Genomic DNA, 56063 nt, shown 5'->3' with positions numbered 1-56063 from the left:
AGCCAGTGCCCGAAGCTTCCGCAATTGCTCCTGCGCTTCGCCTGGAGACATTGCAATGCAGGCCTCCCCCTGCAATTTGAAGCCGAAATTGCAGAACCACCGACCTCCGAACGCCGCTGTGGCGTTCGCGGGAACCTTGGTCTTTTCGCACCGGTTCCCGGCTTGGTGAAAGCCGAAATTGCACTCCCAGACACCGCCAGATCTTGCCGCGGCGTTCGCCGGAACCTCGGTCTTCTCGCACCGGTTCCCGACTTGGCGAAAGCCGAAATTGCACTCCCAGACACCGCCATATTTTGCCGCGGCGTTCGCCGGAACCTCGGTCCTCTCGCACCGGTTCCCGACTTGGCGAAAGCCGAAATTGCACTCCCAGACGCCGCCATATTTTGCCGCGGCGTTCGCCGGAACCTCGGTCCTCTCGCACCGGTTCCCGACTTGGCGAAAGCCGAAATTGCACTCCCAGACACCGCCATATTTTGCCGCGGCGTTCGCCGGAACCTCGATCCTCTCGCACCGGTTCCCGACTTGGCGAAAGCCGAGATTGCACTCCCAGCGCCCCCCGAAAATGGGTCTGGCGTCTGGTGGGATTGCTTGCGCATTGACCGAGCCGGCCAGTAAGGTGACAGCAGAGAACGCGATGATGAAGAGTGCTCTCAAGGTGCCCATCCCTCGCGCTTATTCTAGCGATCTGGTCGTCTCTCGTGGCCTGCCCCGATCGAGCGGCCCGATTTCAATTTAAGCATGGTCGGTTTTGGTCCTGACCCGCTTTGCTGCATACCCAGTCGGAAGGTGCGAACGACGGAAAATTCGTCAGTCGCCCCCCCGCGGGGAGAATGCGCGCAAGAGATGAATGCGCCAATCTACCTTGGGGAAGGCCATAGCTCCTAGGGGATCGCCGAAGCGAGGTGGGGGCGATGCTTGGCGGCGTGGCAGGGCCGCCGCTAGAGGCTATACTCAGTAGCCGTTCAAGTCGGGCGGCGCGATCATTCGCCATCCGACAGCCGACCCGGCGACTGCCTGGAACCGATCATCCGGCTTAATGACGGACAATGCCATGAACCTCTCGCGCTATCTGCTGCCGGTTGCCGCGCTCGCGATGATGACGGGATACGGTGTTGCGCAAACCCCCGTACAGATGGGCCCGGATACCACACCGGCCATGACCTCCCCTGCACCCGCAGCGCCTGCCAGGAAGGCTAAGGCGACCTCCCCCGGAATGACCGCCAAGTCGAAGGCGTGCTCTGTCCAAGCAGATCAGATGGGACTTCACGGGAAGGCCCGGAAGAAATTCCGCGACGAATGCAAGAAGGCTTAGGTTCGGCGAGTTGGGCGCCATCCTGAAAGCTGTGTGGCGTCCCGGCGTCATCTCCTCGCTGCATCGAATTGATCGGCGAGGCCGGGCTTGGTGCCAGGCGCCAAGCGGCCTGAGAGCTATCGGGGCTCCGCGGGTGGGCGGGATGCGGGTGTGCACGCCCGCCAGGGCCGCTATTGTTCTCCATGCGCCTCCTTCGGCGCCGCTCGTTGAACTCTGAAAATGCTAGACCGGAGTTCGACCTCACCATGAGTGTAAGCGGAACCTAATGGTCTTGGAGCCGAATGCAGCAGCCACATCGACCGGCACGCGCATGTCGAAATAGAACCGGCCGTTACGGACGATCAGGTACGAAGCTTTGAGCACAATTTCGCTGCTCATGACTGCCAAAATGTATGACAGCCCGATCTGAGTAAACCGTTGATTTCTCGGGAGTTTAAGCCCTTCGAGGGCTTAGCTGGCCGATGGCGCTCCCTAGGGGACTCGAACCCCTGTTTTCGCCGTGAGAGGGCGACGTCCTAGACCGCTAGACGAAGGGAGCAGCGCGGCACGGGCGGTGTTTAGTCGGGCTTCCGCGTTGCTGCAACTGTTTTCGTGCATAAGCCTTGGGATAAATCGCATGAGGGCGAACGATGCGCTCGGCCGCCCTCATGGCTCCATGTGTCGAAGCGGCCGATCACGCGGCCTTTTCGGCCAGCGAGGGGTAGTCCGTGTAGCCCGCAGCATCGCCGCCGTAGAAGGTCGCGACATCCGGCGCATTCAGCGGTGCATCCTGCTGCAGCCGCTCGACCAGATCGGGATTGGCGATGAACAACCGGCCAAACGCGATGAGATCCGCCCGGTCCTCGGCCAGCGTCTCGATCGCGAGTTCGCGGGTAAAGCCGTTATTGGCGATATAGGCGCCCTTGAAGGCCTTGCGCAGCGCCAGGTAGTCGAAGGGCAGATAGTCACGGGCCTCGCGCGTCGCGCCTTCGACGACATGGATGAAGGCGATGCCGGTTTCGTTGAGCCGCTCGACGAGATAGCCGAACAGCGCCTGCGGATCGCTGTCTCGCGCATCATTGGCCGGGCTCACCGGCGAGATGCGGATGCCGATGCGGCCCCTCGGAAACACCGCTGCGACGGCCTCGATCACCTCGAGGACGAGCCGCACACGATTCTCCAGCGAACCACCATAGGCGTCGCTGCGCCTGTTGGAGCCGTCGCGCAGGAACTGGTCGAGCAGATAGCCATGCGCACCATGAAGCTCGATGCCGTCGAAGCCGGCCGCCTTGGCGTTTTCCGCCGCCCGGACATAATCGGCGATGATGCCTGGGATCTCGTCGGCCGCGAGCTCGCGCGGCTCGGAAACCGCTGTGAAGCCGCTTTCGATATAGGTCTTGGTATTGGCGGGGATGGCGGAGGGCGCGACCGGCGCCTGCTGGCCGGGCTGCAGCGAGACATGGCTGACGCGCCCGACATGCCAGAGCTGCGTGATGATCTTGCCGCCGGCCGCGTGGACCGCGTCGGTCACCTGCCTCCAGCCGTCGATCTGCTGGTCGCTGTAGATGCCGGGCGTCCAGACATAGCCTTGACCCTGCTGCGAGATCTGCGTGCCTTCGGTGACGATCAGCCCGGCGCTGGCGCGCTGGCGGTAATATTCGACATTCAGGGCATTCGGGGCATCGCTGCCTCGCGTCGCGCGGTTGCGCGTCAACGGCGCCATGACGATGCGGTTCCTGAGTTCGATCTCGCCGAGACGGAACGGAGAGAACAGGGAGGCAGCGTGATCACCGGACTGGCTCATCGGATGGTTCCTCTTGGCTTGCGGCCCTTGCCATGAAGCGATTGAAAACCGCATGGCGTGACAAGTCACCTCGCCTTGCCATGCGCTGGACGCAAGAGGAGATAAGACTTGCGTGCGGAATTGGCAGGGCCGCAAATGCTGGCGCGGGATGAAAGCAATGCAGCCACTCATTCCGGGCCGGGATCGACACGGACATGGTCGCGCAGGGAACCGACGATAGAATATCCTTCTCCCTGGCCGGTGTCGGCTCTCGCTGGCTGAACGCTGTCGGGACCGCCTCCCGGCTTGGCATGCGCAGTGCGATCAGCCTGGTCTATCCGCCGTCCTGTGTTGCCTGCCGGGGAGCGACCGCCGAGGCACAGGGCCTTTGCCCGGCATGCTGGAGCGGGGTTGGCTTCATCGAGCGCCCCTATTGCGAGCGCCTCGGCACACCCTTCGCCGTCGATCTCGGCGATGGTGTCGTCTCGCCTGCGGCGATCGCCGAGCCGCCGGCCTTTGCCCGCGCCCGTGCCGTCTGCCGTTTCGACGGTACGGCGCGCGAGCTGGTTCACCGCCTGAAATATGGCGACCGCCTCGAGCTCGCGATCACGCTCGGCCGGATGATGACGCAGGCTGGCCGCGAAATCCTCGTCGAGGCCGATTGTATCGTTCCAGTGCCGTTGCACCGCACACGCCTCTGGCGCCGCCGTTTCAACCAGGCCGCGGCACTCGCAACGGTCGTCGCGCGCCAGAGCGGCGTCGCGCTCGCTCCAGAGGCACTGACACGCGTCAAGCGGACGAAGCAGCAGATCGGTCTGACGCGTCCCCAACGTGTTGAGAACCTGCAGGGCGCCTTCAAGGTCCTGCCGAAGATGAGGGCCACGATCGCGGGCCGCCGCATCCTGCTGGTCGACGATGTCCTGACCACCGGCTCGACCGTCAATGCCGCTGCACGGGCCCTGCTGCGTGCCGGCGCCAGCCATGTCGATGTCCTCACCTTCGCGCGGGTGGTGACGGATGGCTGATGGCACACTACATGATGTGTCAGGACAGTATCGCCGGAACCGTCATGCCGCAGATCACGCTCTACACCACCAGCTGGTGCCCCTATTGCACTGCCGCCAAGTCGCTCCTGAAGAAGAAGGGTGCGGCCTTTGAAGAGATCGATGTCGACGGCAAGCCGGAGGTGCGCCGCGCCATGAGCGAGAAGGCCGGCGGCCGCACCTCCGTGCCGCAGATTTTCATCGGCAACCGTCATGTCGGCGGCTCCGACGACCTGCATGCGCTCGATGCCCGCGGCGAACTCGACACGCTGCTCGCGGCATGAGGCCGCATCATGAGGAATGACAGAGTTGCCGGGTGTCCGCGCCAGGTGGCGCGGCGACGGTCCGGGTGTATCGCGGCGGCCAGCCGCCTCATGAGTCAACGATGATCCGCTATTCCCTTCTTTGCGACAGCGCCCATGAGTTCGAAAGCTGGTTCGCGAGCTCCACCAGCTTCGAGGAGCAGTCGCGCCGCGGCCTCGTCTCCTGCCCGGTCTGCAACAGCAGCAAGGTCGAGCGCGCCATCATGTCGCCGAGCGTGACACGGACAGACCGCGGACCGCGCGCTGAGGCGCCTGGTTCGGAGGCTGTCCCTGCCCCGGCAGCGCCTGCACCAGCCCCCGTCGCCCTGATGGGCGAGAAGGAAATCGCCTTCCGCGAAATGCTGACGGCGCTGCATAAGCACGTCACCGAGACCGCCGAACATGTCGGTCCCCGCTTTGCCGAGGAAGCTCTCAAGATCCATCACGGCGAAGCCGATGACCGCGCCATCTATGGCGAAGCGACGCCCGACGATGCCCGTCTGCTGCACGAGGAAGGCGTCGAGTTCATGCCGCTGCCGCGACTGCCGGGCGGTCGAAACTAGTTTACCCCTGCGATAACCGGTCGCCTGGCCAACTCCGCCATTTCCCAGCGGAATGCGTGATCGTAGCGGGTTTGTGCGCCTTGTGAGCAAGCGCTGGCGAGCATCCGCAACAGGCCTGAAGGGACGGGCTCCTTCCAGGAGCTCTTGCAAATATCTTATTGCGGGCATATACCCGCGATTATGCCCAGTCCCTGCATCTGCACGACCCTCCGTTCGGCCTCTCGCCGCATGGCCGCCTTCTACGACGAGGCTATTGCGCCGGTCGGGGTCAATATCGCGCAGTTCAGCCTGATGCGGACGATCGCGCGCTCCGCCCCAGTGACTTTGACCGAACTCGGCCGGTTGACCGAACTCGACCGCTCGACGGTGGGCCGCAATGTCCGCGTGCTCGAGAAGATGAAACTCGTGGCGCTCGGCCGCGGCAAGGACCAGCGCGAGGCCACGGTCTCGCTCTCCGATGCGGGCCGAACGGTCCTCGAAGATGGCGCTCCGCTCTGGGATGCGGCGCAGAAGGCGCTGGATGACCGGCTTGGCGCCGAGGCCATGCGGAACCTTCGCGCGGCACTCGATTCACTTTGATTTCTCGCACTAATACGGGCACATACCCGTAACTAGGAGGCTCGCATGCCCACTGACGCTCTTGCTCCCGCGGCCCCGACCGGGCTTGCAGCGCTCTTCGCCCGACGCGGCGTGCATTATGGCTGGGTCGTTGCCGCCGTGACCTTCCTCACCATGCTGGTAACGGCTGGCGCGGTCGGTGCGCCGGGTGTGCTGATCGGACCTCTTCAGAAGGAATTCGGCTGGGCAACCTCGGAGATTTCCTCCGCTCTGGCGATCCGGCTCGCCCTGTTCGGCCTGATGGGCCCATTCGCCGCCGCCTTCATGAATCGCTTCGGCCTGCGGCCCGTCGTCGGCGTCGCCCTGACCTTCATCGCCGCCAGCGTGCTCGGCTCCTTCGTGATGACCCAGCTTTGGCACCTGATGCTGCTCTGGGGCATCGTCCTTGGTCTCGGCACCGGCATGACAGCGATGGTGCTCGGCGCCACCGTCGCGACGCGCTGGTTTGCGCAGCGGCGCGGCCTGGTGGTCGGACTTTTGACGGCAAGCACCGCTACGGGGCAACTCGTCTTCCTGCCCCTGCTCGCGGAACTGACCGAGCGCGTCGGCTGGCGCTCCGCCATGGTCTTCGTGCTGGCCATGATCGTGATCGCGGCCGTAGCCGTGCTCCTGTTGATGCGCGACCGGCCGGCCGATGTTGGTCTCGCCCCCTATGGCGAGACCAGGATAGAGCCTGCCCCTGTGGCTCCGACCAGCCTGCTGGCGATGCTTGCCTCTCCCCTCGTTGCGCTTCGCGAAGCGGTGCGCACCCAGACGTTCTGGGTGCTGTTCGGCACCTTCTTCATCTGTGGCGCGAGCACCAACGGCCTGGTGCAAACGCATTTCATCGCACTCTGCGGGGATTATGGCATGGCGGCGGTGGCGGCGGCCGGCGTGCTCGCGGTGATCGGCATCTTCGATTTCGCCGGCACGGTGGGCTCGGGCTGGCTCTCGGATCGCTATGACAGCCGCTGGCTGCTGTTCTGGTATTACGGGCTGCGTGGCCTTTCGCTGCTCTACCTGCCCTTCACCGATTTCTCTTTCTACGGCCTGTCGCTGTTTGCCGTGTTCTACGGCCTGGATTGGGTCGCAACCGTACCGCCGACCGTGAAGATCGCGGCGGACCGCTTCGGCGACAAGACCAACCTGGTCTTCGGCTGGATCTTTGCCGGGCACCAGCTTGGCGCGGCCTTCGCCGCCTATGGCGCCGGCTTCAGCCGGACCGTCTACGAGAGCTATCTTCCGGCCTTCTTCATCGCCGGAGCTTTGTGCCTGTTCGCGGCTGCCTTTGCCATCACGCTGCGCGGGAGCGCGCCCCCGCAGGCGAGTGCGACGGCAGCCGCCTAAGGCTTCGTCGCCAGGAGCGCCATCCGACCTTCATCCATGCCGGCCGGGAAAGGCCGGCATGGATATGAGCCTGCGCAGCCCCCCAACGGCGTCGCGGCGCAACCCTTAGAGCGGCTCGATCGCAGGGACCTTGAAGACCCCGACCGTCGACTTGCCGCTCGCCAGGACCTTCTCCCATTCCACCTCGGCGCGGACGCGCGCAAGGCAGGGCGCGAGCTTCGCCTCGGCCAGCGCATGCGGCACGAAAACAAGACCGTCGTCGTCGCCGATGACGAGATCGTTCGGTTGCACCGCGACACCGCCGAACACGATCGGGCCGTTGACGATTCCCCGTTCCATCGAGGAGGGGCCGCGTGGCATCACCCAGCGCGAGAACATGATGAAGTCGGACCATTGCGAAACCGGCCCGACGTCCCGCACTGCCCCATCGACGACGACGCCGGCAATGCCCTTGAGGCGTGCGGCTCCGCCGAGCAGATCGCCGATCATCGCCGCATCGCGCCGTCCACCGGCCGCGACCACGATCACATCGCCGGGGCCGGCAATCGCGATCGCATGATGCACCGGCCCGTAATCGGCGGGCTCGCACCAGGCCGTCACGGCCGAGCCGGTCAGCCGCGTGCCGGGCGCAAAGGGACGGATCGGCCGGATGCGCGGATCGGCATGGCCGACACCGCCGAGCTGGTCGGCAATGACCGAGCTCGGGACTGCACGCCAGGCGTCGATGAGGCCATCGGGAAGGCGGGAATTGCGCGGATTGTCGAGGCGGGTCGGCATGGTGAGGGCCTTTCTGGCGGCGGTTCTGGAGCGCGATCGACGTCCCGCCCTCCCGGGCGAGCGGAGGAAGGCCAGGATTGGTGCCGAACCATGGCAGGAGGGGTTGAGGCAGGGAACCCGGATCGTCGCTTTGCTCCGTCCGGGGCTGACATTGCAGACTGACATTGAATCAGCGCGAGCTCAGGCCGCCCGTCCCGAACGCCTGGCAAGATAGCGCTGAACAGCCCGCTCCAGCCGGCGCACGCCCTCCGCAAGCACCTCTGGAGAGGAGCGCGTGAAGTTGACGCGCATCGCGCTGTTGAGCGCTCCATCGGGATCGAACACACTGCTCGGCACGAAGGCGACCTTGTCCTCGAGCGCGCAACTGTAGAGTTCGTTGGTGTCGATCGCGCTGGACTTCGCCCGCATCCAGACGAACATGCCGCCGGGCGGGATATCCCACTCGAACCATTCGCCGAGATGGCGCGACGCGGCAGCACAAAGCGCATCCCGCCGCTCGCCATAGGCTGCGACGATGCGCGGAATATGGGTGGCCTCAAAGCCGCTTTCGAGCAGTTCGAGCGCAACCGCCTGGGTGAACATGCTGCTGCTGATATCGGTCGACTGCTTGGCGAGCGCCAATGTCGCGATCATCCCGGCTTCGGCCACGATCCAGCCGACGCGCAGGCCGGGCACGAGGCTTTTGGACAGCGTTCCCAGATAGATCACCGGGCCGTCATAGGCCCCATCCGGATAGCGCGCGGCATGGGCGGCGAGAATGCTGGGCCCGGCCTCGCCATCGAGCTGCAGCGGCAGATAGGGATCGTCCTCGACCAGCCAGGTGCCGGCCTCGAGAACCTTGTCAAGCAAGGCCGCACGCTCGGCCTGGCCGACAAGCACGCCGGTCGGATTGGAATAGTTCGGCACGGTATAGACGAACTTGGCCTGGCGCAGCGCCAGGTCGAAGCCGGGCCGTTGCAGGCTCCAGTCCAGCCGCTCATAGCGCGGGTGGCGCGGTCGCCAGGCATCGAGCGCGCCGAGATAGGTCGGGAACTGATTGACGATCAGGTCGCCCGGATCGATCAGCGCCTTGCCGATCAGGTCGAGGCCCTGCATCGCCCCTGTGGTCAGCAGAACATTCTCCGGTCCGAACCGCCTGCCCGTGCTGGCCGTGACGCGCTCGGCGATGGCCTGGCGCAGCGCCGGCAACCCCTCGACCGAGCCGTATTCGAGCGCAACGGCGCCCCAGCGTTTCAGCGCACGTTCGCTTGCGGCGGCGATCGCATCCACCGGGTAAAGCTCGGCCGCTGGCAGTCCGCCGGCAAGGCTGATGATATCCGCCCGCCCGCCGATTGCCATGAACTGCTGGGTGATACTGTTGCCAGATTTGAACCACTGCGAGAGAGCAGGGCGTACTGCCGGCAGCTGGGCATTCGATATCGCCATGACGCTTGAACCACCTTCGCTTCAGCCAGGCACGATGTCCTTTGAGCGACTATAGCAGTCGCGATGCGAGCGAATCCGTGCAATATTTCGAAATACGTCATAACTCTCGCGGATAATCACCACTAAATCTCTATTCTGGAGTGAAAATCACCCATGATCGAACTGGACCGGATCGACCGCCGGATCCTGGCCGCGCTTCAGGATAACGGGCGTATCTCGACGCTCGAACTCGCCGAGAAAGTCGGCCTTTCGCCGACGCCGTGCAGCCGCCGGATCAAACGGCTCGAAGATGCCGGCGTCATCGAGGGGTACTCGGCGCAGATCAGTCCGACTGCTCTCGGGTTCGGCATCTGCGTGATGGTGAGCGTGAAACTGGCCAAGCAAAGTCCGGATGCGGCAAGCCAGTTCATGACCGCGATCCAGGGCCAGCCCGAGATCACGGAATGCCTGCTGGTCACCGGCAATGTCGACTATCTCTTGCGCGTCTGGGTCAGGGATATCGAGGCGCTCCGCACCTTCATCAGTGCTGCATTGCAGGCGATTCCCTGCGTCGCGGAGACCTCGACCATGGTGATCCTCGATACCCAGAAATCCAACCAGCTCCTGGAGATCGGCGGCCAGGCCCCCGGCAGGAAACCACGGTTCAGCCAGGCCAGGCACCTGTCCGGCAGCGCGTAGCGCCGGCTCATCCGAAGGTCGGAGGCGACTTGCGCGGCCCTCTGGCGTTATCTTCGCCGCAGTGCAACATTGAGATTGCATTGGGTCCTGGGTGGAACGGCAAGGGAGCGGCAATGAACGCGATCGGCCCGATCGGCGACAAGCCGGCGCAGCGTGAGAAGCCCTGGATCTTCCGCACCTATGCGGGCCATTCGGACGCGGCCGAATCGAACAAGCTCTATCGCACCAATCTCGCCAAGGGGCAGACCGGCCTGTCCGTCGCCTTCGATCTGCCGACCCAGACCGGCTACGATCCCGACCATGTGCTATCGCGCGGCGAGGTCGGCAAGGTCGGCGTGCCGGTCAGCCATCTCGGCGACATGCGGGCTCTGTTCGACCAGATCCCGCTGGCGCAGATGAACACCTCGATGACGATCAACGCGACCGCCGCCTGGCTGCTCTCGCTTTACGTCGCGGTTGCCGATGAGCAGGGCGCCCCCCGCGCGACGCTGCAGGGCACGACCCAGAACGATCTCGTCAAGGAATACCTGTCGCGCGGTACCTATGTGTTCCCCCCGCGCCCATCGATGCAGCTGACCACCGATATCGTTGTATTCACGGCGCGCGAGCTGCCGAAATGGAACCCGACCAACGTCTGCTCCTATCATTTGCAGGAAGCGGGCGCCTCGCCGGTGCAAGAACTCTCCTATGCGCTCGCCACCGCGATCGCGCTGCTCGACTCGATTCAGGCTCAGCCGGAGGTCAGCGAAGCGGAATTTCCGGGAATCGTCGGGCGCATCTCGTTCTTCGTCAATGCCGGCATGCGCTTCATCACGGAACTCTGCAAGATGCGGGCTTTCGTCGATCTCTGGGACGATATCACGCTGAAGCGCTATGGCGTGCAGGAGGAGGCGATGCGCCGCTTCCGCTACGGCGTGCAGGTCAATTCTCTCGGCCTGACCGAGCCGCAGGCCGAGAACAATGTCTACCGCATCCTGATCGAGATGCTGGCAGTGACCCTCTCGAAGAAGGCGCGTGCACGGGCCGTCCAGCTTCCGGCCTGGAACGAGGCCCTGGGACTGCCCCGCCCCTTCGACCAGCAATGGTCCCTGCGCATGCAACAGGTCCTGGCCTACGAGACCGACCTGCTCGAATTCGGCGACATCTTCGACGGCTCGGCCGCGATCGACGCCAAGGTCGAGGAATTGAAGGCCGCCGCCCTCGACGAACTCGCGAAGATCGATGCCATGGGCGGCGCGCTGGCCGCAGTCGAGTCCGGCTACATGAAACAGGCGCTGGTCGAGAACGGCGCACGCCGCATCGAGGCGATCGAGCGCGGTGAACAGATCGTCGTCGGGGTCAACAAATTCACCACCAGCGAACCCTCACCGCTCTCGACCGGAGAGGGCAATGTCGTCACCGTGCCGGATTCCGTGGAGCTGGAAGCCATCGGCCGGCTCAAGGCCTGGCGGTCGGCCCGCGACGCCAAGGCAGCACAGGCTGCGCTCGCGGAGCTCTCGGCAGCCGCCAGGGAAGTCCGAAACGTCATGCCGGCCTCGATCGCCTGCGCCAAGGCCGGCGTCACCACCGGCGAATGGGCCCAGGCCCTGCGCGAGATCTTTGGCGAGTATCGCGCCCCGACCGGCGTCGATACCGGCAAGCGGGGCGACGATCCCGGCCTTGCGACCGTCAAGGCCGCGGTCGCGCGCGCAACCGAAAAACTCGGCCGCCCGCCGCGCTTCCTCGTCGGCAAGCCTGGCCTCGACGGTCATTCCAACGGCGCCGAGCAGATCGCCGTCCGCGCCCGCGATGCCGGCATGGCGGTGAACTATGGTGGCATTCGCCAGACCCCTGAGGAGATCGTCACGCAGGCGCAGGAAACCAAGGCCGACATCATCGGCCTCTCGATCCTCTCCGGTTCGCATCTGCCATTGGTGCGCGATGTCACGGCCCGGCTGCGTGTCGCCGGCATGACGATCCCGGTCGTGGTCGGCGGCATCATCCCGCCCGACGACGAGAACGCGCTGCGCAACATGGGCGTGGCGGCGGTCTATACGCCAAAGGATTTCGCCCTGGACGGGATCATCGCGGATGTCGCCGGGCTTGCGGCGAAAACGCAGGTATAGGACACCAGACGCGCCATCGGCAGCGCAGCAGGTTGCGTCACACAATCATCCCAGAGGGCCCGATAGGTCCCTCAGACCAGACCGGTGGTCTTCAGCTGCTGATACGCCTTGAGGATCTCCTGCAGCGTGCCTTCGCACGAGCGGTCGCCGCCATTGGCATCGGGATGGAAGCGCTTCACCAGTTCCTTGTAGCGCGCCTTGATCGCGACGGAATCGGCCGTGTCGTCCAGCCCGAGCGCGTCGAGCGCCTTGCGCGCCACGGCGCCGACGCGAGGCTCTGGTTTTGCGGCCTGCTGCTCCCGGCGCGTGCCAAAGATGTTGAAACCGTCCTGCACCTCGGGCCCGGCATCGCCGGCAGCCGCTGCGCGTCCGCGCTGCGACATGCGTGCCGCCTTGGAATTGACGCCGAGTTTCCAGGTTGGCCGGTGGCCGATCTCTTCCTGCTTCTGATAGGCGGCGAGCGCCTCGTCATTCATGCCGGAGAAGTAGTTATAGGTCGCGTTATAGGCCTTCACATGTTCGAGGCAGAACTGGAAGAACTGGCCTTCCCGCCCCCTGCCCTTCGGCGCGCGGAACTCACCGGCGCGCTGGCAACCGGAATGGTCGCAGCGCACAGCCACAGTCTCGACCACCTCTTCCGCCTCGGAAGGGCCGATCCTGATCCGGTCGAAAAGGCGAGAATTGAAATTCATGGTCTCTCGGTTATGCGGGCGGAAAGCCAAACGGACAAGCTCTGCACGACAGGCGCTGTTAGGCGCCTGCGGCGGACACATTCGAAACGCTGCAGAGATCGGCCCCGATTGCGTCAGAATCCCAGCAATCCGGGTGGCCGTCAATGCGTCCTAGATAATGACGCGCTGCGCCAGTCTCAACGGCTGCATGCGGGATCCCCGCCCGAAGCCAATATCGGCCTGGCCCCACGCGGCACGCGGTAGATCGGAGCCTCGCCCGAATCCGCCGCGACCTCGACCAGGCCGACGCCGACATGAGAGCCCGGAGAATCCGGCTCGAATGAGGCGGCGATGACATTCGCCCCCGATTGCGTCATCGGCACGAAGACAGCGGTCGCCGGAACGTCCAGCCGGCGCGACCTGAGCTCGACCTTCACCGCCTGGTCCGGATTGATGTTCTCGCGGTCGGCCTTCTTCACCGTCCCCTTCTGCTCGACGACGAAGGCCTCGATATCGAGCGAAGCCGGCCCGCCCAATGCGCAGACGGCGATGCCCTTCAGCTTCAGGGCTTCAACCGCAGGCTGGCCCGAGGCAAGCACGATATAGCCTTCGGGCCGCACCCGGCGCCCGGTGACCGTGACCTGGCGCGAGTCGCGGAAATCGACTTCTGTCGGCATGTCGGCGGCCGTGTCGGGATTGACCAGCGGGATCGCCATCTTGACGGTGGCAATACGGTGGCCGACGACCAGTTCGCCTTCGTTCTTCGCCAGTTCGCCGCGCGCAGCCGCGACCGCCTGCAGCACGGCCTTGTCATTGGCGGCGATCGTATCGAGAACCGACCGGGAAATGACGTAATGCGTCGCGATGCGCCGCTCCAGGTTCTCGAGTTTGAGGCCGACGCCGCGCGTCTCGATCAGGAAGGAGACCGCGCCTGAAAGTCCGAACAGGTTGCGCGCGATGCCGGGCGCATTGCCGCCCATCGAGACGACCTTGTCGTCCTTGTTGTAGCCCGTCGTGAAATACCAGAAGGAGGAGAGCCCCTTCTCGGCCATCGCCTTGTCCATCGCAGGCTTGACCAGCTCGGAGGCGAGCTTCGTCGTCTGCTGTGGCACGGCCGGATTGGTCGCGTAGAGGATCATCGCATCGGCGGCATTGAGCCCGCCGAACTTCTCGAGCCAGCGATTGGCGACTGAGAACTCATGCACGTCGACGATGACATCGGGCGGCAGCTCGGCGAGCTTGGCATGCAGCGCCTTCGTCTCCGGCAAGGTCAGCAGCAGATGATCCCGGTTGAGATCGAAGCCGTTGGCGCCGGTGCGTTTGTCGGCCGCCGCCCCGTCAGGGTTGGTGCGCGGCACGATCACCACCACCAGCTTGTCGAGCACGGCCTTGAGGTCGGTCGTGGCCAGATCATTGGCGAGTGCGAGCATCGCTTCACCACCGGCCGGCTCGTTGCCGTGCTGCTGGCCGACGAACCAGACGATCGGCCGCCCCAGCGCCCTGAGCGCCGCCGTATCCCTGGCGCCTTCCTTGGAGAAGATCAGATAGGGCAGATCACGCCCCTGCTGCGACGTGCCAAGCGAGCCGAGCACGACCTGGGCCGGCGCCTTGGCGGCGAGATCGGCAACGAAGGCGTCGAGCTCGGCCTGCGTGGTCAGCCCGGGCGTGCCGCGTGTCAGAGACGGCGTCGCCAGCGGGATCGGCACGGATTTGTAGCGGGCAAGCACGGCCTCGCTCTGCTTGTAGTCGGCGACCTTGCCTTCCTCCTGCGCCAGAGCGGGAGCGGTTCCGAGCAGCGCCAACAGCCCAAGCGCGAACGCCGTTCTCGTCTTCATCCCAACCTCCAGCGAAATGCCGCATTCACCTGACACCAGGCGGCGACTATGAAACGGCGACGGAGACCGGACAAGCAATCCGCGATTGCTGACGGCACAGCGGAACGAGGCGACAGATGACCAGCATGGCGGAACGCATCACCAGCAAGCTCGAGTCGGCACTGGCGCCAGAGCATCTGCGTGTCATCGATGAATCGCATCAGCACCAGGGCCATGGTGGCTGGCGCGAGGGCGGCGAGACGCATTTTCGCGTCGAACTCGTGTCCTCGGCCTTTGCCGGCAAGAGCCGGCTGGAGCGTCATCGTCTGGTCAACGCGGCCTTGGCCCAGGAACTGGCCGACCGGGTACATGCGCTGGCCATTGTCGCCAAGGCGCCAGGCGAGGCCTGAGCCGATCAGCTCTTGCCCGGCCGCTCGGGCATGAAGGCGTAGATCGCGCTCGGGACGAGAAGCAGCGCCGCAAAGCCCCAATGGAGATGGGCAAAGGTGGTCGCGGCGTCGAGCCCGGCCTGGCGCTGCTCGGCAATGAACCAGCCCGAGCCGGACTGGATCGCCGCCGCGCCCGCAATGAACAGGAAATTGACGCAGGTCATGCCACGCCCGATCAGGTGTTCGGGAAAGAACAGCCGTGCATGCGCCATCAACACCGCATAGGTGAACCCCGTCGCGCCGATGAGCGCGAACAGGCCGATGGCCAGCGCCGAATGCGCATTTCCCCAAAGCGCCAGGGCGATGAAGCCAAGCGCGGTCAGCACCGTGCCCCATAAGACCAGTGGCTTGCTGCGGCCGAGCCGCTGTTCGAGCCCGCCATAGAGGAAGGCGCCCGCGATCATCGTCAGCGCCATCACGGTTGCGACATGGCCGCTGGTGATCGCATCGAAACCGTGCACGTCGCTCATGAAGGGCGCGATCCAGAGACCGCGGACCGTCGCGATGATCGCGTAGCCGCTAAGGGTGATCGGCGCGAGCAGCCAGAGCGGGCGGAGCGCAAGAATGCTCCGCAGCCCCTTGAGCAGGCCTTCGTGACCACCTGAGGCCGCCTTGGCTCGAGGCGGATCGCGAACCAGCGCTGCGGCGAACACTGCCGCGGCCAGAAAACAGCCAGCCATGACCAGCATCGACGGCCGCCAGCCGAAGCGGGCAGCCGCGATTGCCAGAGGCGCCGCGCCGACGAGGTTGCCGACCGAACCGAGGCCGATGAAGACCGAGGTCAGGAAACCGAAGCGCTTGGGATCTTGCGTACGCGCGAACAGGAACAGCGCCGACATGAAGATCGGCGAGCAGCCGAGCCCGATCATCGCCATGCCGAGCGTGCCGGTGACGGCATGCGTCGCTGTCGCGAAGAGGAAGGCACCGGCTGAGCCGATTGCCATCGTCACGGCGACGGTCCGGCGCGGCCCCAGCCGGTCGAGCGCCCAGCCGACCGGGAACTGCGCCAGGGCGAAGCTTATGAACCAGGCCGCGCCCAGGAATCCCAGCTCGCGCGGCCCGATCCCCAGATCCGTCATCACCGGGTTGGCGATGACGCTCAGGAAGGATCGGTAGAAGATCGAGAGGACATAGGCCGGCAGCAGCGCCAGGAAGATCGTCACGTCAGACGGTCACTTGATCCGCTCGAGCACCGAGACGTAGTTGGCGACCGCCGCCCCACCCATGTTGAAGATACCGCCCAGGCGCGCGTCCTGGACCTGCATGCCTTCGGGCGCCTCGCCGGTGAGCTGCATGGCGCTGAGCACATGCATCGAGACGCCGGTCGCGCCGATCGGATGGCCCTTGGCCTTCAGGCCGCCGGAGACGTTGACCGGCAGCTTGCCGTCCTTCTGCGTCCAGCCTTCCTTGATGGCACGGGCGCCCTCGCCTTCCCTCGTCAGGCCCATCGCCTCGTATTCGATCAGTTCGGCGACGGTGAAGCAGTCATGCGTCTCGACGAAGGAGAGATCGTCAAGCGTGACGCCGGCATCGGCGAGCGCCTTCTTCCAGGCTTCGGCACAGCCGTCGAACTTGAGGATGTCGCGCTTCGACATCGGCAGGAAGTCCTGGACATGGGCCATGCCGCGGAAGCCTACGGCCCGGCGCATTTCCATCGCAGTCGCCTGATCGGCCAGCACGAGCGCGGCAGCGCCGTCCGAGACCAGCGAACAATCGGTGCGCTTCAGCGGCCCGGCGACATAGGGGTTCTTCTCGCTCTCCTCGCGGCAGAAGGCGAAGCCGAGATCCTTGCGCATCTGGGCATAGGGGTTCTCGACGCCGTTCTTGTGGTTCTTGGCCGCGATCATGGCGAGCGCATCCGACTGATCGCCATGGCGCTGGAAATAAGCAGCGGCAATCTTGCCGAACACGCCGGCGAAGCCACCGGGTGTCTCACCATCTTCCGGCAGATAGGAGGCCTTGAGCAGGAATTTGCCGATATCGGCCGAAGGTGTCTTGGTCATCTGCTCGACACCGACGACGAGCACGATCTTGGCATCGCCGGCCTTGATGGCGCGCACGCCCTGGTGCACGGCGGCAGAGCCGGTGGCGCAGGCATTCTCGACCCGCGTCGTCGGCTTGAAGCGCAGCGCCGGGTCCGCCTGCAGCACGAGCGAGGCGGTGAAATCCTGCGCGGAGAAGCCGGCATTGTAGTGGCCGAGAACGATCTCATCGACCTGTTCGGCGGTAATGCCCGCATCGACCAGCGCGTCCGTCGCCACGCGGACGATCAGGCTCTCGATGGTTTCGGCATCCTGCTTGCCGAACGGCGTGTGGGCCCAGCCGACGATTGCAGCGCTCATGACGACCTCTCAGAGTAATGTGCAGTTACACTTATCTGCGCCCGACCACGGTATCGTTCAAGCCGGAAACAGCGCAATCCGGCCGTGCGCAGAAAGGGGGACTGCCCGTGAAGCCCCGCTCGTAGCGATATAGCGCGTTGCCGGCCGCGAGGGGAGAGGATGAGCCTGTTCGCGCACTCTGCGTCGGCTCTCTGTACAGCGCTGGAGACCGTGCTGGGCTTGCCTGGTCGATCTTTCCGCGCCCACCTGTGCCCGCGGCACCTCCAACTGACGGCTTACATTTTCTCGCCGGGCAGCTGGCTCGCTTGTTTCACCCAGGCGGCGAACTGCGCCTCATCGAGTTCGCCCTCATGGATATCGAGATAGCGCACCTCCTTCTGTTTGGACGCGCCGGGCGGAACAGGGCTCAGCGATGCGCCGCGGAAGAACGCAACTTTGACGTATGTCGTGAGGCAATGAAAGCCGAGGAACCAGCCTTGGTCCTGCTCCCCGACACCATAGAAGGGCGAATTCCATTTGACCGCCTTGCGCGCGCCGGGAACGGTGCGCTCGATGATGGCATCGAGGCGGCGTCCGACATCGCTTTTCCAGCCCGGCATGGCCGCGATATAGGCCTGCACGGGGGCCGCACCATATCCCTTGGCAATCTGGGGATTGCCACCCGAAAGAAGGACGACCTCGCCCAGCTGCGCCTTCAACGCCGATTTGCGCGGCTTGGTCCGCTTCTCGGCAACCGGTTCGGCGACCTCGTTCTCCGTGGCCTGCTCCGGCTTCCCGGACATCCCGGTCATCATCTTCACCGCTGTCTGGCGGTGCGTCGGCCGCCGCCCCATGTCGCGACATAGGGCAGCACGAACATGTAGAGACCGGTCGGCAGAAGCACGAAGAGCGGGAACAGCGGCAGGAAATACACCCACTCGGCAGGCTGCTTGCCAAGGCCCAAGGCGATGAAGATCGCGATGACGACCACCGTAAAGATAATCGACATCCAGCGATGGATCTGCCGAATCCAGTCGTTCCAGTTCATTGGGACCTCCTCTGAAGGCATGGTGCAGCGGATCGGGCGACGCAGAATTCAGTCGGTCCGCGCCATGACCTCTTCCAGATTTCCAAAGAACCGCGGCCAGCCAGCCATCGCTCCCCGGTAATACGGCTGCTGGTCGGGCCTGAACCCCGTCTGTTCCATACGCAGAAAGGTTCCGGTGCTCGTAGGGGTGAGCGTCCAGGTGACGATGCTCTCTAGATCCTTGGTGTTCCACGTGTAGGTCAGCGTCTTGTGCGGCTCGATCGCCTGTATTTGACACTCGACGACGCCCCAGTCCGCGCTGAGATTGAACCGGTGCCCCACATCTGGCTTGAAGTTGTTCTTCATCAGCCACTCCTCGATGAGATGCGGCTGCGTGAGCGCGCGCCAGAGCTTTTCCGGCGGATGCGCTATCTCACGCTCGACAACGACCGAGAGCGTTTCGGTCGACGTTTCGTTCATTGGTCCATCCTCTTCAGCAGGTCTTCGAGGTCGTCGAATTTACTGTGCCAGAACCCGGCCATTTGGTTCGTCCAGTCGATCAGTGGGCCCAGGGCGCCGATTTGCGCGCTATAATGCGTCTGCCGCCCTTCATGACGATCCCGCACCAACCCGGCCTGCTTCAGAATGCCGAGATGCTTTGAAACCGCCGGTTGCGAGATCCCGGCTTGAGCGGTCAGTGCCCCGACTGTCTGCTCACCTTCGCGACACAGCCGTTCGAAAATGCCCCGCCGCGTCGGATCGGCGAGCGTCCTGAAGAGCGCGTCGTGCGTGTTCAGCATCGAAACCCATAACTCGTTAGCTATTGATTTTGACTCATAACCGCCGAGATATGTGTAGGTCAAGCGGGGTGCTATCGCAGTGCCATGATCCTGGCCACAGCAACCACCGGACATGTCGCACGGAAAGGTAGCCTCGCCTCCGGTTGCGGCGAGACTGTTCATCGATCAGTCAGCACATATCGGCGTTGGGGCGAACCTGTCAGACACCCAAGATCGGCCCTGTCCGCAAGATGGTCGCCCAAGCGCTCGCGTGGAGCAGCAGCCGGCTAAATCGCCAGCATCAGGAGCAGGCCGACACCGAAGACGATCATCGCCATTCCCAGCAGTTCGCGCCGCGTCGTACCTTCCGAGAACATCTTGCGCGAGGCGATCTGCGCCAGCGGCACCTCGATCAGAGCCAGGGTCCGGACATTGGCCGCCGTCGTCAGCGAGAAGCCGATGAACCAGAACTGCGAAGCCGCCGCACCAAGGAAACCCGCCGTCAGCGAGCGGCGCCAGTTCTTCAGGCTCAGGACCAGCGCCTTGCGGTTGGCGATCAGCATGTAGAGCGTCAGGATCAGCGTCTGCAGGCCCAGCCCCAGGGCCAGGGTCGTCGTCGCCCGGATCAGGAAATCGCCATCCGGCAGCGACTGGATCGCGCCACGATAGCCGATGGCCGACAGCGCGAAGCAGGCGCCCGAACCGATGCCGAGCAGCGCGGGACGCAGGCCCGCCCGGCTCAGCTTCTCGCCCGGCTTCCAGGAGACCAGGACGACACCCGCTGTTGCGATCACGATCGCTGCGAATTTCGCCGGGCTCAGCGCATCCCCGAGCAGCAGCGCTCCAAAGATCGCCACCTGGACCGGCTCCGTCTTGGTATAGGCGGTGGTCACGGCGAAGGAGCGCTCTCTCATCGCCGCCAGCATCAGGGCCGTGGCCGCGATCTGGGTCAGCGCCCCCCAGCTCGTGATGCCGAGCGTCGCAAGGCTGATCTGCGGCGGCAGACGCCCCAGGCCGAGGCAGACGAGGAGCAGAAACAGCAATGCGAAGGGCAGGCCGAACAGGAAGCGCACCTGCGTCGCGCCGACGACGCCAATCACCTCCGTCAGCGAGCGCTGGGTGAGGTTGCGCGCTGTCTGCAGCAGCGAGGCGACGATCGTGGCCGGGATCCAGAAGAGGGTAAAGCTCACGCGGGCATCCCGGACTGAAACTGTGACCAAGGCTTTAGGGCCGCCCGACATGACTAGGCAAATCGCTCCGCTGGGGGTAGGTATGCGTCCATGGGCGGGCTGATCAGTCGCGCCGTCTCGAAAATGCCGCACGCGTCGCGTTGAACCCTGCGCCTTCAACCCTCGTCCAGACAGGTTCAAGACCCGCCCGATGAACGTTCCCCGCCTCGCTGTTCTCGCCCTTGCCCTGTCCGTCAGCGCTCCGGCCCTCGCCGGCACGAGTCTGGTGGTCGATGCGTCCAGCGGCGCTGTTCTCTCCAGCGAGAATGCCAGCCAGGCCTGGCACCCGGCCTCGACCACGAAGATGATGACCGCCTATCTGGCGCTCAAGGCGGTGCGGGCCGGCAAGCTCGGGCTTGAAACGGCCATCCCCGCCTCGAAGCGGGCGGCGAGCCAGCCGCGCGTCAAGGTCTATATCCGCGCCGGGCAGGAGGTCACGCTCGACAACGCCCTGCGCATCATGATGGTGAAATCGGCCAACGACATCGCCTATGTCATCGCCGAGGGCGTCGGCGGCGATGTCGAGACCTTTGTCGGAATGATGAACGCCGAAGCCCAACGGCTCGGCATGAATGATACGGTCTTCACCAACCCGAATGGCTGGCATGATCCCAACCAGCAGGTCAGCGCCCGCGACCTCGCGGTTCTCGCCATGGCGCTGATGCGCGAGTTCCCGGACTATTCCGATTATTGGAACACCGGCTCGGTTCAGCTCGGCAAGCAGGTTCTGCAGAACACGAACGGCCTCGTTGGCCGCTATTCCGGCATCGCCGGCATGAAGACCGGTTTCGTCTGCGCCTCGGGCTTCAACGTCGTGGCAACAGCTACGCGCGGCGGCCGAACGCTCATCGCGGTCGTGCTGGGTGCGCTGTCGGCGTCCGAACGTACCGTCAAGGCGGCGCAGCTGCTCGATGACGGCTTCTCGAAATGGGGAGGCTCAGGCTACACCCTCGCCAGCCTGCCCTCCGGCAATGGTGGACGCGCCAGCAACATCTGCGACGAGGTTCGCCGCAGAGGCGGCGGCGTAGCGTTGGCGGACGACTCCGACGTGTCCGGTCCCATCGCCGCCAATGCCGCATCCGGGAGCGGCAATGACAACGCCATGAGCGAGCGCTTCGGCGGGCCGCAGCCGCAGGCCCGCGCAACCGGCGCCCTGCTGACCCGCACACCTTCCGGCCGGATTGTCCTGGGGCCGCGCGCGCCGATGACACCGGTACAGGTCTCCTTCGGCCGCACGCCGGGGTCTGCTTCGGCCCCGCTGGCGGCCAACGTCACGGCGCGGCCCGACACGCAGTTCGCTCGCGGCGGCGCCCCGGTCATTACACCCGGAGCCCCCGTTACCGCCGGAGTGACGGCTGGCCCTGCGACCCGCACGGCCTCGAGCAATGGCGCGATTCCGCGCGGGACGACGGCCTTCGCTCCGAGCAGCGAGGATGTCCAGCCTGCATCGAACGCCTTCCAGAGCGGCCCGATGAAGCTGCAGGGCGCGATCCGTCCTGGTGCGGCTGCCGCGTCCAGCCTGCGCCCAGGCTCGGCCGCGGGCATCAAGCAGGCTGCCCGCCCGCCGGCAAGGCCGGCCCCCGCCAAGCCCGATGCGACGGCGAAAGCCAAGCCGGAAGCGGCGGCCAAGGCCAAGGCAAAGACCAAGCCCGGCCAGGGCGAACCCAAGGCTCAGCCGGCCCGCACGGACGCTGCGAAGCCCCCCGTCAAGCCGAAGGCCAAAGTGAACGACGACGCCTGAGTCCTGGAGGGTGCGCGCCGAGACCGCCCGCACCGCCAGTCGACACGGCATCGCCCTGGCGCTTGCCTCGGCTGCCGCCTATGGCAGCAACATCGTCTCGGCCCAGCTCGCGGGCCAGGTCGGTCTGAGCGGGCCGCTGCTGGTCTTTTACCGGGTCTTCATCATGCTTGCGCTGGTGACAGGTGCCGCCTGGCTCCTGCGGGCGAACTTCCAGGTTCCGCGCGACCAATACCGGGCGCTGCTTGCCTTCGGCCTGACCAGCGCTCTCGTCGGCTCGGCCTACCTGTCCTCGGTCGCCTTCCTGCCCGTGACCGTTGCCGCCGTCATCTTCTACACCTACCCGGTCATCATCGTCCTGGCTGAGCCGCTGCTGACGCCTGCGCGTTTCAGCATTGACCGGCTTGCAGTGGCGCTTGCCGCCTTTCTCGGCGTCGGCATGGTCGTCGGGCCCGATCTGCATGGGCTCGATCCGCGCGGGCTTGCGCTGGCGCTCGCAGCCAGCCTTGCGGCCGCGGCACAGTTTTTCGCCGGCTCGGCCTGCGCCGCGACGCCGCTCGCGCCAAAACTGTTCTGGTCGCATCTGCTCATCCTGCCGGTGACGGCGGGCATCCTCGCTTTCGTTGGCGGCTTTGCACCTCCGAGTGCGCTCGCCCTGGCACCGATGGCCGTCGCCATCACCATTGGCGGCTATCTCGTCGGCTTCCTGTTCCAGGTGATGGCATTGGCCCGTGTCGCGCCAGGCCCGGCCGCCCTCACCTTCTGTGCCGAGCCGGTCTTTGCCGTCGGCATCGCCGCCGTGATGCTCGGCGAGCGGGTCGGGGCGCTGCAATATGCGGGAGGCGCCCTTGTCGTCGTCGCGATCATGGCTAATGTAATATTGGAACAAAATCGGGCGCGACGCGTGCCCGCCCTCAGCCTTGATCGATGATGCCCGACATGACCGGTAGCGACCAGAGACCCATCCCGATCCCGCTGACCTTGCTCACCGGTTTCCTTGGAGCCGGCAAGACGACCCTGCTCAACCGGTTGCTCAAGGACCCCGCGCTTGCCGATACCCTCGTGATCGTCAACGAATTCGGCGAGATCGGGCTCGACCATCTGATGATCGAGGGTGTCGAGGAGAACATGGTTCTGCTCGCCTCCGGCTGCCTCTGCTGCACCATCCGCGATGACCTCATCGTCACGCTGGAAGACCTCTTGCGCCGCCGCGACAACAATCGCATCGCGCCGTTCAAACGCGTGGTGATCGAGACTACGGGCCTTGCCGACCCGGCGCCGATCCTCAATGTCCTGATCAACCACCCCTATCTCGCCATGCGCTTCAGGCTCGACGGCGTCGTCACGCTGGTCGATGCCGTCAACGGCATGGCGACGCTCGACGCCCATGAGGAAGCGCGCAAACAGGTGGTCGCGGCCGACAGGATCGTGCTGACCAAGGCGGATCTGGTCGCGGATCGCCAGGAGGTTGAGCGACTGCGCCGGCGACTCCTGGCGCTCAATCCCGGGATCACCCTTCTCGCGCCGGATGCGTCGGCTGCGGACCTGATCAGCGCCGGCCTCTACGACCTTGCCGACAGGCCCCAGGCCCTGCGGGACTGGCTTGCGGTCGAGGCTCTGGCGGCCGGCTCAGGCGGCCATCACCATCACGATCATCATGCCCAGGAACACGAACACGAACACGGGCATGACCATCATCATCATGATATGAACAGGCATGACGAGAGCATTCGTGCCTTTTCGCTGACATCAGATGCTCCGATCAACCTGGCAACCTTCGAGCTGTTCTGGACCTTGCTGCGCTCGACCCACGGGGCGAAGCTCCTGCGTCTGAAGGGGCTCGTCGCCATCGCCGAACATCCCGGCCAGCCGCTGCTGGTCCATGCGGTCCAGCAGATCCTGCATCCCCCGATCGTGCTCGGCAGTTGGCCTGATGCCGACCAACGCTCGCGCCTGGTCCTCATCGTCAAGGACCTCGACGAGGCGATGGTGCAGCGCCTCTGGGCTGCTTTCCTCGGTCAGGCTTCGGCGACGCTTACGCCTCCGCGCGCAACAGCCGCCGGATGATCTTGCCGGTCGTCGTCAGCGGCAATTCCTCGCGGAAGGCAATCTCGCGCGGATACTCATGCGCCGAGAGTCGCTCGCGTACGAAGCGCTGAAGTTCGCCGGCCAGATCGGGCGAAGGCGCGAAGCCGGCATTCGGCACGACGAAGGCCTTGACGATCTCGGTCCGGAGCTCGTCCGGCTTGCCGACGACCGCAGCCAGCGAAACCGCCGGATGCTTCAGCAGGCAGTCCTCGATCTCCCCCGGCCCGATCCGATACCCTGATGAGGTGATGACATCGTCGTCACGGCCGACGAAGCGGACATAACCATCGGCATCGCGCACGGCCTGGTCGCCGGTGGTCATCCAGTCGCCGATGAACTTGTCGACCGTCGCCTCCGGCCGGCGCCAATAGCCGAGGAACATCACCGGGTTCGGCCGCCGGATGGCAATCTGCCCTTCCTCGTTCGGCGCGCATTCCGAGCCATCGGGCCGGATGATCGCGACCTCGTGGCCGGGCGTCGGCTTGCCGATGAAGCCCGGCCGGCTGACACCGATCGTCGCGCAGGACGACAGCACGAGATTGCACTCGGTCTGGCCATAGGCCTCGTTGATCGTCAGCCCCAGCGCCTCGCGCCCCCAGTTCAGCGTCTCGGCCCCAAGCGCTTCGCCAGCGGCCGCGACCGTGCGCAGCTTCAGGTCAAAGTGCTCGCGCGGCTTGTCCACACTGCGCAGCATCCGGAGCGCTGTCGGCGGAATGAAGGCATTGCGGATGCCGAGATCGGCCATCAGCCGAAAGGCATCTTCGGGGTCGAAGCGGGTATGCGCGCGCGCCACGACCGGAACGCCGAAATGCAGCGCCGGCAGCAGCATGTTGAGCAGACCGCCGGCCCAGGCCCAGTCGGCCGGCGTCCATGCAAGGTCGCCTGGCATCGGCAGGAACTCGTGCACCATCTGCACACCAGGCAGGTGCCCCGGCAGAACCCTGTGGCCGTGCAGCGCACCCTTCGGGTTGCCCGTGGTGCCGGAGGTGTAGATCATCAGGGCCGGATCGTCGGGCCCGGTGTCCGCGACCGAGAAACCCTCGCTCGCATCCGCCAGCAGCTGCCCCCAGTCCTCGGCGCCCGCCCAGGCGCCATCCGTGGACACCATCAGGTCGAGATCGGGCAGCGGCTCGGCAATCTGCCGAACCTTCATCAAGCCCGCTGCATTGGTGATGAGCGCGCTCGCGCCGGAATCGCGCAGGCGGTAGGCCAGCGCATCGACCCCGAAGAGCGCGGCCAGCGGCACCGCGATGGCGCCCAACTTATAGGCGGCGAGATGTGCGGTGAGCACGGCCTCTCCCTGCGGCAGCAGGATCGCGACCCGATCTCCGACGCCGACGCCGCGCATCGACAGCGCCGTCGCCAGTCGGTTCGATTGCGATCGCAGGCGGCCGAAGCTGACCGGCGTTACCGTCCAGTGAGGCGAGACCTCGAGAATGGCCGGACGGTCGGGCTCCCGTGCGGCCCAGCGATCACAGACATCGACAGCAATGTTGTAGCGCTCTGGAATCCGCCACTGGAAGGTCTCGCGCAGGCGGCCGTAATCGCGCAAATCGGGAAGCATGAAAGATTGAGGGTCCGGCGTTGATGGCGCGGCACGATAGGCAGCGCTCGCCGCGCTGTCACCTTGGCGCTAGGTCAGGTCCGGTCTGCACGTTGCTCAGTCGTTCGCCATCTGCGAACGCCGGGCCCAGCCCGTCATGCGCCGCTCCACAAGATCGACGATGGCGACGAGAAGCACGCCGAGGACCGCAAGCACGATCAGCGCCGCAAAGATCAGCGGCACGTTGAAATCAGCCGAAGCGCGGGTGATCAGGTTGCCGATGCCGAGATTGGACGCATTCTGCTCGCCGATCACCGAGCCGACATAGGCGAGCGTGATCGAAACCTTCAGCGCCCCGAAAAAATAGGGCAGCGCGCGTGGAATCCCGACCTTGGTCATGATGTCGTAGCGGCTGGCGCCCAGTGCCTTCAGCACATCCTCGGTCTCGGGCTCGATCGTGGCCAGCCCGGTCGCGACATTGACGACGATCGGGAAGAACGAAATCACGAAAGCGGTCAGCACCGGCGGCTGCCAGCCGACCCCGAACCAGATCACCAGGATCGGCACGACAGCGACCTTGGGAATCGAGTTGAAGCCGACAAGCAGCGGGTTCAGGCCCGCATAAATCAACCGCGACGAACCGACGAGCAGGCCGAGCGCCAGACCGAACACGATCGAGAGCACAAAGCCGGCCGTGGTCATCCAAAGCGTGTGAAAGGCGTTGGTGTAGAGCGGCTTTTGATACTGCACCAGCGCAGTCCAGATCGCGGAGGGCGGCGGCAGGATGAAGGAGGAGATCGCGAAGGCGCGGCAGGCGATCTCCCAGATCGCGAAGAAGCCAAGCGTGAACAGATAGGGCGCGAGCCTCAGCCAGAGCGAGCGCTTCATGCCGCCTCCCGCGCCGTGCGGATATGGCCGCGCAACTCATGCACGACCGACGCGAATTCAGGCGTATAGGTGATGTCGAGATCGCGCGGGCGCGGGAAGTCGATCTCGCGCTCGGCGATGATCCGCCCCGGTCGGGCCGACATGCAGAACACCCGGTCGGCCAGGAAGACGGCCTCGCGCAGATCATGCGTCACCAGGATCACGGTGATGCCGCGCTCGGCATGAAGATCGCGGATCACGCACCAGAGCTCTTCGCGCGTAAAGGCATCGAGCGCACCGAAGGGCTCGTCCAGCATCAGGAGCTTCGGCTCATGGATCAGCGAGCGACACAGCGAGGCGCGCTGCTGCATCCCCCCCGACAGCTGCCAGGGGAATTTCTGGCCCATGCCCTCGAGCCCGACCTTGGCGAGCAGAGCCTCGGCCCGGGCGACATAATCCGACTTGTTGGCGCGCAAGCGCGAACGATGCGGCTCGACGATCTCGAGCGGCAGCAACAGGTTCCGTAATGTCGTACGCCAGGGCAGCATCACCGGATTCTGGAAAGCCATGCCGGTGATCTTGATCGGCTGCGTCACCTCCTGCCCGGCGACGATGACCGTGCCGCGTCTGGGCCGCTGCAGGCCGGTCGCGAGCTTCATCATCGTGGACTTGCCGCAGCCGGAGGGGCCGACGATCGCCGCGAACTCACCCTCCCGGATCTTCAGCGAAAGCCCGTCGACGGCGGGAGCACTTTCGCCTCCGCCGTAGACATGGGTGACGTCGTGGAGTTCGACGAAGGCGCTCAAGCGCGAACCTGCAAGGTCGAGCGCATCAGAACTTCCGCTCGGCCACAGGCGGCAGGTAGCTGTCATCGAAAGCCGCCCCGGCCTTCGTCTTGTCCTTGAACGTGAAGGTCAGCCCGATCTGGTCGAGCGCCCGCTCCCAGCGCGCCTTGTCGATACCGCCAAAGCCATCGGCCTTGACCGCTGGCGTCATGACATTCTGGGCGATCGTCATCTTGAGGCGCTCGACCTCGACCTCGAGCTTGGCGACATCGTTGCGCTGGATCACGAGCTTGCCGCCGAGTTCCGGGTCGGCCACCGTGTCGCGAACGCCCTTGGTGATCGCCCGGAGCAGCGCGCGCACGGCCTCGGGTTTTTCAGCCGCGAATTTCGGGGAGACCATCACGACATTGCCGTAGAGCTCGACGCCGTAATCCGACATCAGCATGGTGACGATGTCGTCGACGGGCACGCCGCGTGATTTCAGGTTGATATAGGAGGAGTTCGCGAAGCCGAACACCGCGTCGACCTCGCCTGAGGCCAACATCGGCTCACGCACGGGGAAGCCGACATTCTCCATCCGCATCTTGCTGTCGTCGAGCTTGTTGACGGTCTTGAAGATCGGCCATTGCGCAAAGGCCGCGTCCGCCGCCGGCGCGCCGAATTTCTTGCCCTCGAGGCTCTTCACGTCGGCGCTGATGCCACGGCTCTTGCGGCCGACGATCGAGAAGGGCGGCCGGTCATAGACCATCATCACCGCCTTCAGATCGACGCTGGGATTCTCGTCGCGGAACCGGATCAGCGAATTCACGTCGCCGAAGCCGGCATCGTAGGTGCCGGACGCCACCCGCGGGATCGCTTCGCGCGAGCCGTTGCCCGTGTCGATCGTGACGTCGAGGCCCTCGGCTTTGAAATAGCCCTTCTCCTGCGCCATCAGAAACAGCGCAGCCGGGCCTTCGAAGCGCCAGTCGAGCGTGAAGCGAACGGCGGTCTGAGCGAAAGCGGTACCCGCGCCGGTCAGGCAGGCTGCGGCGAGCCCCAGGGCGCCCAGCGCACGGCTCATCCCGCGCCGGGAGAGCATCGTGGGGCGGAACGGGTTCGTCGACATCGGCAGCTCCGGATCATCGCATGCAGGCAGGTCGGGAAGACCTTTGAACGGAACGCGACCCAGCAAATCCCATGCCGTCGCGTCCTATGCTCAAACTGGCCGAATACAAAACAAGGTCAAGCGCATAGCGCCGAAAATGCATGCACTGCGCCTAAAATATAACGCGACGTCACCAGGCCTGGCCGCGATCGGCTAGAGTGGCAGCGCTCCGTCGGTCTTGACCTCTTCCATCACGGCATAGGTTCGCGTCTCGCGCACTGCCGGCAGCGCCAGCAGCACTTCGCCGAGAAAACGGCGATAGGCGTTCATATCGGCCACCCGCGTCTTCACGAGATAGTCGAATCCGCCGGCAACCATGTGGCATTCCAGCACTTCGGGCGCCCGCTTCACCGCCGTTGCGAAACGCTCGAAGGCGTCGGGCGTCGTCTTGTCGAGATAGACCTCGACGAAGACCAGCAGATGCAGCCCGAGCTTCAGCGGATCGAGCGTCGCGCGATAGCCTGTGATGTAGCCTTCACGCGAGAGGCGCTTCAGTCGCTCGCCGGTCGCTGTCGGCGACAGGCCGACCTTTTCAGCCAGTTCGACGCCGGCAATGCGTCCGTCGGATTGCAGCATCGCGAGGATCCGCCGGTCGGTTCGATCAAGCACGGGATTATTCTCTGCAAATTCCAAAATACTCGAAGATAGATAAAGCCATAAGCAGAAAATGACCATTGATATCCGGCCACACAAGCGTGATCCTTGAAATCATCCCGTCATTCATTCGGAATCGCTCCATGGCCGCTCCTGCCCCCCGTCCGGTCGCCACGTCTGCTCGCTACGCCTTCCGGGCCCCCTATGCCGAAGACGATGCGACGATTGCGGCACGGTTGCTTGCCGGCGCCAGGCGCGAACCGGCGGCCAAGGCGAGAATCGACCAGCGCGCGACCGGGCTGATCGAGGCCATCCGAACCCGCAAGGTCGGCCTGGGTGGCATCGAAGAACTCCTGCGCGAGTACTCACTCTCGACCAAGGAGGGGCTTGCGCTGATGGTTCTGGCCGAAGCGCTGCTGCGCGTGCCGGATTCCACGACCGCCGACCAGTTGATCGAGGACAAGCTGGGCCAGGGTGATTTCGCCCATCACGAATCCAAGTCGGATGCTTTCCTGATCTCGGCTTCGTCCTGGGCGCTTGGCATCACTGCCCGCATCATCCAGCCGGGCGAGACACCGACCAGCATCATCGGCAACCTGTCGAAGCGCCTCGGACTGCCGGCCGTCCGCACCGCCACCCGCCAGGCAATGCGTGTCATGGGCAATCATTTCGTGCTCGGCCAGACCATCGAGGAGGCACTGAAGCGCGCTCGCTCGGGCAGCGGCAAGCTCTATCGCTATTCCTTCGACATGCTCGGCGAAGGCGCACGCACCCAGGCCGATGCCGACCGCTACTTCGCCTCTTACGCCGCCGCCATCGACGCGATCGGCCGCTCGGCCGGCAATGAGCCTCTGCCGAACCGGCCTGGCATCTCGGTCAAGCTCTCGGCCCTGCATCCGCGCTATGACGCCACCAGTCACGAGCGCGTGCTGAGCGAACTCGTGCCCAAGGTCATCAAGCTGGCCCAGCAGGCCAAGGGCTACGACCTGAATTTCACGATCGACGCTGAGGAAGCCGACAGGCTGGAACTCTCGCTCGACGTCATTGATGCGGTGACGGCCGATCCGTCGCTCGCCGGCTGGGACGGTTTCGGCCTCGCGATCCAGGCCTACCAGAAGCGCGCCTCGGCGGTGATCGACCATATCGCGGCCCTGGCCGAGCGACACAACCGCCGCATGATGGTGCGCCTGGTCAAGGGCGCCTACTGGGATACCGAGCTGAAGCGCGCCCAGGAGCGCGGCCTTTCCGACTACCCCGTGTTCAGCCGAAAGGCGATGACCGACCTCAACTACGAGGCCTGCGCCGCGCAGCTGCTGGCCTTGCGTCCACGCATCATTCCGCAATTTGCCACCCACAACGCATTGACGGTCGCAGCGGTCGCCGAGATGGCGGGTGGCTCCCAGGGCTTCGAGTTCCAGCGCCTGCACGGCATGGGCGAGGCGCTCTACGAGAAGCTGCTCCAGGAGGATTCCGGCTTCGCCTGCCGCACCTACGCCCCGGTCGGCGGCCATCAGGATCTGCTCGCCTATCTCGTGCGTCGCCTGCTCGAGAACGGTGCGAACTCCTCCTTCGTCAGCGTGTCCGGCGACCCTGACGTGCCGGTCGCACAGTTGCTCGTGCCACCTGCCGACATCATCGGCACCTCGGCGGCGGCTCGCCATCGCCGCATTCCGCTTCCCGCCGACATGTTTGGCGCCTCGCGCAAGAACTCGGCCGGCGTCGAGCTTGGGCATGAGGCCAGCCTCGCCGCGCTTCAGTCGGAGATCGGCAAGGCAGCAGCCAAGCCGTTCCCCGAGGCGACGGTGATCATCGACGGCAAGCCGGCCGGTGGCGTCTCCCGCCCCGTCCTGTCCCCGATCGATGCCCGGCAGGTCGGGACCGTCCTGGAAGCCGATGATGCCCTGGCCGATCGCGCCATCGAGGCAGCCCAGGCCGGCTTCACCAACTGGAACCGCACCCCGGCCCGGACGCGCGCCGCCGCCCTGCGCAAGGCTGCAGACCTGATGGAGGAACGCCGCGGCCTGCTGCTCGCGCTGCTCCAGGCCGAAGCCGGCAAGACGCTTGACGATGCCATTTCCGAGGTGCGCGAGGCCGTCGATTTCTGCCGTTACTACGCGGCCGAAGCAGAAGCGCATTTCGCCACGCCGCAGGTGCTGCCCGGCCCGACGGGTGAGGAGAACCGCCTCATCCTGCGCGGACGCGGGCCGTTCGTCTGCATCGCGCCCTGGAATTTCCCGCTGGCCATCTTCTCGGGCCAGGTCGTTGCGGCGCTCGTCGCCGGCAATAGCGTCGTCGCCAAGCCGGCCCCGCAGACGCCACTGATCGCCGCCGTGACCGTCCGCCTGCTCCATGATGCCGGCATTCCCGCCTCCGCCCTGCATCTCGTGCCGGGAGACGGCAAGGTCGGCGCCCGACTCGTCGCTCATCCCGCCGTGGCCGGCGTCGCCTTCACCGGCTCGACGGCAACGGCGCGCGCCATCAACCGGACGCTCGCCGCCAAGGACGGGCCGATCGTCCCGTTGATCGCCGAGACCGGCGGCCTCAACGCCATGATCGTCGATGCGACCGCCCTGCCGGAGCAGGTCGCCGACGACGTCGTGATGTCGGCCTTCCGCTCGGCCGGGCAGCGCTGCTCGGCGCTGCGCCTCCTGGTGGTGCAGGAGGATGTCGCCGACAAGATCCTCGAGATGATCGTCGGTGCCGGGAAGGAGCTGAAGCTCGGCGATCCGCGCGCCATCGACGTTCATGTCGGTCCGGTGATCGATGCCGCCGCCAAGAGCCGGCTCGACAATCATGTCGCTGCGATGCGCGCCCAGGGCCGGGTCGAATGGGCCGGCAGCACGCCGGCGCTCGGCGGCACCTTTGTCGCACCGCATATCGTCAAGCTCGACGGCATTTCCGACCTCACCCAGGAGCATTTCGGCCCCATCCTGCATGTCGTGCGCTGGAAGGCCGGGGAGCTCGACAAGGTCATCGAGCAGATCGAGGCCACCGGGTATGGACTGACGCTCGGCGTGCATTCACGCATCGAGACCACGGTCGAGCGGGTCGCCGAGCGGCTCTCTACCGGCAATGTCTATATCAACCGCAACATCATCGGCGCCGTCGTCGGCGTGCAGCCCTTTGGCGGCCACGGCCTGTCCGGCACCGGCCCCAAGGCTGGCGGCCCGCATTATCTCGCCCGTTTCGCGACGGAGCAGACGGTCACGGTCAACACGGCCGCGGCTGGCGGCAATGCCAGCTTGATCGCAATGGGCGAATGAGGGAAGCAGGGCCGATGGACAAACCCTATCGGCCCAATGTCGGCATCGCTCTCTTCAATGCACAGGGGCTGGTCTTTGCCGGACGCTCATGGAGCGACGGCCCGGAGATCGTCCACGCCGGGCGTGACTGGCAGATGCCGCAGGGCGGCATCGATCCGGCGGAGGAGATCGTCGCAGCGGCGCGACGCGAGCTGGCCGAGGAAACCGGCATCAGCGAGGCCGCACTTCTGGGCGTCACCGCGGAGTGGTGGCGCTACGACTTCCCGCCCTATGACGGGCCGCCGCATCGGCTCGATCGTTTCGCGGGGCAGGAGCAGCGCTGGGTCGCGTTCCGCTTTACCGGCAACGAGTCAGCGATCGATATCGGCCGCCCGAACGGGGCTTCCCCGCCGGAATTCACCGAATGGGCTTGGTTGCCGCTGGCCGAGATGCCCGCGCGCGTGACGCCGTTCAAGCGCCCGACCTATGAGCGCGTGGTAGAGGCCTTCGGCCATTTCGCCAGCCCGGCGTGACCTCGGGACGCAGCAGGCAAGAAAAAGGGCCGCTCGCGCGGCCCCAATGTCATCTCAGGATACGCGATCTCACGCAGCCTTGCGCTCCTGGAACATGCCCTTGAACTCCTGGAGCTGGATCAACAGCTCCTGCAGGCGGCGCTGTTCGTCCTCGTTCGGGGCTGCCGCGAGGCGGGTCTCAGCCGTCAGGATTTCCGCGTCGAGAACATCGTTGTCGACGTCCTCGATAAAGCGTGCCTGCTCGGCCAGGATCGTCAGCGCGGTCTGGTTGACCTCGACAATGCCGCCGCCGACAAAGAACTCCTTGCCGTTGCCGGGGCCGGTCTGAGCCAGGACGATACCCGGCTTCAGCGCGGCGACGATCGGCACGTGGCCGGCGAGAATGGTCATCTCGCCCTCGACCGACGGCACGATGACACTGACGACGTCGCCCGAGAACAGGATGTTCTCCGGCGAGACGAGTTCGAACTTGAAGGTGGCCATCAAGGGCTCTCCCGCTGCTTCAGTCATCCCGGCCGGAGCGCAGCGTGGAGCCGGGATCCAGGCCAAGGCCTGTGTCGTCGATGCTCGGGCGAGGCTCTCCGGGGCTGGCTCAACGCCACCCCGGACAGCCGTTGCCCCAGCGGATTACGCCGCTTCGGCAGCCAGGCGCTGGGCCTTCTCGACTGCTTCGTCGATCGAGCCGACCATGTAGAAGGCCGCCTCCGGGAGGTGGTCGTACTTGCCCTCGACCAGCCCCTTGAAGCCCTTGATGGTGTCCTCGAGCGCAACGAGCTTGCCGGGCGAGCCGGTGAAGACTTCGGCGACGAAGAAGGGCTGCGACAGGAAGCGCTCGATCTTGCGTGCGCGAGCGACGGCGAGCTTGTCCTCTTCCGAGAGCTCGTCCATGCCCAGGATCGCGATGATGTCCTGCAAGGCCTTGTAGCGCTGGAGGATCTGCTGGACCTGGCGGGCGATGTTGTAATGCTCGTCACCGACGATCGCGGCCGACAGCATACGCGAGGTCGAGTCGAGCGGGTCGACCGCCGGGTAGATGCCCTTTTCCGCGATCGAGCGCGAAAGCACGGTCGTGGCGTCCAAGTGGGCGAAGGAGGTGGCCGGCGCCGGGTCGGTCAGATCGTCCGCCGGCACGTAGATCGCCTGCACCGAGGTGATCGAGCCCTTGTTGGTGGTGGTGATGCGCTCCTGCAGGTTGCCCATGTCGGTCGCCAGCGTCGGCTGGTAGCCCACCGCGGACGGAATACGGCCGAGCAGCGCGGACACTTCCGAGCCGGCCTGCGTGAAGCGGAAGATGTTGTCGACGAAGAACAGCACGTCCTGGCCGCGGTCGCGGAAATCCTCGGCGACGGTCAGGCCCGAGAGAGCGACGCGCATGCGGGCGCCCGGGGGCTCGTTCATCTGGCCATAGACGAGGGCGCATTTGGAGCCTTCGCCGCCGCCCTTCTTGTTCACGCCCGACTCGATCATCTCGTGATAGAGGTCGTTACCCTCGCGGGTGCGCTCGCCGACGCCAGCGAACACCGAGTAACCGCCATGGGCCTTGGCGACGTTGTTGATCAGCTCCATGATCAGAACGGTCTTGCCGACGCCGGCGCCGCCGAACAGGCCGATCTTGCCGCCCTTCGCATAGGGAGCCAGCAGGTCGACGACCTTGATGCCGGTGACCAGGATCTGCGCTTCCGTCGCCTGCTCGGCATAGCTCGGCGCAGGCTGGTGGATGCCGCGAGTGGTGGAGGTCTTGATCGGGCCAGCCTCGTCGACCGGCTCGCCGATGACGTTCATGATGCGGCCGAGGCACTCGTCGCCAACCGGAACCGCGATCGGCGCGCCGGTGTCGCTGACTTCCTGGCCACGGACCAGACCTTCGCTCGAATCCATAGCGATGCAGCGCACGGTGTTCTCGCCGAGGTGCTGTGCAACCTCCAGAACCAGGCGATTGCCCAGGTTCGTGGTCTCGAGCGCGTTCAGGATCGCCGGCAGCTCGCCATCGAACTGCACGTCGACGACGGCGCCGATGACCTGAGCGACGCGGCCCGTACCGGTATTGGCGGACTTCTCGGTCTTGGTCTTGGTGGTCTTGGTTGCGGCTTTGGCCATGGTCGAACCTCGATGAGCGTTCAGCTTTACGGACAAGCCTGCGGGCTTAAGCGCCGCGCAGGCCCTTCAGGCGTTAGAGCGCTTCCGCGCCAGAGATGATTTCGATGAGTTCCTTGGTGATCATCGCCTGACGCGAGCGGTTGTAGAGCTGCGTCTGCTTCTTGATCATCTCACCGGCGTTACGCGTGGCGGAATCCATCGCCGACATGCGCGCGCCCTGCTCGGAGGCGGCATTCTCGAGAAGCGCCCGCAGCACCTGGACAGTCAGGTTGCGCGGCAGCAGAACGTCGAGAATTTCGCCCTCGTCGGGCTCGTACTCGTAGACAGCGTCGGTCGTCTTGGTCCCCGCCGGAATCTCGGCCGGAATGATGCGCTGGGCCGTCGGAATCTGCGAAATCACCGACCTGAACTTCGAGAAGAACAGCGTCGCAACATCGAACTCGCCAGCGTCGAAGCGTGCCAGGACCTTCTGCGCGATCGACTCGGCATTGACGAAGCCGACTTGCTTGAAGCCGCGCAGGTCGACCAGCTCGATGATGTCCTGCTCGAACTGCCGGCGCAGGATGTCATAGCCCTTCTTGCCGACGCAGATGATCTTGACCGTCTTGCCCTCGGCCTTCAGCGCCAGCGCCTTGTCACGCGCCAGACGCGCGATCGAGGAGTTGAAGGCGCCGCACAGGCCGCGCTCGGCCGTGCAGACGACGAGCAGATGGACCTTGTCCGAGCCCGTGCCGCCAATCAGCCTTGGAGCGCCGTCACCGGCGACACCGGCAGCCAGACTGGCAAGCACCGTCTCCATGCGCTCGGCATAGGGACGCGCCGCTTCCGCCGCGCTCTGGGCGCGGCGCAGCTTGGCAGCCGCGACCATCTGCATGGCCTTGGTGATCTTCTGCGTCGCCTTCACTGAGGCGATACGATTTCGCAGATCCTTCAATGAAGGCATCGACGATCCTCATATTGCCGGGGTGATGAGACCCCGGTCGACCTCAAGCGAACGACTTGGCGTAATCAGCGACGATCTCTTTCAGCTTCGCGGCACTCGCGTCCGAAAGATCCTTTGTGTCGCGGATTTCGTTGAGAAGGGCGATATGCTTGCCGCGCACCAGCGCGAGCAGGCCGTCCTCGAAAGCGCGAACCCTGTTGACCGGCAGCGGGTCGAGATAGCCATTCACGCCGGCATAGATCACGACCGTCTGCTCTTCCATCTTCAGCGGCGAGAACTGCCCCTGCTTCAGGAGCTCGGTCAGGCGGGCACCGCGATTCAGCAGGCGCTGCGTGACCGCATCGAGATCCGAACCGAACTGCGCGAAGGCAGCCATTTCGCGATACTGCGCGAGCTCGCCCTTGATCTTGCCTGCAACCTTCTTGGTCGCCTTGGTCTGCGCGGCCGAACCGACGCGCGAAACCGAGAGGCCGACGTTCACGGCCGGGCGAATGCCCTGGTAGAACAGGTCGGTCTCGAGGAAGATCTGACCGTCGGTGATCGAGATCACGTTGGTAGGAATGTAGGCCGACACGTCGTTGGCCTGGGTTTCGATGACCGGCAGCGCCGTCAGCGAGCCCTTGCCGGCCTCGTCGCCCATCTTGGCGGCGCGCTCGAGCAGGCGGGAGTGGAGATAGAACACGTCGCCCGGATAGGCCTCGCGGCCCGGCGGCCGGCGCAGCAGGAGCGACATCTGGCGGTAGGCGACGGCCTGCTTCGACAGATCGTCATAGATGATGACGGCGTGCATGCCGTTGTCGCGGAAATACTCGCCCATGGCGCAGCCGGCGAACGGAGCCAGGAACTGCATCGGGGCCGGATCGGAGGCGGTGGCCGCCACGACGATGGAGTATTCGAGCGCGCCGCGCTCCTCGAGCACCTTCACGAACTGCGCGACGGTGGAACGCTTCTGGCCGATGGCGACATAGACGCAGTAGAGCTTCTGGCTCTCGTCATTGCCTTCGTTCAGGGCCTTCTGGTTGAGGATCGTGTCGAGCGCCACGGCGGTCTTGCCGGTCTGGCGGTCGCCGATGATCAGCTCGCGCTGGCCACGGCCGATCGGGATCAGGGCGTCGATCGCCTTGAGGCCGGTCGCCATCGGCTCATGCACCGACTTGCGCGGAATGATGCCGGGCGCCTTCACGTCGACGCGCGAACGGGTCTTTGCCTTGATCGGGCCCTTACCGTCGATCGGGTTGCCGAGCGCGTCGACGACGCGGCCGAGCAGCTCCTTGCCGACCGGAACGTCCACGATCGCGCCGGTGCGCTTGACCGTCTGGCCTTCCTTGATCTCACGGTCGGAGCCGAAGATGACGACGCCGACATTGTCGCTCTCGAGGTTGAGCGCCATGCCGCGCACGCCGCTCTCGAACTCGACCATCTCACCGGCCTGAACCTTGTCGAGGCCGTAGACGCGGGCGATGCCGTCGCCGACGGAGAGAACCTGACCGACTTCGGTGACGGAGGCTTCCGACCCGAAATTGCTGATCTGAGCCTTCAGGATCGCGGAGATTTCAGCGGGGCGGATTTCCATCAGCCGACCTCTTTCATGGCAAGACGAATTGAATTGAGTTTGGTTTTCAGCGAGGCGTCGACCATCCGCGAGCCCATCTTGACGACGAGACCGCCAATGATGGCCGGATCGACCTTGATAGCGACGGCAACATCCTTGCCCGCCACATCCTTGAGCGTCGCGCGGATCTCGTCGAGGCGCTTGGCCGACGGCTCCTCGGCGACCGTGACTTCGGCACTGACGATGCCCTTGGCTTCGGCGACGAGCGCACGATAACCGCTGATCATGCCCGGCAGCGCGAACAGCCGGCGCTTGCTGGCGACGAAACCGATGAAATTGCCGGCGATACCGCCGATGCCCGCCTTGGCCAGCAGGGCGGTGATCGCAGAGACCTGCTCCTCGGCCGTGAAGACCGGGCTGCTGATCAGCCGCTTCAGATCGTCGCTCTCGGCGATCATCGCGCTGAATGCGTCGAGATCGGCCGAAACGGCGTCGATCGCACTGGCCTCCGAAGCCAGTTCGAATAACGCCGTGGCATAGCGCCCGGCTACGCCCGACACCAATGTCTGATCCTGCGATCCGCCTTCAGCCACGCTCACATCTCTCGTTCAATGGACTGCACCGGCGACCTTCCTGATGAAGGTGGAGTGCATCGTCCTGGCGCTGCGATGTTTCAGACAGACGAAAACCGCGCGAGTGCGCACCTTGCGTCCGAAATGTGGCGGTGCACTAACATGAGGCTTTGGGGGGCGCAATCCGTAGATCGCGATCAACGGGGCCGTTTTCCGCAGCCGGGCCCTGCACTCACAGGAAGCTTTGCGGGTCGACATCGACCTGAACCCGGACGGAACCCTTCGCTCGCGGAGCGTTCTTCAGCCAGGCACGCAGGTAATCCTGCAGATTGACCTCACGTGCCGTTTTCACGATCAAACGCATGCGATGCCGCCCCCGCAGCACGGCAAGAGGGGCTTCTGCGGGGCCCAGAACGGCGACTCCGTCCGGTGGCGCCGCACAGCGCGCCAGTGCGCGGGCATGATTTTCGGCCTCCGCCTGGCTCTTGGCGGAGACGATCAATCCGGCAAGACGTCCAAAGGGCGGCAGGCCGGCGGCCTCACGAGACGCCGCCTCTGCGGCATAAAACCGCTCCGGGTCGCCCGAGATCAGCGCCTTGAGCACCGGATGGCTGGGATCATGGGTCTGCAGCAGGGCCCGGCCTGGTTTCTCGCCCCGGCCTGCCCGCCCCGTCACTTGTCGCAGGACCTGGAAGGTTCGCTCGGCCGCGCGGGGATCGCCAGAGGTCAGGCCGAGATCGGCATCGACGACGCCGACCAGTGTCATCCCCGGAAAATTATGCCCCTTGGCGACGAGCTGCGTACCGATGACGATATCGAACTCCCCCTCCGCCACTGCCATCAGTTCCTGCTTCAGCCGTTCGGTACCGCCGGGAAAATCGCTTGAGAGTACGATCGAACGCGCATCGGGGAACAGCGTCGCGACCTCTTCCGCAAGCCGTTCGACACCGGGTCCGCAGGCCGCGAGGCTTTCCGGCGCATGACAGGCCGGGCATTCATGCGGCCGGCGTTCGACATGGCCGCAATGATGGCAGACTAGCGCGCGGCGAAAGCGATGATCGACCAGCCAGGCCGAGCAGTTCGGGCATTGGAACCGGTGACCGCAATCACGGCAGAGCGTCAGAGGCGCATAGCCGCGGCGGTTCAGGAACAGCAGCGACTGCTCCTTCGCCTCCAGATTGGTCGTGATGGCGTTGACGAGCGCGCCGGAAATCCAGCGCCCGCGTTCGGGCTTGTCGCGCTTGAGGTCAACCAGATCGAGCGTCGGCAATTCCCGCCCGCCAAAACGTTCCGGCAGTTTCAGATAGGCATAGCGCCCGCGCTCGGCATTGACGCGGGTTTCCAGCGAAGGCGTCGCAGAGGTGAGGATGACCGGCGCCTTCTCGATCATGCCGCGCACCACCGCCATGTCGCGGGCATGATAGCTGACGCCGTCCTCCTGCTTGTAGGCGGCCTCGTGCTCTTCATCGACGACGATCAGCCCGAGATCGCGGTAGGGCAGGAATAGGGCCGAGCGCGCGCCGGCCACCACTCTCGCCTCGCCGCTTGCGATCGCCGCCTGCAGCCGCTCCCGCCGCCGCCCCGAGACCGCCGAGTGCCAGAGCCCGGGCCGCACGCCAAACCGGGCCTCGAAGCGGTCGATGAACTGCGCCGTCAACGCGATTTCCGGCATCAGGATCAGGCTCTGGCGCCCGAGCCGGATCGCCTCCGCCACAGCTTCGAAATAGACCTCCGTCTTGCCCGATCCCGTGACGCCTTCGAGCAGGGTCACGCCGGAGCCCGCCGCCTTGACGGACGCAACCAGTGCCGTCGCCGCCTCGGCCTGTCCCGCCGACAGGGCCGGTCGCGCGTGATCCGGATCGGGAACGTCGACCACCTCACCACGTGGCAGCGCCTCGATGGCAAAGGTTCCCGCATCGACGAGCGAATCGATCACCGCGCCACTCACCGAGGCCGTCTCGGCCAGCGCCGATTTCGCGATCAGCAGGCCACCCTCCGCCGCCGCGATGGCACGCGCCCGGGCCGGCGTCATGCGCTGCGGCGGCCGCCCGACGAGTCGGACGCCCATCTTCGGTCGTTCCGGCGTATCATCGGGCGGCCGCCGCAGCGCAAGCGCCAGCACCGAACCCTTGGCCGCAAGCGTGTACCAGGCAACCCAGTCGACCAGCCTCATGAGGGCCGGATCCAGCGGCGGCATGTCCACCTTGGCGCTGACGCGCTTCAAGTTGCCGCCACGCCCCGAGCCCAGGCTCCAGACGACACCAATGGTTTCGCGCGGGCCCAGCGGCACCTGCACGATATCGCCGGGTTTAAGCGCGAGCCCGCCTGGAACCGCATAACTATAGGCCTGATCGAGCGCGAGTGGGATCAGCACGTCGACCGTGCCGCCTGTTTCGATGCCTGCCTCAACCTCGCTCATGCGCCCGTGTCTAGCATCGATTCGGTCCCTGTTAAGGCAGAGGCGTCATGCTCGACGCAGACCACACGGGACGCCGATGACCGATTTCGAGACCCTGCGCCAAAACTGGCTCGTCCATCTCGCGAGTGAGCGCCGTCTTTCACCCAAGACGCTCGAGGCCTATGGCCGCGATCTTGCGCAGTTCTCCACCTTTCTCGACGGCCATTTCGGCGGCAAGCCAACCCTCTCAGATCTGGCAGCGCTGAAGCCGCTCGACCTGCGCGCCTTTCTCGGGCAGCGTCGGCGCGACGGCGTCGGCAACCGCACTCTGATGCGCCAGCTTGCGTCGCTGCGCTCCTTTGCCCGCTTCGGAGAACGCTCCGGCAAGCTCACAGCCTCGGCCTTTGCCGCGACGCGCGGGCCCCGAATTGGAAAATCGCTGCCGCGGCCGCTTGATGCCAAGGCCGCGAAGGCCGTGACGCAAGCGGATATCCGCGCCGCCGAGGACCGTGAAACCTGGATCCTGGCACGGGACGCAGCCGTGCTCGCTCTGCTTTATGGCTGCGGCCTGCGCATCTCCGAGGCGCTCGCGCTGTCGCGCGCACAGGCACCAAGGAGCGCATCGGATACGCTGACCGTGATCGGCAAGGGCCAGAAGACCCGCATGGTGCCCGTTCTGCCGGTCGTGGTCACCGCGATCGAGGAGTATCTCTCGCTCTGCCCTTGGCGATTGCCGCCGGAGGGACCGCTCTTCCTCGGCGCCAAGGGTGGGCCGCTTTCGCCCCGCATCATCCAGCTCGCTGTCGAGGGTCTTCGCGGCGCGCTCGGCCTGCCCTCGTCTGCCACCCCGCATAGCCTGCGTCATTCCTTCGCGACACATCTGCTCGGTCGCGGCGGCGATTTGAGGGCCATCCAGGAACTGCTCGGGCACGCGTCTCTCTCGACGACGCAGATCTATACCCGCATCGATTCGGCCCGTCTGATGGCGGCTTATGATGCGGCCCATCCCCGCGCCCAACGATAAGAGCCCCGGGGCGAGCGAACCCTCTTGATTCCGCCACGGAACCCGGCCATTGCGCGCCGTCTCCGGGGGGAACCAGAATCACATGTCTTCGCCAGCAGCCGACGTCACCGAAACCGCCGCGAGCGGCAGCAACAAGCGCATCGCCCTGCTCATCGCGATGCTCGCCCTGATGCTGGCCTTCTCAGAAATCGGCGGCAAGAACGCCGAGCAGGAATCGATTTCCAAGAACATCGAGGCCTCGAACCTCTGGTCATTCTTCCAGGCCAAGACAATCCGCGGCACGACGCTGCGCACGGCCGTCGAGGCGATGGAGGTCGATCTTGCAGCCGCGACGGAACCGGCCACCCGCGAGCGCATGCAGAAGCGCATCGATGGCTGGAAACAGACCATTGCGCGCTACGATTCCGAGCCTGAGACCAATGAAGGGCGCAAGGAGCTGGTCGTGCGTGCCAAGACGGCCGAAGCCGTGCGCGACATCGCAGCGGCCCGCGACGACAAATACGACATCGTCTCAGGCCTGCTTCAGATCGCGATCGTGATTTCCTCGGCTGCGATCATCACCGGCGTAACCATGCTGGCAGTGACTGGCGCCGGCCTCGGTCTGCTCAGCTTCGCCCTGATGCTGTTGGCACAGTTCGCGCCGACCGCGCTGTTCTGAAGCATCGCCCCAATAGTGGATTGCGGCTTTCGGGAAAGCCGATGCAAACGCAGAGGGTCGGATCACGGGGTCTGCGGTGGCGCAGGCCACGGCACCTCGCTGCCACGCAGGCTCTCCCAGGCTCGCGCCATTCTCAACACGCCGAGATCATCGAACCGCCGCCCGGTGATCTGCAAGCCGATCGGCAACCCCTGGGGCGTGAGCCCGGCATGGACCGAGACCGCCGGCTGATCGGACATGTTCGCTGAGACCGTGAACGCGATGTGCTCGAAGGGTCGCTCAGGGTCGTGAATGGGCGAGGCCAGCTCAGCCGCATAGGCCGGCACAGGAGAAACCGGCGACAGCACGAAATCGAACGGAGCGCAGGCTTTCAGCGCCGCATCGCGCATCGCCAGCATCTGGCTCATCCCGCGATAGACTCTTTCGCCACTCAGGTTCCGGCCGCCCTCGGCCCAGGCGTAGATATAGGGCAGAACACGTCCCTGCCTTGCATCCGACAGGCCGCCGATGTCGACCCAGGCGCGCTGCCGCCAGAAATCATCGAGCCCATCCAGCATTTCGCGGGTCAGGAAGGGCGCAGCCGGCTCAACGGTTGCGCCGGCTGCCGCAAAGGCCCTTGCGGCCGCCTCGATTGCGGCCCGGGTGTGCGGCTCGACGGCAAGCCCGACCCCGGCATCGAGCTGGAGCCCCAGCCGCAAGCCCTTGACGTCAAACTCCAGCGCCAGCCAGTCGATCTCCTGTGGCGGCAGGCTCATGCCATCGCGCCTGTCCGGCCGGGACAGCTCCCGCATCATCAGAGCCGCATCCGCGACCGAGCGGGTCATCGGCCCGGCGACGCGGCCGTAATAGGTCGGGTCGATCGGCACACGGCCAAAGCTGGGCTTGAGGCCGACCAGCCCGCACCACCCGGCCGGCAGGCGGATCGAGCCACCGATATCGGTGCCGACATGAAGCGGCCCGTAGCCCGCAGCCCCCGCCGCGCCCGCGCCCGCCGAGGAGCCGCCAGGATTCTTGGTCAGGTCCCAGGGGTTGCAGGCGAGCTCATGAAAGCTCGACAATCCCGAGGAGAGCATGCCGTAATCGGGCATCGTCGTCTTGGCGAGGATGACGCAGCCGGCCTCCCGCAGCCGCGCCGCCGGCGGTGCGTCCGCCAAGGCCGGTTCGAGATCGCGCGCGGCCGTGCCGAGCGGCACCGGCACGCCCTTGGTCGCGATGTTCTCCTTGATCGTGCCGGGCACCCCGTCGAGAGCCAGTGCCTCTCCCTTCAGCCAACGCATCTCGGAGGCTTTCGCCATCGCCCGCGCAGCGTCGGGTTCATAGGCATAGAGCGCCTTGAGCTGCGGCTCCCATGCGGTAATCCGTGCGATCACCGCTTCGGTCGCCTCGACCGGCGAGAATGTCCGTGCGGCATAGCCGGCGAGAAGCTCCGTCGCGCTCAGATCGGCAAGATCGGTCATCGTCTCATCCTCATCATAACTCAGCGGCTTCGGCGCAGGCGGGGGTCGATGGCATCGCGCAGACCGTCGCCGAGCAGATTGAAGCCGAGCACTGCGACGGCGATCGCAGCGCCCGGAAAGATCGCGAGCCATGGCTGCACCGCCATGAAGGTCTGCGCCTCGTTCAGCATGCGTCCCCAGGACGGATTCGGCGGCTGCGTGCCGAGCCCGAGATAGGACAGCCCCGCCTCCGCCAGGATCGCCAGCGCGAACTGGATCGTCGCCTGTACGACGATGACGCCGGCAACATTCGGCAGGACATGGCGGAAGCTGATCTGCACATTGTCGAGCCCGGCCGCCCGCGCCGCCTGGATATAATCCCGCGTCCAGACCTGAATCGCCACCCCGCGCGCCAGGCGCGCGAAATAGGGCAGGTTCAGGATGCCGATCGCGACGATGGCGTTGAGCATGCCCGGCCCGGCGATCGCCGTGATCATGATCGCGGTCAGCACCGCCGGGAAGGCATGGGTGAAATCGGCCGTGCGCATGATCAGGTTGTCGAGGAAGCCGTCGCGCCGGATCGCGGCCAGCAGGCCGAGCGTTGTGCCCAGCACCAGACCGAATCCGACCGCGCCGAGTCCAACCGCCAGCGAGTTGCGGGCGCCCACCATGATCATCGAGAAGACGTCGCGACCGAACTGGTCGGTCCCGAACCAGTTCGTTGCCGAAGGTGGCTTCAGGCGATTGAGGATCACCATCTGCGTCGGCGGATAGGGCGTCCAGACATAGGACAGCAGCGCCCCCGCAACGATGATGCCGGTCAGCGCGAAGCCGATGAGGAAGGAGGGCCCCGTCCACCAGCGCTTCGCCGAAACCGGGACAGACGCACCGGCCGGTGTCACGACGTCTCCCTCAGACGCGGGTCAATCAGCCCATAGACGAGCTCGACCGCAAAATTCACCAGGATGGCGAGGCCGGCAAACAGCATCACCAGGTCCTTCACCACGATCAGGTCATGCTGGGTGATGGACTGGAAGACGAGACGCCCAAGCCCCGGCAGAGCAAAGACATTCTCGATGATGATGGCGCCGGCGATCAGCACCGAGAATTGCAGCCCCATGATGGTAACGACCGGGATCAAGGCGTTGCGCAGAGCATGCCTGACGACCGTGACTGGCTCGGCCAGCCCTTTGGCGCGAGCGGTACGGACGAAATCCTCCTGCAGCGTGTCGAGCATCGAGGAGCGCGTCACCCTGGCCAGGATCGCCGCCTGCGGCAGGGCGAGCGCGAAGGCCGGCAGCAGCAGCGCCTTCACGGCAGCAGCCGGCCCGGCCTGCCAGCCCGGAAAGCCGCCAGCCGGAAACCAGCCGAGCCCGATGGCGAAAAGCAGCACGAGCAAGAGGCCGAACCAGAAATTCGGAACAGCCAGCCCGAGCTGCGCGAAGACCATCACGGCCGCATCGGTCGGCCGGTTATGATTGGCCGCGGCGAGCAGGCCAAGTGGCACGCCGATCGATGTAGCCAGCATGATCGCCGCCAGCGCCAATGGCAGCGTCACGGCCATCCGCTCGCCGATCAGCTGCGCCACCGGCACACGATAGGTGTAGCTCAGGCCGAGATCGCCGGTCAGGAGGCCCGAGATCCAGGCGAGAAAACGGACCGGCGCCGGCTTGTCGAGCCCCATCTCCAGGCGCAGGGCCGCCAGCGCCTCCGGAGCCGCATTGAGCCCAAGCGTCACGGCAGCCGGGTCGCCCGGCAGCACCTCGAGCGCGATGAAGATCACCAGCGCCGCACCAAGCAGAGTGGCGACAAGCGCCACGCACCGGCGCGCCAGGAACGACAGCACGACCTAGCGCCAGCGCACCTCGGCAAGCGGCGTGATCGGGAGCGGCCAATCCGTCCACATCCCGTCCAGCCCGGCCGCCGTCACCGTGATCTTCGGCAGGATGAAGAGGAAGCCGTTGACCGCATCGTGCGCCAGGATGCGCTGGGCTTGCCTGTACATCTCATCGCGCTGGCCCTCGTCGAGGGTGACGTCGATCTTCGCCATCAACGCCTTGAACTCGGGGTTCTTGTACTGGAAGTAATAGTCGTCGCGGGCATAGATATTGATGTCGAGCGGTTCGGTATGGGCGATCACACTCAGGTCGAAATCCTTGCCGCGGAAGACGCGCTCCAGCCATTGCGGGAATTCGAGCGGCTCGATCGAGGCGTTGATGCCGATCTGCGCCAACAGCGCCGCAATGATCTCGCCCGAACGCCGGGCATAGGTCGGCGGGGGCAGTTTCAGCGTGCAGGAGAAGCCGTTCGGGAAACCGGCCGCGGCCAGCAGCGCCTTGGCCTTGGGGATATCGACCGGATAGGTGCCGGTCAGGTCGATATAGGCCGGGTGCAGCGGTGAGAAATGACTGCCGATCAGGTCGACATCGAAGCCGTAGACCCCGAGCGCGATCGTCTTGCGGTCGAGCACATGAGCGATCGCCTGACGCACGCGCAGATCGTTGAACGGCGCCTTGGCATTGTTGATGGCGAGGATGACCTCGCCCTCCGTCTTGCCGAAGCTGACCTTGAGCTTGGGATCAGCCTTGAGCTGCGGCACGGCTTCAGGGGCCGCCAGATTGGTTTGCGCGTGGACATCGCCTGCCCGCAACGCTGCGACCTGCGCCTGCGGATCGGCGATGAAGCGGAAGGTCGCCTTGGCGAGTGTCGGCTTCTCCCCCCAATAGCCGTCGAAGCGTTCGAGCTCGAGCCTGTCGCCACGGTTCCAGCGCACGAACTTGAACGGGCCGGTGCCGACCGGATTGGTCTTGTTGTTGGCGGCGCTCGCCGGCGCCACGATCACAGCATCGCCCCAGGCGAGACCGTAGAGGAAATTCGCCGTCGGCTGTTTCAGCCTGATGACCACGGACGCCGGATCAGGCGTCGCGATCTCGGCGATCGGCGTGAACAGCTGGCGCTGGGCGTTGGTCGATTCCGGAGCCACGGCCCGCTCGAACGAGAACCTGACCTGTTCGGAGCTGAACGGAGTGCCGTCATGGAACGTCGCGCCCCGCCGCAGCTTGAAGCTGTAGGTGATATTGTCGGGCGCGATCTCCCAGCTCTCGGCGAGGCAGGGCACGATCTTGCCGGTCCGGTCCATCTTGACCAGGCCCTCGAAGATGTTCAGCAAGGTGACTTCGCGGATCGCCTGCGCCGCGCCCGAGGTCGGGTCGAGCGTCGGCGGTTCCAGCGTCATCGCAATGATGACGCTGTCCTTGGCCTGCGCCAGAGCAACGAGAGGCAACTGGGCCGCCAGCGCGGCTGCGCCTGCTCCGGCAAGAAGGTCACGCCGCGTCGTCATCAGCCACTCCCATGCATGTCGCGGCGCAAGATGGCGCGGGAGATGGGCCCGGCGCAAGACGGCTCTTCCGTTTCGTCCACGCGACAGATCGATCGCGTCAGACGAAGTAATCCGGATGCGTTGCCTGAAGATGCACGAGATCGGGCAGGAGCGTGCCGAGATGGGTGCGCATCGCCGCAGCCGCCTCGGTGGCGCGGCCCTTGCGGATGGCATCGACGATCGACAAGTGCTCGCGGATCACCATCGCCATGCGCCCGGGCACCGGCAGGGTCATGCGTCGGCAGCGGTCGATCTGGCTTTTCGCCGCCTGTGCGATTTTCCAGATACCGGGATACCCCGCGGCATCGGCCAACGTCTCATGGAAGGCTTCGTCCGCGAGATGGAAATTCTCCTGATCGCCGATATCGAAGGCTTCGTGCTGGCGCGCGATCGTTGCATCGAGCCGGGCAATGGTCTCCGGCGTTGCGATGCGGGCAAGCAGCTCCACGGTCGCGCATTCCAGCGCCTGCCGGATGAAGACCGCTTCGGGAATAGCCCCGGTCGGGATGCGCGCAACGAAAGTCCCTGCCTGCGGAAAGATCTCGACCAGCCCCTCTTCCTTGAGGCGGATCAGCGCTTCACGGACCGGGGTACGGCTGACGCCGAAGCGCGCCGTCAGCTCCTTCTCGGAGAGCGGCACGCCGGGCCTCAGCTCCATGGCGAGGATGGCGCGTCGGAGATCGTCCTGAACCAGCGAAGCGGCCGTCGAGCGCCCGGCGGGAGCCACGACCCGTCCCAGGGGGCGCCGCTCGCGTCGATTATCCGCCGCATGGCCGCGGCCGCCTGCGAGCTCATTCATCGTCCCGTCCCAGCCACCTATGTCTCCCGAACGCTCCTGCCTAAGCCCTGAGAGCGCTGCCGTTCCTAGGCGCTACCACAATCACCTTTGACATACTAGTATATTAGTATATTGATCCGTTACGCTTCTCGCCCGCATAGTCACGGGCCTGTCGGGACAGATTGCTGATGTTGCTGCACGATGATCGCCTGTTTCCTGCCGACCCGGTGACGCGAGGCATCGCGCGCCGTCTCTATGCCGGGATTCGCGATCTCCCGATCATCTCGCCACACGGCCATACCGACCCGCGCTGGTTCGCCGAGGACAACCCGTTCCCGGATCCGGCGACGCTGCTGGTCAAGCCCGACCACTACATCTTCCGGATGCTCTACTCGCAGGGCGTCAGGCTCGAACAGCTCGGCATCGCCCGCAAGGATGGCGGCCCGGTCGAGACCGATCCGCGCACGATCTGGCGGCTCTTCGCCAGCCATTGGCGGCTGTTCCGCGGCACGCCGACCCGGCTCTGGTTCGAGCATGCCCTGTCCGGCGTCTTCGGCATCAACGAGCGCCTGAGCCCGGAGAATGCCGACCGCATCTACGACCGCATCGCCGAAAAGCTCGAGCAGCCGGAGTTTCGTCCCCGTGCCCTGTTCGAGCGCTTCAAGATCGAGGCGATCGCGACCACCGAGGGCGCGCTCGACGACCTGAAATGGCACGACATGATCCGGGAATCGGGCTGGGGCGGTAAGGTCATCACGGCCTATCGACCCGACAGCGTCGTCGATCCCGAATTCGAGGGCTTCAGGGACAATCTGGTACAGTTCGGCGAGCTGACCGGTGAAGATGCCACGAGCTGGACCGGCTATCTCGCCGCCCACCGCGCCCGCAGGGCCTATTTCAAGCAGCGCGGCGCGACGTCCTCGGACCATGGCCACGCCACCGCACGCACCGCAAATCTCTCGCAGGCCGAGTGCGAAAAACTCTTCGCCAAGATCCTGAAGGGCAAGTTCTCGGCCGAGGATGCCGACCTGTTCCGCGGTCAGATGCTCACCGAGATGGCGAAGATGAGCCTCGATGACGGCCTCGTCCTGCAGATCCACCCCGGCTCCGTCCGCAATCATAACCCGACGCTGTTCGAAACCTTTGGCCGCGATATGGGCTGCGATATCCCGCGCGGCGTGGATTACGTCTCGGCGCTGAAGCCGCTGCTCGATGCGGTGGGCAACGAACCCAACCTGACCGTCATCGCCTTCACCCTGGACGAGACCGTCTACTCGCGCGAGCTCGCCCCGCTTGCCGGCCACTATCCCGCACTGAAGCTTGGACCCGGCTGGTGGTTCCTTGACGCGCCGGAAGCCATGCTGCGCTTCCGCGAGCTCACGACGGAGACCGCAGGCTTCTACAACACCGTCGGCTTCAATGACGACACGCGCGCCTATCTCTCGATTCCCGCCCGTCACGACGTTGCTCGCCGCTGCGACTGCACCTATCTCGCCAAGCTCGTCGCCGAGCACCGCCTCGGCGAGGACGAGGCGGCAGAAGTCGCCTACGACCTCGCCTATCGCCTGGCCAAGGAGGCCTACCGCCTGTGACCAGCGCAGCGAGCTCGATCGACGAACGCCAGGCCGCACATCCACGCGATGTGAGGCGCTACGACACCGAGGCGCTGCGCCAGGATTTCCTGGTCGAGCGCCTCTTTGTGCCCGGTGAACTGACGCGGACCTACAGCCATTACGACCGCATGATCGTCGGCGGTGCGACCCCGGTGAGCAGGCCGCTGACGCTCGATCCCTTCGCCCCGACCGGCACGCCCTTCTTCTTGGCACGCCGCGAACTCGGGGTGATCAATATCGGCGGCGCCGGCACGGTCAGCGTCGACGGCAAGCCGTTCGAATTGCCGAACCTCGACGCGCTCTATGTCGGACTGGGCGCAAAGGAGGTCAGCTTCTCCAGCGCCGATCCGGCCAACCCGGCCAAGTTCTACCTGACCAGCGCCCCCGCCCATCGCGAAGCACCGCATCAGCTCATCCGTCAGTCGGATGCCAACACGCTGCATCTCGGCTCAGCCGAGACCTCGAACAAGCGCACTATCCGGCAATACATCATGCCGAACACGACGGGCACCAACCAGCTCGTCATGGGCATGACGGCACTCGAGCCCGGCTCGGTCTGGAACTCCATGCCCTGCCACACTCATACGCGGCGGATGGAGGCTTATCTCTATTTCAACCTCGACCCGGCCCACCGCGTCTTCCACTTCATGGGCGAGCCGACCGAAACCCGGCATCTGCTCGTTGCCAACGAGCAGGCGGTGATTTCGCCGAACTGGTCGATCCATTGCGGCTGCGGCACCTCGAACTACGCCTTCGTCTGGGCCATGGCCGGCGACAATGTCGAGTTCACCGACATGGACGCCGCGCCCGTCGAGATGCTGCGCTGATGGTTGCGCGAGCGCCCTTCGATCTCGTCGGGCGCACGGCGCTCGTCACCGGCGCCAATACCGGCATCGGCCAAGGCATTGCGCTGGCACTGGCCGAGGCCGGAGCCACGGTCGTTGCCGCCGGCCGCTCATCCATGGCCGAAACGGTGGCAATGATCACCAATGCCGGCGGACACTGCCTGCCGCTCGCCGTCGATCTGCAGCAATCCGGGATCGCGGCCGAGGCCGTCGCCAGAGCCAGCGAAGCCGCCGGCCCGCTCGATATCCTCGTCAACAATGCCGGCATCATCCGCCGCGCCGACGCCCTCGATTTCAGCGAGAGCGACTGGGACGAGGTCATGAATGTGAACCTCAAGGCGAGTTTCTTCCTGTCCCAGGCCTTTGCGAAGGCGGCGCTCGCGGCCGGCCGCACCGGACGCATCGTCAACATCGCCTCGCTGCTTTCCTTCCAGGGCGGCATCCGCGTCGCCTCCTACACCGCGAGCAAGAGCGGACTTGCCGGCCTGACCCGGCTGCTGGCCTGCGAATGGGCTCAGCATGGCATCAATGTGAACGCGATCGCCCCCGGCTATGTCGAGAGCAACAACACGCAGGCCCTGCGCGCGGATGCCGACCGCAACGCCGCCATCCTTGCCCGCATCCCGGCTGGTCGCTGGGGCAAGCCCTCGGATATCGGCGGCGCCGCCGTCTTCCTCGCAAGTGACGCCGCGGCCTACGTGCATGGCGCGATCATCCCCGTCGATGGAGGCTGGCTGGCACGATGAGCGAGCGTCTCAACTCCTTCTTCCAGCATGAGCGCGACGTCGCCTGGGAGGCGACCGAGCCCGGCGTGAAGCGCAAGATCATGGCCTACGGGCCCGACTTGATGGTGGTTCGCGTCGTCTTCGAGGCCGGAGCCATTGGCAAGGCGCACCAGCACCCGCATCGCCAGGCGTCCTATGTCGAGAGTGGCGTCTTCGACGTCACGATTGACGGCAGGACCAGCAGGCTTGCCGCCGGCGACAGCTTCTTCGTGCCCGAGAACCTCGTCCATGGCGTCGTCGCCATCGAGGCCGGGCAGTTGATCGATTCCTTCACGCCAATGCGGAGGGAATTTCTCTAAGGCCGAAGCCGGCATGGGGCGGCGCGGCTCCCGAACACGGGGCAAGAACGACCGGGAAAATCCGGCGATCTATTCAAAGGGGAGGAACCTGAACATGCTTACCAGACGGACAGTCTCCGCGCTCGTCGGCGCGGCTCTCATTACGGTCACCACCAGTGCGGCTCAGGCGCAGAACGTCACCCTGCGCTCCACCGACATCCATCCTGACGGATATCCGACCATCGAAGCGGTCAAATACATGGGCAAGCTGCTCGATCAGCGGACCAATGGACGCATCAAGATCAACGTCTTCCACTCCGCCCAGCTCGGCCAGGAGAAGGACACGATCGATCAGACGCGCTTCGGTGTCATCGACCTGAACCGCATCAACATGGCGCCGTTCAATAACCTGATCCCGGCGACCAACGTCCCCTCGCTGCCCTTCATCTTCCGCTCGGTCGATCACATGCGGAAGGTCATGGATGGGCCGATCGGCGACAACCTGCTCAAAGAGTTTGAAAAGCACGACCTGATCGGCCTCGCCTTCTACGATTCCGGCTCGCGTTCTTTCTACAACGGCAAGCGCCCGATCGGCTCGCCAGCCGACATGAAGGGCATGAAGATTCGCGTCCAGCAGTCCGACATGTTCGTGGCTCTGGTCTCAGCGCTCGGCGCCAATGCCACCCCGATGCCGTTCGGCGAAGTCTATTCGGCGCTGCAGACCGGCGTCATCGATGGCGCAGAGAACAACTGGCCGTCCTACGAGTCGACCCGCCATTTCGAGGTCTCGAAGTTCTATTCAACCACCGAGCACTCGCTCTCGCCGGAGGTGCTGGTGATGTCGAAGCGCAGCTTCGACAAGTTCAACGCGGCGGACCAGGCGCTGATCAAGACCGCAGCCAAGGAATCCGTCGCCAAGATGCGCGAGCTCTGGGATGCGCGCGAGAAGGAGTCGGAAGCCAAGGTCAAGAGCGGCGGCGCTCAGGTCAACGCGGTCGAGAAGCAGCCCTTCATCGATGCGATGAAGCCGGTCTACGACAAGTTCGTCACCGATCCGAAGCTCAAGGACATGGTCGCCGCCATTCAGGCGGTGAAGTGAAGGCTGGCGCGGCCCCCTTCGGCTGCGCCCAGTCCTTTACGTCCCCTTCCCGGCCTCCCCGGGTGGAGCGGCACTGACGATCCGGCTTCGCATCGGGCCTTGCAGCCTGCGAAACCGGAACAGGCCGGCATCACCCGGGAGAACGCGCCTCACATGGCGCCGGAGCGTCTGAATGCTTCTCCTTGCACAAATCCTGACCCGGTTGGGCGCCAGGCTCTGCCTGGCAGCCCTGTTCATCGCCGGAGCAGGTCTCGTCGCCATGACCGTGATCGTCGCATGGGGCGTCTTCGGCCGATACGTGCTGAACGACACCCCGATCTGGGTTGAAGCCAGCGCGCTCTTCCTGATGTCCTGGTTCATCCTGCTCGGAGCCGCGGTCGGCGTACGCGAGAGCGATCATCTCGGCTTCGAGGTTGGCCTCGCCATGTCGCCGCCGCCGCTGCGCAACGCGCTGATCATCCTGACCGAGCTCCTGGTCATTCTCTTCGGCCTCGCCATGTTGGTCTATGGCGCGCAACTCGCCATCGGGACCTGGAGCGACCGCCTGCCGATCATCGGGATCTCGCGCGGCTGGGACTATGTCCCGATCGCGGTCGGTGGCGCGCTGATCGCCCTCTTCTCGCTCGAAAAGCTCATGCTCTTTCTCACGAAGGCGAAACCGACCCCACTCGGCTTCGCGCATTTCGGCAGCGCACAGGAAGTCTGAGCTATGGAACTCTGGATCCTCTTCGGCACATTCTCGCTGCTTCTCCTGATCGGGGTGCCCGTCGCCTTCTGCCTGGGCATGTCATCGATCGCCACCGTCGTCTACATGGGCCTGCCGCCCGTCGTCGTCTTCCAGCAGATGAACTCCGGCATGAATGCCTTCGCCATGATGGCGATCCCGTTCTTCATCTATGCCGGCGACCTGATGATCCGCGGCGGCATCGCCGAGCGCCTGATCCAGATGGCCTCGAGTCTCGTCGGTCATCTGCGTGGTGGGCTGGGGCAGGTGAACGTCGTCACTTGCACGCTGTTCGGCGGCATTTCCGGTTCGGCCGTCGCGGACGCGTCCGCGGTCGGCGGCCTGATGATCCCGCAAATGGTCAAGCGCGGCTACGACGCGGACTATGCCGTCAACGTCACGGCCAATGCGGCGATCATCGCATTGCTGATCCCGCCCTCGCACAACATGATCATCTATTCGCTCTCGGCCGGCGGAAACATCTCGATCGCCGATCTGTTTACCGCCGGCATCATTCCCGGCTTGATGCTCTGCGGCGCGCTGATGGTGGCGGCCTGGGCCGTCGCGGTGCGGCGGGGCTACCCGCGCGAGGCTTTTCCGGGGTTTGCTGCGGTCGGCCGCTACATGGTGCTGGCACTGCCCGGCATTCTGCTGATTTTCATCATCTTCGGCGGCGTCCGCTCAGGCGTCTTCACCGCGACGGAATCCTCCTGCGTCGCGGTCGTCTACGCCGTCCTCGTCACCATCTTCGTCTATCGCCAGCTCACCTGGACGGCCTTTGTCGAAGCGACCCTTGGCGCGGTCCGCACCACGGCCATGGTGCTGCTGGTGATCGGGACAGCCGGCGCCTTCGGCTGGCTGATGGCCTTCCTCCAGGTGCCGCAGGCGACGATCGGCGCGATGAAGGCGGTCTCGGACAACCCGCTCGTCATCCTGCTGATGATCAATCTCATCCTGCTCGTGCTCGGCACGTTCATGGATATGGCGCCGATGATCATCATCTGCACGCCGATCTTCCTGCCGGTGGTCAAGGCCTTTGGCGTCGACCCCGTGCATTTCGGCGTGATCCTGATCCTGAATGCCGGTATCGGCCTGAACACGCCGCCGGTCGGCTCGGTGCAGTTCGTCGCCTGCGCCATCGGACGCGTCTCGATCGGGGAATCGATGCGAACGATCTGGCCCTTCTACGGCGCCAGCGTTGCGGTGCTCCTGCTGGTGACCTATGTCCCTGCAATCTCCCTCTGGCTGCCAAGAGTGTTCCATTGACCAGACTGTCGCTGCAAACCCTTGGCGGCCTGCCCAAGACCATCCGCCGCCCGTCCTATGAGCGCGCGGGGCTGAAGCCCGGCATCGTGCATCTCGGGCTCGGCGCCTTCGCCCGCGCCCATCTCTGCGAATACACGGATGATGCGCTCGAGCACGCTTTCGGCGCCTGGGGCATCATCGGCGCCAGCCTGCAGCGCCCCGACCAGCGCGACAGGCTGAAGCCGCAGGACGGTCTCTACAGCTTCCTGAAGCGGGCTCCCGACGGCCCTGAGATGCGCATCATCGGTTCCGTGCTCGATGTGCTTGTCGCGCCCGAGAATCCCGCCGCTCTCGTCACACGTCTCGCCGCCGCACAAACGCGCATCGTCTCGCTGACCGTGACCGAAAAGGGCTATTGCCACGACCCGGCCACCGGCCGGCTGCGGCAGGATCACCCCGACATTCTTCACGATCTGGAACATCCCGATGCCCCGCGCTCGGCCGTTGGCCTGATCGTCGCGGCCCTGAAGCTGCGAAAGGCCGAAGGTCTCGCTCCCTTTACTGCGCTGAGCTGCGACAACCTTCCGCATAACGGCAAGGTCCTCCGCGGCCTGGTGCGCGATTTCGCGGCTCTGCAGGACGACACGCTCGCCGCCTGGATCGAAGCGAATGGAGCCTTCCCGGCGACGATGGTCGACCGCATCGTGCCCGCCACCACCGACGCGGATATCGCGGAGGTCGCCGGCTTGCTTGGAGTCGAGGACGCCGCGCCGGTGATCGGAGAGCCATTCCGGCAATGGGCGGTCGAAGATCGCTTTGCCCTTGGCCGGCCCGCCTGGGACGAGGTCGGCGCGCAGATGGTCTCCGAGGTCGCGCCCTTCGAGTTCATGAAGCTGCGCATGCTCAACGGCGCCCATTCCAGCCTCGCCTATCTCGGCTATCTCTCCGGCCACGAGACCGTGGCCGAAGCGAGCGGCGATCCCGTGCTCGCCCGCTTCCTGCAGGGGCTCTGGAACGAGATCATCCCGACCGTGCCCGCCCCGCAAGGCGTCGATCTCTCCGACTATGCCGGCGCCCTGCTCACCCGCTTCCGCAACCCTGCCATTCGCCACCGGACTTGGCAGATCGCCATGGACGGCTCGCAGAAGCTGCCGCAGCGCCTGCTCGGCACGATCCGCGAACGGCTCAAGGCCGGCGCGCCGATCGATCACCTTGCGCTCGGCGTCGCGGCCTGGATGCGTTACGTCACCGGCACGGACGAGACGGGCGCCGTCATCGATGTCCGCGACCCGCTGGCGGGCGAATTCGCCCGCATCGCGACGCAGGCGGGCCGGAATGCGCAGGCTCTGAGCAGCGGGCTTCTCGGCATCGAAGCCATATTCGGGAGCGATCTGCCGCGCGAGACGGCCTTCACCCAGGCTGTCGCCCGGCAGCTTGATGGCCTGTTCTCGAAGGGCGCGAAGGCAACGGCGGCGGCGCTCGCGGCCTGAGGCCGAAGTCCGGGAAGCAACAGCGCATGTGGAACCCTCTCCCGAAGGGACGAGGTTCCACATGCGAATAGCGAAACCTCTTGATCAGGCTCGCCCCCTGTCGCCAGATGCGGCCATGAAGCGGCTCGCCCTCCTTGCCTCCACGTTCTGCCTTGGCCTCCTGACAGCCGGCACAGCAGCGGCGCAATCTCCCGCGACCGTTCCCAATTTCTGGGACGGCAAGATCAGGCTCGATCGGCCGGAGCCCGGCCCCCCGCGCGTGGTTCGCTTCCTGACCGACGACGACTATCCGCCGCTGCATTTCGCTGCACCGGACGGCACGCTGACCGGTTTCTCGGTCGAGCTCGCCCGTGCGGTCTGCGAGAAGATGCTGTGGACCTGCACGGTCCAGGCCCGCCGCTTCGACACGCTG

Annotated in this window: 55 protein-coding genes and 1 tRNA gene (2 of these 56 cut by a window edge); 25 read left to right on the top strand and 31 right to left on the bottom strand. The window is 65.4% G+C overall.

Annotated features, from left to right (window positions below; translation table 11 throughout):
- Positions 1–654, bottom strand: partial view of a hypothetical protein gene (locus tag BIWAKO_RS14630; RefSeq protein ID WP_141740090.1) — the 5' portion only. Its footprint begins 270 nt before the window's first position; only the first 654 of its 924 coding nucleotides appear in the window; the start codon lies at positions 652–654; its stop codon lies off the left edge, out of view.
- A gap of 397 nt (positions 655–1051) precedes the next feature.
- On the opposite strand from BIWAKO_RS14630, the gene BIWAKO_RS14625 reads away from it, so the two are divergent.
- The gene (locus BIWAKO_RS14625) at positions 1052–1312 is read left to right on the top strand and encodes a hypothetical protein (protein ID WP_069882502.1); all 261 of its coding nucleotides are present in this window, start codon (positions 1052–1054) and stop codon (positions 1310–1312) included.
- A gap of 240 nt (positions 1313–1552) precedes the next feature.
- Here BIWAKO_RS14625 and BIWAKO_RS37340 read toward each other — a convergent pair whose 3' ends face one another.
- The 3 genes from BIWAKO_RS37340 to BIWAKO_RS14615 form a co-directional block, all read right to left on the bottom strand.
- The gene (locus BIWAKO_RS37340; protein WP_371331959.1) at positions 1553–1690 is read right to left on the bottom strand and encodes a DUF6538 domain-containing protein; all 138 of its coding nucleotides are present in this window, start codon (positions 1688–1690) and stop codon (positions 1553–1555) included.
- 84 nt (positions 1691–1774) lie between these two features.
- Positions 1775–1850: transfer RNA gene (locus BIWAKO_RS14620), tRNA-Glu, on the bottom strand.
- Between the two features lie 135 nt (positions 1851–1985).
- On the bottom strand, positions 1986–3095 hold the full coding sequence (locus tag BIWAKO_RS14615; RefSeq protein WP_069879276.1) for an alkene reductase: 1110 nt from the start codon (positions 3093–3095) through the stop codon (positions 1986–1988).
- Between the two features lie 290 nt (positions 3096–3385).
- On the opposite strand from BIWAKO_RS14615, the gene BIWAKO_RS14610 reads away from it, so the two are divergent.
- The 5 genes from BIWAKO_RS14610 to BIWAKO_RS14590 all read left to right on the top strand — a co-directional run bounded on the left by BIWAKO_RS14610 (position 3386) and on the right by BIWAKO_RS14590 (position 6926).
- On the top strand, positions 3386–4099 hold the full coding sequence (locus tag BIWAKO_RS14610) for a ComF family protein (protein ID WP_069882501.1): 714 nt from the start codon (positions 3386–3388) through the stop codon (positions 4097–4099).
- 44 nt (positions 4100–4143) lie between these two features.
- Positions 4144–4401, top strand: a complete 258-nt coding sequence (gene grxC, locus BIWAKO_RS14605) for a glutaredoxin 3 (protein WP_069882500.1) — start codon at positions 4144–4146, stop codon at positions 4399–4401.
- A 101-nt stretch (positions 4402–4502) separates the two neighbouring features.
- Positions 4503–4982 (top strand): DUF1178 family protein, encoded by a 480-nt coding sequence (locus BIWAKO_RS14600; protein ID WP_069879275.1) that lies wholly within the window; start codon positions 4503–4505, stop codon positions 4980–4982.
- A gap of 228 nt (positions 4983–5210) precedes the next feature.
- Positions 5211–5561, top strand: coding sequence for a MarR family winged helix-turn-helix transcriptional regulator (locus BIWAKO_RS14595; RefSeq protein WP_371331958.1), 351 nt, complete (start codon positions 5211–5213; stop codon positions 5559–5561).
- A gap of 45 nt (positions 5562–5606) precedes the next feature.
- Entirely contained in the window at positions 5607–6926 is a 1320-nt protein-coding gene (locus BIWAKO_RS14590) for an MFS transporter (RefSeq protein ID WP_069879273.1), read from the top strand.
- A gap of 105 nt (positions 6927–7031) precedes the next feature.
- Here BIWAKO_RS14590 and BIWAKO_RS14585 read toward each other — a convergent pair whose 3' ends face one another.
- On the bottom strand, positions 7032–7703 hold the full coding sequence (locus BIWAKO_RS14585) for an RraA family protein (RefSeq protein WP_069879272.1): 672 nt from the start codon (positions 7701–7703) through the stop codon (positions 7032–7034).
- A 180-nt stretch (positions 7704–7883) separates the two neighbouring features.
- Positions 7884–9128, bottom strand: a complete 1245-nt coding sequence (locus BIWAKO_RS14580) for an aminotransferase-like domain-containing protein (RefSeq protein ID WP_069879271.1) — start codon at positions 9126–9128, stop codon at positions 7884–7886.
- A 153-nt stretch (positions 9129–9281) separates the two neighbouring features.
- On the opposite strand from BIWAKO_RS14580, the gene BIWAKO_RS14575 reads away from it, so the two are divergent.
- Positions 9282–9806, top strand: coding sequence for an Lrp/AsnC family transcriptional regulator (locus tag BIWAKO_RS14575; RefSeq protein WP_069879270.1), 525 nt, complete (start codon positions 9282–9284; stop codon positions 9804–9806).
- Between the two features lie 113 nt (positions 9807–9919).
- A complete protein-coding gene (locus tag BIWAKO_RS14570) occupies positions 9920–11911 on the top strand; it encodes a protein meaA (protein WP_069879269.1) in 1992 nt (663 codons plus the stop codon).
- 71 nt (positions 11912–11982) lie between these two features.
- Here the strand turns inward: BIWAKO_RS14570 and BIWAKO_RS14565 are convergent, their stop codons facing one another.
- Both BIWAKO_RS14565 and BIWAKO_RS14560 read right to left on the bottom strand, forming a co-directional pair.
- On the bottom strand, positions 11983–12603 hold the full coding sequence (locus BIWAKO_RS14565; RefSeq protein ID WP_069879268.1) for a DnaJ domain-containing protein: 621 nt from the start codon (positions 12601–12603) through the stop codon (positions 11983–11985).
- Positions 12604–12779: 176 nt separating this feature from the next.
- Positions 12780–14417 (bottom strand): M14 family metallopeptidase, encoded by a 1638-nt coding sequence (locus tag BIWAKO_RS14560; RefSeq protein ID WP_069879267.1) that lies wholly within the window; start codon positions 14415–14417, stop codon positions 12780–12782.
- A gap of 116 nt (positions 14418–14533) precedes the next feature.
- On the opposite strand from BIWAKO_RS14560, the gene BIWAKO_RS14555 reads away from it, so the two are divergent.
- Positions 14534–14806, top strand: a complete 273-nt coding sequence (locus BIWAKO_RS14555) for a BolA family protein (protein WP_069879266.1) — start codon at positions 14534–14536, stop codon at positions 14804–14806.
- 5 nt (positions 14807–14811) lie between these two features.
- Here the strand turns inward: BIWAKO_RS14555 and BIWAKO_RS14550 are convergent, their stop codons facing one another.
- The 7 genes from BIWAKO_RS14550 to BIWAKO_RS14520 all read right to left on the bottom strand — a co-directional run bounded on the left by BIWAKO_RS14550 (position 14812) and on the right by BIWAKO_RS14520 (position 20162).
- Complete coding sequence (locus BIWAKO_RS14550; protein WP_069879265.1) at positions 14812–16008, bottom strand: MFS transporter; 1197 nt, start codon at positions 16006–16008, stop codon at positions 14812–14814.
- 9 nt (positions 16009–16017) lie between these two features.
- A complete protein-coding gene (locus tag BIWAKO_RS14545; protein WP_069879264.1) occupies positions 16018–17187 on the bottom strand; it encodes an acetyl-CoA acetyltransferase in 1170 nt (389 codons plus the stop codon).
- A 275-nt stretch (positions 17188–17462) separates the two neighbouring features.
- A complete protein-coding gene (locus tag BIWAKO_RS14540) occupies positions 17463–17978 on the bottom strand; it encodes a DUF1801 domain-containing protein (RefSeq protein WP_371331956.1) in 516 nt (171 codons plus the stop codon).
- A gap of 5 nt (positions 17979–17983) precedes the next feature.
- Positions 17984–18214 carry a hypothetical protein gene (locus tag BIWAKO_RS14535; RefSeq protein WP_069879263.1) on the bottom strand — a complete coding sequence of 77 codons (231 nt, stop codon included), beginning with the start codon at positions 18212–18214 and terminating at the stop codon, positions 17984–17986.
- A 48-nt stretch (positions 18215–18262) separates the two neighbouring features.
- Positions 18263–18673 (bottom strand): SRPBCC family protein, encoded by a 411-nt coding sequence (locus BIWAKO_RS14530; protein ID WP_069879262.1) that lies wholly within the window; start codon positions 18671–18673, stop codon positions 18263–18265.
- Entirely contained in the window at positions 18670–18993 is a 324-nt protein-coding gene (locus BIWAKO_RS14525; RefSeq protein WP_069879261.1) for an ArsR/SmtB family transcription factor, read from the bottom strand. The genes BIWAKO_RS14530 and BIWAKO_RS14525 overlap by 4 nt, the downstream gene beginning before the upstream one ends.
- Positions 18994–19259: 266 nt before the next feature.
- Positions 19260–20162 (bottom strand): EamA family transporter, encoded by a 903-nt coding sequence (locus tag BIWAKO_RS14520; RefSeq protein ID WP_043234570.1) that lies wholly within the window; start codon positions 20160–20162, stop codon positions 19260–19262.
- 190 nt (positions 20163–20352) lie between these two features.
- Here BIWAKO_RS14520 and BIWAKO_RS14515 point away from each other — a divergent pair, with 190 nt between their 5' ends.
- Genes BIWAKO_RS14515 through BIWAKO_RS14505 form a run of 3 tightly spaced genes read left to right on the top strand, consistent with a single transcriptional unit; the run spans position 20353 to position 24006 of the window.
- Positions 20353–21942: a D-alanyl-D-alanine carboxypeptidase family protein gene (locus BIWAKO_RS14515; protein ID WP_069879260.1), complete on the top strand. Its 1590-nt coding sequence runs from the start codon at positions 20353–20355 to the stop codon at positions 21940–21942.
- A gap of 10 nt (positions 21943–21952) precedes the next feature.
- On the top strand, positions 21953–22870 hold the full coding sequence (locus BIWAKO_RS14510; RefSeq protein WP_069879259.1) for a DMT family transporter: 918 nt from the start codon (positions 21953–21955) through the stop codon (positions 22868–22870).
- Complete coding sequence (locus BIWAKO_RS14505) at positions 22870–24006, top strand: CobW family GTP-binding protein (RefSeq protein WP_069882498.1); 1137 nt, start codon at positions 22870–22872, stop codon at positions 24004–24006. The genes BIWAKO_RS14510 and BIWAKO_RS14505 overlap by 1 nt, the downstream gene beginning before the upstream one ends.
- On the opposite strand, the gene BIWAKO_RS14500 is transcribed toward BIWAKO_RS14505, so the two are convergent.
- The 5 genes from BIWAKO_RS14500 to BIWAKO_RS14480 form a co-directional block, all read right to left on the bottom strand.
- Positions 23975–25591, bottom strand: coding sequence for an AMP-binding protein (locus BIWAKO_RS14500; protein WP_069879258.1), 1617 nt, complete (start codon positions 25589–25591; stop codon positions 23975–23977). The genes BIWAKO_RS14505 and BIWAKO_RS14500 overlap by 32 nt on opposite strands.
- A 96-nt stretch (positions 25592–25687) precedes the next feature.
- Positions 25688–26458 carry an ABC transporter permease gene (locus tag BIWAKO_RS14495; RefSeq protein ID WP_069879257.1) on the bottom strand — a complete coding sequence of 257 codons (771 nt, stop codon included), beginning with the start codon at positions 26456–26458 and terminating at the stop codon, positions 25688–25690.
- Positions 26455–27243 (bottom strand): ABC transporter ATP-binding protein, encoded by a 789-nt coding sequence (locus BIWAKO_RS14490; protein WP_069879256.1) that lies wholly within the window; start codon positions 27241–27243, stop codon positions 26455–26457. The genes BIWAKO_RS14495 and BIWAKO_RS14490 overlap by 4 nt, the downstream gene beginning before the upstream one ends.
- Before the next feature lie 25 nt (positions 27244–27268).
- The gene (locus BIWAKO_RS14485) at positions 27269–28327 is read right to left on the bottom strand and encodes an ABC transporter substrate-binding protein (RefSeq protein ID WP_244523448.1); all 1059 of its coding nucleotides are present in this window, start codon (positions 28325–28327) and stop codon (positions 27269–27271) included.
- A 192-nt stretch (positions 28328–28519) separates the two neighbouring features.
- Positions 28520–28975, bottom strand: coding sequence for an Lrp/AsnC ligand binding domain-containing protein (locus tag BIWAKO_RS14480; RefSeq protein ID WP_074471671.1), 456 nt, complete (start codon positions 28973–28975; stop codon positions 28520–28522).
- A 128-nt stretch (positions 28976–29103) separates the two neighbouring features.
- Here BIWAKO_RS14480 and putA point away from each other — a divergent pair, with 128 nt between their 5' ends.
- A complete protein-coding gene (gene putA / locus BIWAKO_RS14475) occupies positions 29104–32223 on the top strand; it encodes a bifunctional proline dehydrogenase/L-glutamate gamma-semialdehyde dehydrogenase PutA (protein ID WP_069879255.1) in 3120 nt (1039 codons plus the stop codon).
- Positions 32224–32237: 14 nt separating this feature from the next.
- Positions 32238–32735, top strand: a complete 498-nt coding sequence (locus BIWAKO_RS14470; protein ID WP_141740087.1) for an RNA pyrophosphohydrolase — start codon at positions 32238–32240, stop codon at positions 32733–32735.
- A gap of 69 nt (positions 32736–32804) precedes the next feature.
- Here the strand turns inward: BIWAKO_RS14470 and BIWAKO_RS14465 are convergent, their stop codons facing one another.
- From BIWAKO_RS14465 to BIWAKO_RS14440, 6 genes are all read right to left on the bottom strand, one after another.
- On the bottom strand, positions 32805–33218 hold the full coding sequence (locus BIWAKO_RS14465) for a F0F1 ATP synthase subunit epsilon (protein ID WP_069879253.1): 414 nt from the start codon (positions 33216–33218) through the stop codon (positions 32805–32807).
- Between the two features lie 144 nt (positions 33219–33362).
- On the bottom strand, positions 33363–34832 hold the full coding sequence (gene atpD / locus BIWAKO_RS14460; RefSeq protein ID WP_069879252.1) for a F0F1 ATP synthase subunit beta: 1470 nt from the start codon (positions 34830–34832) through the stop codon (positions 33363–33365).
- 73 nt (positions 34833–34905) lie between these two features.
- Positions 34906–35775, bottom strand: coding sequence for a F0F1 ATP synthase subunit gamma (locus BIWAKO_RS14455; RefSeq protein ID WP_069879251.1), 870 nt, complete (start codon positions 35773–35775; stop codon positions 34906–34908).
- Positions 35776–35818: 43 nt separating this feature from the next.
- Positions 35819–37348, bottom strand: a complete 1530-nt coding sequence (gene atpA, locus BIWAKO_RS14450; protein WP_069879250.1) for a F0F1 ATP synthase subunit alpha — start codon at positions 37346–37348, stop codon at positions 35819–35821.
- Positions 37348–37920 carry a F0F1 ATP synthase subunit delta gene (locus BIWAKO_RS14445; protein ID WP_069882495.1) on the bottom strand — a complete coding sequence of 191 codons (573 nt, stop codon included), beginning with the start codon at positions 37918–37920 and terminating at the stop codon, positions 37348–37350. Before BIWAKO_RS14445 ends, atpA begins: the two co-directional genes overlap by 1 nt.
- A 211-nt stretch (positions 37921–38131) precedes the next feature.
- A complete protein-coding gene (locus BIWAKO_RS14440; RefSeq protein WP_069879249.1) occupies positions 38132–40318 on the bottom strand; it encodes a primosomal protein N' in 2187 nt (728 codons plus the stop codon).
- A gap of 76 nt (positions 40319–40394) precedes the next feature.
- On the opposite strand from BIWAKO_RS14440, the gene BIWAKO_RS14435 reads away from it, so the two are divergent.
- Together BIWAKO_RS14435 and BIWAKO_RS14430 are read left to right on the top strand one after the other, a co-directional pair.
- Positions 40395–41321, top strand: a complete 927-nt coding sequence (locus BIWAKO_RS14435; protein WP_069879248.1) for a tyrosine recombinase XerC — start codon at positions 40395–40397, stop codon at positions 41319–41321.
- An 82-nt stretch (positions 41322–41403) separates the two neighbouring features.
- Positions 41404–41979: a DUF4337 domain-containing protein gene (locus BIWAKO_RS14430; RefSeq protein ID WP_069879247.1), complete on the top strand. Its 576-nt coding sequence runs from the start codon at positions 41404–41406 to the stop codon at positions 41977–41979.
- Between the two features lie 62 nt (positions 41980–42041).
- Here the strand turns inward: BIWAKO_RS14430 and BIWAKO_RS14425 are convergent, their stop codons facing one another.
- The 5 genes from BIWAKO_RS14425 to BIWAKO_RS14405 form a co-directional block, all read right to left on the bottom strand.
- Positions 42042–43436, bottom strand: coding sequence for an amidase (locus BIWAKO_RS14425; protein WP_069879246.1), 1395 nt, complete (start codon positions 43434–43436; stop codon positions 42042–42044).
- Positions 43437–43456: 20 nt separating this feature from the next.
- On the bottom strand, positions 43457–44317 hold the full coding sequence (locus BIWAKO_RS14420; RefSeq protein WP_069879245.1) for an ABC transporter permease: 861 nt from the start codon (positions 44315–44317) through the stop codon (positions 43457–43459).
- A complete protein-coding gene (locus tag BIWAKO_RS14415) occupies positions 44314–45261 on the bottom strand; it encodes an ABC transporter permease (RefSeq protein ID WP_069879244.1) in 948 nt (315 codons plus the stop codon). Before BIWAKO_RS14415 ends, BIWAKO_RS14420 begins: the two co-directional genes overlap by 4 nt.
- 3 nt (positions 45262–45264) lie before the next feature.
- Positions 45265–46755: an ABC transporter substrate-binding protein gene (locus tag BIWAKO_RS14410; protein ID WP_069879243.1), complete on the bottom strand. Its 1491-nt coding sequence runs from the start codon at positions 46753–46755 to the stop codon at positions 45265–45267.
- A 97-nt stretch (positions 46756–46852) separates the two neighbouring features.
- Positions 46853–47593 (bottom strand): GntR family transcriptional regulator, encoded by a 741-nt coding sequence (locus tag BIWAKO_RS14405; protein WP_084651394.1) that lies wholly within the window; start codon positions 47591–47593, stop codon positions 46853–46855.
- Between the two features lie 167 nt (positions 47594–47760).
- Here BIWAKO_RS14405 and uxaC point away from each other — a divergent pair, with 167 nt between their 5' ends.
- The 9 genes from uxaC to BIWAKO_RS14360 all read left to right on the top strand — a co-directional run.
- The gene (uxaC, locus tag BIWAKO_RS14400) at positions 47761–49164 is read left to right on the top strand and encodes a glucuronate isomerase (RefSeq protein WP_141740086.1); all 1404 of its coding nucleotides are present in this window, start codon (positions 47761–47763) and stop codon (positions 49162–49164) included.
- The gene (gene kduI / locus BIWAKO_RS14395) at positions 49161–50012 is read left to right on the top strand and encodes a 5-dehydro-4-deoxy-D-glucuronate isomerase (RefSeq protein ID WP_244523447.1); all 852 of its coding nucleotides are present in this window, start codon (positions 49161–49163) and stop codon (positions 50010–50012) included. Before uxaC ends, kduI begins: the two co-directional genes overlap by 4 nt.
- On the top strand, positions 50012–50776 hold the full coding sequence (gene kduD, locus BIWAKO_RS14390; RefSeq protein ID WP_069879242.1) for a 2-dehydro-3-deoxy-D-gluconate 5-dehydrogenase KduD: 765 nt from the start codon (positions 50012–50014) through the stop codon (positions 50774–50776). Before kduI ends, kduD begins: the two co-directional genes overlap by 1 nt.
- Positions 50773–51114: a cupin domain-containing protein gene (locus BIWAKO_RS14385; protein WP_069879241.1), complete on the top strand. Its 342-nt coding sequence runs from the start codon at positions 50773–50775 to the stop codon at positions 51112–51114. Before kduD ends, BIWAKO_RS14385 begins: the two co-directional genes overlap by 4 nt.
- A gap of 94 nt (positions 51115–51208) precedes the next feature.
- Entirely contained in the window at positions 51209–52192 is a 984-nt protein-coding gene (locus BIWAKO_RS14380) for a TRAP transporter substrate-binding protein (RefSeq protein ID WP_069882491.1), read from the top strand.
- A gap of 172 nt (positions 52193–52364) precedes the next feature.
- On the top strand, positions 52365–52898 hold the full coding sequence (locus BIWAKO_RS14375) for a TRAP transporter small permease (RefSeq protein WP_069879240.1): 534 nt from the start codon (positions 52365–52367) through the stop codon (positions 52896–52898).
- A 3-nt stretch (positions 52899–52901) separates the two neighbouring features.
- Positions 52902–54182, top strand: coding sequence for a TRAP transporter large permease (locus BIWAKO_RS14370; protein WP_069879239.1), 1281 nt, complete (start codon positions 52902–52904; stop codon positions 54180–54182).
- A complete protein-coding gene (locus BIWAKO_RS14365; RefSeq protein ID WP_069879238.1) occupies positions 54179–55651 on the top strand; it encodes a mannitol dehydrogenase family protein in 1473 nt (490 codons plus the stop codon). The genes BIWAKO_RS14370 and BIWAKO_RS14365 overlap by 4 nt, the downstream gene beginning before the upstream one ends.
- Positions 55652–55766: 115 nt before the next feature.
- Positions 55767–56063: the 5' portion of a transporter substrate-binding domain-containing protein gene (locus tag BIWAKO_RS14360; protein ID WP_069879237.1), read on the top strand. Its footprint extends 540 nt past the window's final position; the window shows 297 of its 837 coding nt (coding positions 1–297); it begins with the start codon at positions 55767–55769; its stop codon lies off the right edge, out of view.

Source organism: Bosea sp. BIWAKO-01 (assembly GCF_001748145.1).
In the GTDB taxonomy this organism is placed as follows: Bacteria; Pseudomonadota; Alphaproteobacteria; order Rhizobiales; family Beijerinckiaceae; genus Allobosea.
The sequence above is the reverse complement of the archived record's forward strand: the minus strand, read 5'-3'. Positions and strand labels throughout refer to the sequence as shown.

What these genes read in the sequence shown, in the direction of transcription:
- BIWAKO_RS14625 (WP_069882502.1), top strand. Translation starts at nt 1,052, where the DNA reads ATGAACCTCTCGCGCTATCTGCTGCCGGTTGCCGCGCTCGCGATGATG.
- BIWAKO_RS37340 (WP_371331959.1), bottom strand. Translation starts at nt 1,690, where the DNA reads ATGAGCAGCGAAATTGTGCTCAAAGCTTCGTACCTGATCGTCCGTAAC.
- BIWAKO_RS14615 (WP_069879276.1), bottom strand. Translation starts at nt 3,095, where the DNA reads ATGAGCCAGTCCGGTGATCACGCTGCCTCCCTGTTCTCTCCGTTCCGT.
- BIWAKO_RS14610 (WP_069882501.1), top strand. Translation starts at nt 3,386, where the DNA reads ATGCGCAGTGCGATCAGCCTGGTCTATCCGCCGTCCTGTGTTGCCTGC.
- grxC (WP_069882500.1), top strand. Translation starts at nt 4,144, where the DNA reads ATGCCGCAGATCACGCTCTACACCACCAGCTGGTGCCCCTATTGCACT.
- BIWAKO_RS14600 (WP_069879275.1), top strand. Translation starts at nt 4,503, where the DNA reads ATGATCCGCTATTCCCTTCTTTGCGACAGCGCCCATGAGTTCGAAAGC.
- BIWAKO_RS14595 (WP_371331958.1), top strand. Translation starts at nt 5,211, where the DNA reads ATGGCCGCCTTCTACGACGAGGCTATTGCGCCGGTCGGGGTCAATATC.
- BIWAKO_RS14590 (WP_069879273.1), top strand. Translation starts at nt 5,607, where the DNA reads ATGCCCACTGACGCTCTTGCTCCCGCGGCCCCGACCGGGCTTGCAGCG.
- BIWAKO_RS14585 (WP_069879272.1), bottom strand. Translation starts at nt 7,703, where the DNA reads ATGCCGACCCGCCTCGACAATCCGCGCAATTCCCGCCTTCCCGATGGC.
- BIWAKO_RS14580 (WP_069879271.1), bottom strand. Translation starts at nt 9,128, where the DNA reads ATGGCGATATCGAATGCCCAGCTGCCGGCAGTACGCCCTGCTCTCTCG.
- BIWAKO_RS14575 (WP_069879270.1), top strand. Translation starts at nt 9,282, where the DNA reads ATGATCGAACTGGACCGGATCGACCGCCGGATCCTGGCCGCGCTTCAG.
- BIWAKO_RS14570 (WP_069879269.1), top strand. Translation starts at nt 9,920, where the DNA reads ATGAACGCGATCGGCCCGATCGGCGACAAGCCGGCGCAGCGTGAGAAG.
- BIWAKO_RS14565 (WP_069879268.1), bottom strand. Translation starts at nt 12,603, where the DNA reads ATGAATTTCAATTCTCGCCTTTTCGACCGGATCAGGATCGGCCCTTCC.
- BIWAKO_RS14560 (WP_069879267.1), bottom strand. Translation starts at nt 14,417, where the DNA reads ATGAAGACGAGAACGGCGTTCGCGCTTGGGCTGTTGGCGCTGCTCGGA.
- BIWAKO_RS14555 (WP_069879266.1), top strand. Translation starts at nt 14,534, where the DNA reads ATGACCAGCATGGCGGAACGCATCACCAGCAAGCTCGAGTCGGCACTG.
- BIWAKO_RS14545 (WP_069879264.1), bottom strand. Translation starts at nt 17,187, where the DNA reads ATGAGCGCTGCAATCGTCGGCTGGGCCCACACGCCGTTCGGCAAGCAG.
- BIWAKO_RS14540 (WP_371331956.1), bottom strand. Translation starts at nt 17,978, where the DNA reads ATGACCGGGATGTCCGGGAAGCCGGAGCAGGCCACGGAGAACGAGGTC.
- BIWAKO_RS14535 (WP_069879263.1), bottom strand. Translation starts at nt 18,214, where the DNA reads ATGAACTGGAACGACTGGATTCGGCAGATCCATCGCTGGATGTCGATT.
- BIWAKO_RS14530 (WP_069879262.1), bottom strand. Translation starts at nt 18,673, where the DNA reads ATGAACGAAACGTCGACCGAAACGCTCTCGGTCGTTGTCGAGCGTGAG.
- BIWAKO_RS14525 (WP_069879261.1), bottom strand. Translation starts at nt 18,993, where the DNA reads ATGCTGAACACGCACGACGCGCTCTTCAGGACGCTCGCCGATCCGACG.
- BIWAKO_RS14515 (WP_069879260.1), top strand. Translation starts at nt 20,353, where the DNA reads ATGAACGTTCCCCGCCTCGCTGTTCTCGCCCTTGCCCTGTCCGTCAGC.
- BIWAKO_RS14505 (WP_069882498.1), top strand. Translation starts at nt 22,870, where the DNA reads ATGCCCGACATGACCGGTAGCGACCAGAGACCCATCCCGATCCCGCTG.
- BIWAKO_RS14500 (WP_069879258.1), bottom strand. Translation starts at nt 25,591, where the DNA reads ATGCTTCCCGATTTGCGCGATTACGGCCGCCTGCGCGAGACCTTCCAG.
- BIWAKO_RS14495 (WP_069879257.1), bottom strand. Translation starts at nt 26,458, where the DNA reads ATGAAGCGCTCGCTCTGGCTGAGGCTCGCGCCCTATCTGTTCACGCTT.
- BIWAKO_RS14485 (WP_244523448.1), bottom strand. Translation starts at nt 28,327, where the DNA reads ATGTCGACGAACCCGTTCCGCCCCACGATGCTCTCCCGGCGCGGGATG.
- putA (WP_069879255.1), top strand. Translation starts at nt 29,104, where the DNA reads ATGGCCGCTCCTGCCCCCCGTCCGGTCGCCACGTCTGCTCGCTACGCC.
- BIWAKO_RS14470 (WP_141740087.1), top strand. Translation starts at nt 32,238, where the DNA reads ATGGACAAACCCTATCGGCCCAATGTCGGCATCGCTCTCTTCAATGCA.
- BIWAKO_RS14465 (WP_069879253.1), bottom strand. Translation starts at nt 33,218, where the DNA reads ATGGCCACCTTCAAGTTCGAACTCGTCTCGCCGGAGAACATCCTGTTC.
- atpD (WP_069879252.1), bottom strand. Translation starts at nt 34,832, where the DNA reads ATGGCCAAAGCCGCAACCAAGACCACCAAGACCAAGACCGAGAAGTCC.
- BIWAKO_RS14455 (WP_069879251.1), bottom strand. Translation starts at nt 35,775, where the DNA reads ATGCCTTCATTGAAGGATCTGCGAAATCGTATCGCCTCAGTGAAGGCG.
- atpA (WP_069879250.1), bottom strand. Translation starts at nt 37,348, where the DNA reads ATGGAAATCCGCCCCGCTGAAATCTCCGCGATCCTGAAGGCTCAGATC.
- BIWAKO_RS14440 (WP_069879249.1), bottom strand. Translation starts at nt 40,318, where the DNA reads ATGAGCGAGGTTGAGGCAGGCATCGAAACAGGCGGCACGGTCGACGTG.
- BIWAKO_RS14435 (WP_069879248.1), top strand. Translation starts at nt 40,395, where the DNA reads ATGACCGATTTCGAGACCCTGCGCCAAAACTGGCTCGTCCATCTCGCG.
- BIWAKO_RS14430 (WP_069879247.1), top strand. Translation starts at nt 41,404, where the DNA reads ATGTCTTCGCCAGCAGCCGACGTCACCGAAACCGCCGCGAGCGGCAGC.
- BIWAKO_RS14425 (WP_069879246.1), bottom strand. Translation starts at nt 43,436, where the DNA reads ATGACCGATCTTGCCGATCTGAGCGCGACGGAGCTTCTCGCCGGCTAT.
- BIWAKO_RS14410 (WP_069879243.1), bottom strand. Translation starts at nt 46,755, where the DNA reads ATGACGACGCGGCGTGACCTTCTTGCCGGAGCAGGCGCAGCCGCGCTG.
- BIWAKO_RS14405 (WP_084651394.1), bottom strand. Translation starts at nt 47,593, where the DNA reads ATGAATGAGCTCGCAGGCGGCCGCGGCCATGCGGCGGATAATCGACGC.
- uxaC (WP_141740086.1), top strand. Translation starts at nt 47,761, where the DNA reads ATGTTGCTGCACGATGATCGCCTGTTTCCTGCCGACCCGGTGACGCGA.
- kduD (WP_069879242.1), top strand. Translation starts at nt 50,012, where the DNA reads ATGGTTGCGCGAGCGCCCTTCGATCTCGTCGGGCGCACGGCGCTCGTC.
- BIWAKO_RS14385 (WP_069879241.1), top strand. Translation starts at nt 50,773, where the DNA reads ATGAGCGAGCGTCTCAACTCCTTCTTCCAGCATGAGCGCGACGTCGCC.
- BIWAKO_RS14380 (WP_069882491.1), top strand. Translation starts at nt 51,209, where the DNA reads ATGCTTACCAGACGGACAGTCTCCGCGCTCGTCGGCGCGGCTCTCATT.
- BIWAKO_RS14375 (WP_069879240.1), top strand. Translation starts at nt 52,365, where the DNA reads ATGCTTCTCCTTGCACAAATCCTGACCCGGTTGGGCGCCAGGCTCTGC.
- BIWAKO_RS14370 (WP_069879239.1), top strand. Translation starts at nt 52,902, where the DNA reads ATGGAACTCTGGATCCTCTTCGGCACATTCTCGCTGCTTCTCCTGATC.